The 57,671-nt window shown below is 38.2% G+C and carries 51 protein-coding genes and 1 tRNA gene (1 of these 52 running past the window's edge); 44 read left to right on the top strand and 8 right to left on the bottom strand.

Annotation, left to right across the window (positions count from 1 at the left end; translation table 11 throughout):
• Positions 1-143 precede the first annotated feature (143 nt).
• Positions 144-608 (top strand): IS200/IS605 family transposase, encoded by a 465-nt coding sequence (gene tnpA / locus VIHSUH07_RS02865; RefSeq protein ID WP_005375295.1) that lies wholly within the window; start codon positions 144-146, stop codon positions 606-608.
• Between the two features lie 108 nt (positions 609-716).
• Here the strand turns inward: tnpA and VIHSUH07_RS02870 are convergent, their stop codons facing one another.
• Together VIHSUH07_RS02870 and VIHSUH07_RS02875 are read right to left on the bottom strand one after the other, a co-directional pair.
• Positions 717-959, bottom strand: a complete 243-nt coding sequence (locus tag VIHSUH07_RS02870) for a TOBE domain-containing protein (protein WP_105083840.1) — start codon at positions 957-959, stop codon at positions 717-719.
• 101 nt (positions 960-1,060) lie between these two features.
• Positions 1,061-1,134 (bottom strand) — tRNA-Gly (locus tag VIHSUH07_RS02875).
• A 137-nt stretch (positions 1,135-1,271) separates the two neighbouring features.
• On the opposite strand from VIHSUH07_RS02875, the gene VIHSUH07_RS02880 reads away from it, so the two are divergent.
• From VIHSUH07_RS02880 to VIHSUH07_RS02975, 20 genes are all read left to right on the top strand, one after another.
• Positions 1,272-2,597, top strand: coding sequence for a PepSY-associated TM helix domain-containing protein (locus VIHSUH07_RS02880; protein ID WP_105083841.1), 1,326 nt, complete (start codon positions 1,272-1,274; stop codon positions 2,595-2,597).
• 151 nt (positions 2,598-2,748) lie between these two features.
• A complete protein-coding gene (gene nhaA / locus VIHSUH07_RS02885) occupies positions 2,749-3,903 on the top strand; it encodes a Na+/H+ antiporter NhaA (protein WP_105083842.1) in 1,155 nt (384 codons plus the stop codon).
• Positions 3,904-3,931: 28 nt separating this feature from the next.
• Complete coding sequence (gene nhaA / locus VIHSUH07_RS02890) at positions 3,932-5,104, top strand: Na+/H+ antiporter NhaA (RefSeq protein ID WP_105083843.1); 1,173 nt, start codon at positions 3,932-3,934, stop codon at positions 5,102-5,104.
• Positions 5,105-5,128: 24 nt separating this feature from the next.
• Positions 5,129-5,734, top strand: a complete 606-nt coding sequence (locus VIHSUH07_RS02895; RefSeq protein WP_105083844.1) for a peptidoglycan-binding protein — start codon at positions 5,129-5,131, stop codon at positions 5,732-5,734.
• 141 nt (positions 5,735-5,875) lie between these two features.
• A complete protein-coding gene (gene purR, locus VIHSUH07_RS02900) occupies positions 5,876-6,700 on the top strand; it encodes a pur operon repressor (protein ID WP_105083845.1) in 825 nt (274 codons plus the stop codon).
• Between the two features lie 9 nt (positions 6,701-6,709).
• Positions 6,710-8,083 (top strand): bifunctional UDP-N-acetylglucosamine diphosphorylase/glucosamine-1-phosphate N-acetyltransferase GlmU, encoded by a 1,374-nt coding sequence (gene glmU / locus VIHSUH07_RS02905; protein ID WP_105083846.1) that lies wholly within the window; start codon positions 6,710-6,712, stop codon positions 8,081-8,083.
• 139 nt (positions 8,084-8,222) lie between these two features.
• Positions 8,223-9,176 (top strand): ribose-phosphate diphosphokinase, encoded by a 954-nt coding sequence (locus VIHSUH07_RS02910; RefSeq protein WP_105083847.1) that lies wholly within the window; start codon positions 8,223-8,225, stop codon positions 9,174-9,176.
• 10 nt (positions 9,177-9,186) lie between these two features.
• Positions 9,187-9,765, top strand: coding sequence for an aminoacyl-tRNA hydrolase (pth, locus tag VIHSUH07_RS02915; RefSeq protein ID WP_105083848.1), 579 nt, complete (start codon positions 9,187-9,189; stop codon positions 9,763-9,765).
• Positions 9,766-9,823: 58 nt separating this feature from the next.
• Complete coding sequence (locus VIHSUH07_RS02920) at positions 9,824-11,305, top strand: aminotransferase class I/II-fold pyridoxal phosphate-dependent enzyme (RefSeq protein ID WP_105083849.1); 1,482 nt, start codon at positions 9,824-9,826, stop codon at positions 11,303-11,305.
• 2 nt (positions 11,306-11,307) lie between these two features.
• Positions 11,308-11,994: a dTMP kinase gene (locus VIHSUH07_RS02925; protein ID WP_105083850.1), complete on the top strand. Its 687-nt coding sequence runs from the start codon at positions 11,308-11,310 to the stop codon at positions 11,992-11,994.
• An 89-nt stretch (positions 11,995-12,083) separates the two neighbouring features.
• The gene (locus VIHSUH07_RS02930) at positions 12,084-13,124 is read left to right on the top strand and encodes a hypothetical protein (protein ID WP_105083851.1); all 1,041 of its coding nucleotides are present in this window, start codon (positions 12,084-12,086) and stop codon (positions 13,122-13,124) included.
• On the top strand, positions 13,125-13,970 hold the full coding sequence (locus VIHSUH07_RS02935) for a PSP1 domain-containing protein (protein WP_005382480.1): 846 nt from the start codon (positions 13,125-13,127) through the stop codon (positions 13,968-13,970). It begins immediately after the preceding gene.
• Complete coding sequence (locus tag VIHSUH07_RS02940; RefSeq protein ID WP_105083852.1) at positions 13,963-14,691, top strand: tRNA1(Val) (adenine(37)-N6)-methyltransferase; 729 nt, start codon at positions 13,963-13,965, stop codon at positions 14,689-14,691. The genes VIHSUH07_RS02935 and VIHSUH07_RS02940 overlap by 8 nt, the downstream gene beginning before the upstream one ends.
• Positions 14,678-15,523: a 16S rRNA (cytidine(1402)-2'-O)-methyltransferase gene (gene rsmI / locus VIHSUH07_RS02945; RefSeq protein ID WP_105083853.1), complete on the top strand. Its 846-nt coding sequence runs from the start codon at positions 14,678-14,680 to the stop codon at positions 15,521-15,523. Before VIHSUH07_RS02940 ends, rsmI begins: the two co-directional genes overlap by 14 nt.
• A gap of 34 nt (positions 15,524-15,557) precedes the next feature.
• Positions 15,558-17,507 carry a methionine--tRNA ligase gene (gene metG, locus VIHSUH07_RS02950; protein WP_105083854.1) on the top strand — a complete coding sequence of 650 codons (1,950 nt, stop codon included), beginning with the start codon at positions 15,558-15,560 and terminating at the stop codon, positions 17,505-17,507.
• Positions 17,507-18,277 (top strand): TatD family hydrolase, encoded by a 771-nt coding sequence (locus VIHSUH07_RS02955; RefSeq protein ID WP_105083855.1) that lies wholly within the window; start codon positions 17,507-17,509, stop codon positions 18,275-18,277. Before metG ends, VIHSUH07_RS02955 begins: the two co-directional genes overlap by 1 nt.
• Before the next feature lie 151 nt (positions 18,278-18,428).
• Entirely contained in the window at positions 18,429-19,964 is a 1,536-nt protein-coding gene (locus VIHSUH07_RS02960) for a Ppx/GppA phosphatase family protein (RefSeq protein ID WP_105083856.1), read from the top strand.
• Between the two features lie 9 nt (positions 19,965-19,973).
• Positions 19,974-21,524, top strand: a complete 1,551-nt coding sequence (locus tag VIHSUH07_RS02965) for a Ppx/GppA phosphatase family protein (RefSeq protein WP_009660900.1) — start codon at positions 19,974-19,976, stop codon at positions 21,522-21,524.
• A 1-nt stretch (position 21,525) separates the two neighbouring features.
• Entirely contained in the window at positions 21,526-23,643 is a 2,118-nt protein-coding gene (gene ppk1, locus VIHSUH07_RS02970) for a polyphosphate kinase 1 (RefSeq protein WP_105083857.1), read from the top strand.
• 416 nt (positions 23,644-24,059) lie between these two features.
• Positions 24,060-25,031: a 3D domain-containing protein gene (locus VIHSUH07_RS02975; protein WP_005382472.1), complete on the top strand. Its 972-nt coding sequence runs from the start codon at positions 24,060-24,062 to the stop codon at positions 25,029-25,031.
• A 119-nt stretch (positions 25,032-25,150) separates the two neighbouring features.
• On the opposite strand, the gene msrB is transcribed toward VIHSUH07_RS02975, so the two are convergent.
• From msrB to VIHSUH07_RS02990, 3 genes are all read right to left on the bottom strand, one after another.
• Positions 25,151-26,086 carry a peptide-methionine (R)-S-oxide reductase MsrB gene (msrB, locus tag VIHSUH07_RS02980; protein WP_105083858.1) on the bottom strand — a complete coding sequence of 312 codons (936 nt, stop codon included), beginning with the start codon at positions 26,084-26,086 and terminating at the stop codon, positions 25,151-25,153.
• Positions 26,087-27,208 carry a 5-methyltetrahydropteroyltriglutamate--homocysteine S-methyltransferase gene (locus tag VIHSUH07_RS02985; protein ID WP_105083859.1) on the bottom strand — a complete coding sequence of 374 codons (1,122 nt, stop codon included), beginning with the start codon at positions 27,206-27,208 and terminating at the stop codon, positions 26,087-26,089.
• A gap of 221 nt (positions 27,209-27,429) precedes the next feature.
• On the bottom strand, positions 27,430-28,365 hold the full coding sequence (locus VIHSUH07_RS02990) for a LysR family transcriptional regulator (RefSeq protein WP_105083860.1): 936 nt from the start codon (positions 28,363-28,365) through the stop codon (positions 27,430-27,432).
• Between the two features lie 107 nt (positions 28,366-28,472).
• Here VIHSUH07_RS02990 and rnmV point away from each other — a divergent pair, with 107 nt between their 5' ends.
• Entirely contained in the window at positions 28,473-29,003 is a 531-nt protein-coding gene (gene rnmV, locus VIHSUH07_RS02995; protein WP_105083861.1) for a ribonuclease M5, read from the top strand.
• A 57-nt stretch (positions 29,004-29,060) separates the two neighbouring features.
• A complete protein-coding gene (gene rsmA / locus VIHSUH07_RS03000; RefSeq protein WP_105083862.1) occupies positions 29,061-29,915 on the top strand; it encodes a 16S rRNA (adenine(1518)-N(6)/adenine(1519)-N(6))-dimethyltransferase RsmA in 855 nt (284 codons plus the stop codon).
• Between the two features lie 75 nt (positions 29,916-29,990).
• On the opposite strand, the gene VIHSUH07_RS03005 is transcribed toward rsmA, so the two are convergent.
• On the bottom strand, positions 29,991-31,238 hold the full coding sequence (locus VIHSUH07_RS03005; RefSeq protein ID WP_105083863.1) for a sodium/glutamate symporter: 1,248 nt from the start codon (positions 31,236-31,238) through the stop codon (positions 29,991-29,993).
• Positions 31,239-31,474: 236 nt separating this feature from the next.
• Positions 31,475-33,070: a peptide chain release factor 3 gene (locus VIHSUH07_RS03010; RefSeq protein ID WP_105083864.1), complete on the bottom strand. Its 1,596-nt coding sequence runs from the start codon at positions 33,068-33,070 to the stop codon at positions 31,475-31,477.
• Between the two features lie 176 nt (positions 33,071-33,246).
• Between VIHSUH07_RS03010 and VIHSUH07_RS03015 the strand changes: the two genes are divergently transcribed.
• Entirely contained in the window at positions 33,247-35,559 is a 2,313-nt protein-coding gene (locus tag VIHSUH07_RS03015; protein ID WP_105083865.1) for a DNA topoisomerase 3, read from the top strand.
• A gap of 50 nt (positions 35,560-35,609) precedes the next feature.
• Here the strand turns inward: VIHSUH07_RS03015 and VIHSUH07_RS03020 are convergent, their stop codons facing one another.
• Positions 35,610-36,908 (bottom strand): DEAD/DEAH box helicase, encoded by a 1,299-nt coding sequence (locus VIHSUH07_RS03020; protein WP_105083866.1) that lies wholly within the window; start codon positions 36,906-36,908, stop codon positions 35,610-35,612.
• 516 nt (positions 36,909-37,424) lie between these two features.
• On the opposite strand from VIHSUH07_RS03020, the gene VIHSUH07_RS03025 reads away from it, so the two are divergent.
• From VIHSUH07_RS03025 to VIHSUH07_RS03120, 20 genes are all read left to right on the top strand, one after another.
• Positions 37,425-37,658: a FeoA family protein gene (locus VIHSUH07_RS03025; RefSeq protein ID WP_005376797.1), complete on the top strand. Its 234-nt coding sequence runs from the start codon at positions 37,425-37,427 to the stop codon at positions 37,656-37,658.
• Between the two features lie 9 nt (positions 37,659-37,667).
• Positions 37,668-40,037: a ferrous iron transport protein B gene (gene feoB / locus VIHSUH07_RS03030; protein ID WP_105083867.1), complete on the top strand. Its 2,370-nt coding sequence runs from the start codon at positions 37,668-37,670 to the stop codon at positions 40,035-40,037.
• Positions 40,038-40,268: 231 nt separating this feature from the next.
• Positions 40,269-40,475 carry a FeoB-associated Cys-rich membrane protein gene (locus VIHSUH07_RS03035; RefSeq protein ID WP_105083868.1) on the top strand — a complete coding sequence of 69 codons (207 nt, stop codon included), beginning with the start codon at positions 40,269-40,271 and terminating at the stop codon, positions 40,473-40,475.
• Positions 40,476-40,582: 107 nt separating this feature from the next.
• Positions 40,583-40,843: a DUF6110 family protein gene (locus VIHSUH07_RS03040; protein ID WP_005376730.1), complete on the top strand. Its 261-nt coding sequence runs from the start codon at positions 40,583-40,585 to the stop codon at positions 40,841-40,843.
• A 15-nt stretch (positions 40,844-40,858) separates the two neighbouring features.
• Positions 40,859-42,994: a heavy metal translocating P-type ATPase gene (locus VIHSUH07_RS03045; RefSeq protein ID WP_105083869.1), complete on the top strand. Its 2,136-nt coding sequence runs from the start codon at positions 40,859-40,861 to the stop codon at positions 42,992-42,994.
• Between the two features lie 141 nt (positions 42,995-43,135).
• Complete coding sequence (locus tag VIHSUH07_RS03050) at positions 43,136-43,543, top strand: hypothetical protein (RefSeq protein ID WP_105083870.1); 408 nt, start codon at positions 43,136-43,138, stop codon at positions 43,541-43,543.
• Positions 43,536-44,375, top strand: coding sequence for a hypothetical protein (locus VIHSUH07_RS03055; RefSeq protein ID WP_105083871.1), 840 nt, complete (start codon positions 43,536-43,538; stop codon positions 44,373-44,375). The genes VIHSUH07_RS03050 and VIHSUH07_RS03055 overlap by 8 nt, the downstream gene beginning before the upstream one ends.
• A 56-nt stretch (positions 44,376-44,431) precedes the next feature.
• Positions 44,432-45,109 (top strand): ECF transporter S component, encoded by a 678-nt coding sequence (locus VIHSUH07_RS03060; RefSeq protein WP_105083872.1) that lies wholly within the window; start codon positions 44,432-44,434, stop codon positions 45,107-45,109.
• Between the two features lie 71 nt (positions 45,110-45,180).
• Positions 45,181-45,324, top strand: coding sequence for a six-cysteine ranthipeptide SCIFF (gene scfA / locus VIHSUH07_RS03065; RefSeq protein ID WP_004693318.1), 144 nt, complete (start codon positions 45,181-45,183; stop codon positions 45,322-45,324).
• 166 nt (positions 45,325-45,490) lie between these two features.
• Complete coding sequence (scfB, locus tag VIHSUH07_RS03070; protein ID WP_105083873.1) at positions 45,491-46,900, top strand: thioether cross-link-forming SCIFF peptide maturase; 1,410 nt, start codon at positions 45,491-45,493, stop codon at positions 46,898-46,900.
• Between the two features lie 38 nt (positions 46,901-46,938).
• Positions 46,939-49,236, top strand: coding sequence for a carbamoyltransferase HypF (hypF, locus tag VIHSUH07_RS03075; protein ID WP_105083874.1), 2,298 nt, complete (start codon positions 46,939-46,941; stop codon positions 49,234-49,236).
• Between the two features lie 114 nt (positions 49,237-49,350).
• Entirely contained in the window at positions 49,351-49,602 is a 252-nt protein-coding gene (locus VIHSUH07_RS03080) for a HypC/HybG/HupF family hydrogenase formation chaperone (RefSeq protein ID WP_005376745.1), read from the top strand.
• Entirely contained in the window at positions 49,562-50,680 is a 1,119-nt protein-coding gene (gene hypD / locus VIHSUH07_RS03085) for a hydrogenase formation protein HypD (RefSeq protein ID WP_199176828.1), read from the top strand. The genes VIHSUH07_RS03080 and hypD overlap by 41 nt, the downstream gene beginning before the upstream one ends.
• A complete protein-coding gene (gene hypE, locus VIHSUH07_RS03090; RefSeq protein WP_105083876.1) occupies positions 50,680-51,687 on the top strand; it encodes a hydrogenase expression/formation protein HypE in 1,008 nt (335 codons plus the stop codon). Before hypD ends, hypE begins: the two co-directional genes overlap by 1 nt.
• A 185-nt stretch (positions 51,688-51,872) precedes the next feature.
• A complete protein-coding gene (locus VIHSUH07_RS03095; protein WP_005376809.1) occupies positions 51,873-52,319 on the top strand; it encodes a hypothetical protein in 447 nt (148 codons plus the stop codon).
• A 114-nt stretch (positions 52,320-52,433) separates the two neighbouring features.
• Positions 52,434-53,564: a hypothetical protein gene (locus tag VIHSUH07_RS03100; protein WP_105083877.1), complete on the top strand. Its 1,131-nt coding sequence runs from the start codon at positions 52,434-52,436 to the stop codon at positions 53,562-53,564.
• 15 nt (positions 53,565-53,579) lie between these two features.
• A complete protein-coding gene (locus VIHSUH07_RS03105; RefSeq protein ID WP_005380916.1) occupies positions 53,580-55,130 on the top strand; it encodes an LptA/OstA family protein in 1,551 nt (516 codons plus the stop codon).
• Positions 55,131-55,141: 11 nt separating this feature from the next.
• Complete coding sequence (galU, locus tag VIHSUH07_RS03110; RefSeq protein ID WP_105083878.1) at positions 55,142-56,002, top strand: UTP--glucose-1-phosphate uridylyltransferase GalU; 861 nt, start codon at positions 55,142-55,144, stop codon at positions 56,000-56,002.
• 161 nt (positions 56,003-56,163) lie between these two features.
• Complete coding sequence (locus VIHSUH07_RS03115) at positions 56,164-56,676, top strand: biotin transporter BioY (protein WP_105083879.1); 513 nt, start codon at positions 56,164-56,166, stop codon at positions 56,674-56,676.
• A 194-nt stretch (positions 56,677-56,870) separates the two neighbouring features.
• A protein-coding gene (locus VIHSUH07_RS03120; RefSeq protein WP_105083880.1) for a nucleoid-associated protein crosses the window boundary here: on the top strand, positions 56,871-57,671 show its 5' portion. 198 nt of this gene lie beyond the right edge of the window; only the first 801 of its 999 coding nucleotides appear in the window; its start codon is at positions 56,871-56,873; its stop codon lies beyond the right edge, outside the window.

The following is a 57,671-nucleotide window of genomic DNA, read 5'->3' on the forward strand; positions in this document are numbered from 1 at the left end:
TTGTGCGCCGAATAGGCATGACTAAACCCCCAGTTAAACTGGGGGTCGGTAAAAAATTCTTAGAGAAAAGGAAAGAACCTCCTAGTGGTAAAATAAAGTTGGTCTGGCAACCACAACATTTCAACATAGGAGGTTCAATGTCAATGAATGACGTAAAAAGCTTATCACATAGTAAATGGAGATGTAAATATCATATTGTTTTTGCACCAAAGTATAGAAGACAAATAATTTATGGTCGGATAAAAGCTGATGTAGGTAAAATTTTAAGAGATTTATGTAATAGAAAAAATGTAGAGATTATAGAGGCAGAATGCTGTCCGGATCATATTCATATGCTAGTAACTATTCCACCACATTTAAGTGTATCAAGTTTTATGGGATATTTAAAAAGCAAAAGTAGCCTCATGATATTCGATAAACACGCAAATTTAAAATATAAGTATGGAAATAGACATTTCTGGTGTAGAGGATATTATGTGGATACGGTAGGACGATATGAAGGAGCGATAAAAGAGTATATTCGCAATCAACTACAAGAGGATATAGCGCAAGATACATTAAACTTTAAAGAATACACCGACCCGTTTACGGGTGAGCCAGTAAAATAGGCAAAATAAAAGCCCCCGAGTAGGGGGCAGCCAGTGGTAATAGAGTGGTTGTCAGATCATTCAATGCCCTCTTTAGAGGGCCACCACTAGAGAAAGACCCTTATAGGGTCAGAGCAAACCACCCGTTCTACGGGTGGTTATGATTTCTACACCAACCATTACGCTAGTGGATTTAATAACAGCCACAACTTCTTTGCCAACTGCTAAGCCTAAGTCTTTAACGGATTGAACTGTAATATCAGCTGTAAGAATGTTATCGTTACCTACATTAATTTTTACAATTGCATTTACAGCACCTTCTTGAATTTCAATGATTGTACCTTTTAATTGATTTCTTGCGCTTAATTTCATGGAATACTCCTTGTAACAAATATACAATACAAATCTGTATTTATTATATCTTTATACAAAAAAATAACCATGACGCATATCACATCACGGAATTTTATGTATGGAGCGGGCGAAGGGAATCGAACCCTCCTCTCAAGCTTGGGAAGCTCGCATTCTACCGATGAACTACGCCCGCATGATGTACATATTGTATCATATATTAATCTTTTTATTCAAGTACAGTTAATTATACTATATATATACCCATAGTGGTAATTGTATTGTATTACTACCAAAATGGATGTATAAAATAATGAGGAAGGAGGCATATGTATGTCAAAAATTTATAAAATTCATAAATGGTTATCTATAGTTTCTGTGCTATTTTTCTTAATGTTCTGTATTACAGGTCTTGTCCTTATGTTCAGAACTGAATTAAATGTGTGGGCTCAAGGGGGAACGAACCATACTTCAACTTCAATGGCTATGGGGCAAGAAGAGCCCACTATTTTTGATTATGCAGATGAAGGGGCTCTACTAGTTAAGGCAAAATATCCGTCAAAGGATATTTTAAATATTTCTCCTGCCATGGGTGCTTCACATCTTTTACGGTATCGTATTATTGAGTCATCAGCTACCGTAGCACCTCCAGCGCGTATGGGGATGGGAGGGGATTATGCATTATATAACCCTGAAACAAAGGGGCTTATTACTACGCATCATGAAACGCCTGCACATCCTTGGGTTCGAAGTGTATTACACACACTTCATCAACTACATACTCGATTAGACCTTGGTAAAACAGGAATTTATATTGTAACGATTTTATCTTTAGTATGTGGGTTATCTATTATTTCTGGTGTTTTTTTATATGGTCCATTTCGTAAAAGCTTTGCCAAATCTACTGTATTGTCTAACTATATGAAATTAAGTACATTACATCGAGAATTTGCTATGGTTGCTACTGTATGGGGATTCATATTATGCATTACAGGTGTATGGATAGGTGGATTTTTTATTGCTAATGACAGCTATAATGCAGATGTACTACACACTGCAAAGCAAGAACTTTCAGTTGGTCAATCTGACATTTTACAACCATCTGAAGCTATCTCTCGAATTATGAAAGCATACCCAGATCGTCAGCTTATATCTATGGATTATCCATCTAAATTTAATGATCATCATTATGCATTTTATTTAGGTGCTGAAAATGATGATGATCCAGCTATGTTCTTGGGCCAACCAGTCTATGCTAATTTATATACTGATTCTACTAAGGATATGTATTCTACAAAAAATATCCCCTGGTATTTTACGGGCATGACTACAATGATTAATCTCCATATTCATAATCATAATACGATGGCTCTTAAAATATTATGGGCCATCTGGGATATTGTTCTTATTGTAGGCATTGTGACTGGTATTATTATGACTATTAAAAAGAAATTTGGCAGAGCTAGTGCTACAGAATCTAAAGTATCAGCTGAGATAAAATATGTTTGGCGTACACCAATCTGTTGTGGTACCTTAGTATTACTTGGATTTATTATGCCACTTTGGTCCAATCCAGTTACAAATACTATAGCAGGTATTTGTTTAACTATTCCTCTAGTTGTATTTTTTATTTCTTTAATTAGAGGATTTAATCATTAAGTTATTATATTCTTCCTGTATCTAATCAGCGTGCTTCATCATTAGTTTATTGATTGATTTCGAACTAAAATGATATAATAATATATATTAACTAGGTTTTTTATGTGTTAAAACCTGTATTTATATTATGATTGAGAAAGTGGAAGTTACTATGAAATATATTAAAGCATTTATTCAGTCTGAATCATCTGGCGGTATTATGCTATTACTTGCTGCGATTCTTGGTGTTATAACTGCAAACTCGCCAATAGCTGAACAGTATTTTTCTCTCATGCATATTTATTTAGGTCCAATGGATGTATTGGAGTGGGTAAATGACGGTCTTATGGCTTTATTTTTCCTATATGTAGGGATTGAAATTAAGACTGAAATGATTTCCGGTGAGCTAAACACCAACTCAAAGAGATTGTTACCAGTTTTAGCTGCATTTGCCGGGGTGGTAACACCTGCGTTAGTTTACTTCTTAATTGCTGGATCTGTACCAGAATATACGCATGGTTGGGGAATACCTACTGCTACCGATATTGCCTTTGCAATTGGTGTCATTATGATGCTTGGTAAACGTGTATCACAAGCGATGAAGGCATTCCTTTCTGCATTGGCCGTTATCGATGATTTAATTGCTATTATAGTTATTGCTATATTTTATGGTGGTGGTATAGATTTTCCTCATTTAATCGTTGCTGCTATTGTGACAGGTGCATTGTGGTATACCAATAAACAAGGCTATGTAAGACCAGTTTTATATGGTGTACTAGGTGCCGTTCTTTGGTATTTTGTTTTAAAATCTGGTGTTCATGCCACTATCGCTGGTGTTGTGTTAGCTATGACTATTCCTGCAACGGGTAAGTTGGATGGCGAGACAGTGTATCCTATGCACGCATGGGCGGATAAACTGAAAAATTGGGTTAATTTTTTGATTATTCCTCTATTTAGCTTTTTAAATGCTGGTGTATCCTTCTCAGATGTTTCTGTAGATCATTTGTTCCACCCGGTTGTTTTAGGTGTTTCATTAGGCCTTATCTTGGGGAAACAGCTTGGTATTTTCTCTGCTGTTTACGTATTAGTACAATCTAAGATTATTAAGATGCCGACGAATACGACATGGCCTGAGGTGTATGGTACTGCTATCGTTTGTGGTATCGGTTTTACCATGAGTTTGTTTGTGGCCACTTTGGCATTCCCGCCTGGTGTAACTCAAGAAATGTCTAAAATTGGTATTTTTATTGGATCTATTATATCTGGTTTATTAGGTGCTACCGTTTTATCAGTAGCATATAAAATTAGAACGGCTAGAAATAAATAGTGAGTTAAGAATATTAGGAAGGAATCATATGGAACGGATATTTGTATTCTTACGTTCTCCTGGTGCTGCAACTACTGTATTACTAGGAGCTACAATTATTGCTTTAATCGTTGCCAATTCTCCTTTGGCGACACAATACATGTCATTAGTCAATTTGCCATTGGGACCTTTAACTGCCATGGAATGGGTTAATGATGCATTGATGGCTATCTTCTTTCTTTTTGTAGGATTAGAAGTAAAACGTGAATTGGTAAGCGGTGAATTAAACACAAATGCCAAGCGCATCATGCCAGGTATTGCTGCTTTATTTGGGGTTATTGTACCGGCTATTATTTTCTATCTTATAGCAGGATCCAATGATGTATATGTCCATGGATGGGCAATTCCGACGGCCACTGATATTGCGTTTGCCATTGGCGTTATTACTGCATTAGGTTCTCGCGTACCTAATTCTATGAAAGTGTTCTTGACAGCTTTGGCCGTTATTGATGACTTAATTGCGATTATCGTCATTGCCATATTCTATGCAGCAAGTATTAATCTATTTTATTTAGTGGCATCCGTTATTGTGACGGGGCTATTGATTTATTGTAATCGAACCGGCTATGTACGGTCCTTATCATACATTATTCTCGGTGTTATTTTATGGTACTGTATTTTACGGTCTGGTTTACATGCTACGATGGCGGGTGTAATTCTTGCGATGACAATACCAGAACGCGGCAAAATCGGTAAAAAATATGTGAGACCGATGCAACACTGGGAACATTATTTATCCAACTGGGTAAGTTTTGTTATTGTTCCTATTTTCGCATTCTTTAACGCTGGTGTTAACCTTGATGGATTTGGCATGGCTGATTTAAGTCATCCAGTTGTACTAGGCGTTGCATTAGGCCTAATTTTAGGTAAACAAATTGGTATTTTTGGCGCTATGTTTGGGATGATTAAATTAGGTATTGTTCCTATGCCTGCAGAAGCCAATTGGAAGTTTATATATGGCACTTCCATTGTGTGTGGTATTGGTTTTACCATGAGTATATTCGTGTCTGTTTTGGCCTATGATCCAGGTCATGCGCAAGAGATGGCTAAGGGCGGCGTATTGATAGGTTCCATTATTTCTGCTATCATTGGTTATGGCTACTTACGAATTGTAGGGGCTAAACGAAAAGAATGTCATATTGGGGTATATCATAATTGCTAAGTTAAGCAATAAAGGGGAATGTACATGATTAAGAGAATTTTAATACTATGTACTGTGCTATGTATGACTAATATGATGGCCTTCGCACAAACGAAGTCAGTTGATAAGGGACAACGAGGTCATCATGTACAGAAAATTCAAACCATGTTAGTGCATCAAGGATATCTTAAGGGTTCAGCAGATGGTATTTTTGGGCGCAACACTGAATTAGCAGTACGCAAATTCCAAAAAGCCAAGGGCCTAACTGTAGATGGTCGTGTAGGAACGGCTACGATGAGCGCTTTAGAAAAAGAAGAAACTCGTTTTGGCGATTCCGCCATTTCGCGTAGTCATAATGGGGTTCCCAATAAGTATGTACGCGTTATGACGATGCATGCTAGTGCATATAGTGCTCAGGACCCTGGAAATAGCAATTATACGGCTACTGGCAGTCGCTTGAAAAAAGGGATTGCTTCGGTGGATCCACGGATTATTCCACTAGGTACAAAAATGTTTATCGAAGGTTATGGCTATGCCGTAGCTGATGATGTTGGCGGGGCTATTAAAGGTAGTCGTATTGACTTAGCCTTTAATTCTCGAGCAGAAGCTTTACGATTTGGTCGTCAAACTGTAAAAGTATATATCTTATAACTATATATAAACTGTTAAAAGCTCTAGTCTATGACTAGAGCTTTTTTCCGAATTATATATATTTTCTCAATGCGAATATTCGGAAATTCATGGTATAATATAAATATCAATATAAATCGAGTATTCAGCAAAGGAAGGCTTATGAATAAAGTTCGACGTGTTGAAAGAATGGTGGCAATGACTAAATTATTGGTCGATTCGCCACAAAAACTTATATCTCTTAATTATTTTTGTGATTTTTTCGGAATGGCGAAATCTACAGTAAGTGAAGATTTGACATGTGTCCGTCAATCGATGGAACATTTTCAGTTGGGTACTCTGGAAACCGTTGCTGGTGTAGCTGGCGGTGTTCGATTCATCCCTCATCGAAAGGGCGAGCAGGCCAATGAAATCTTACGAGATGTGCAAAAACGTTTGCGCGAACCAGATCGTATTATTCCTGGTGGATTCATTTACATGTCGGATATTTTGTATGATTGGCATGTGATGACGCGTTTAGGCGAAATTATTATGACTCGTTTTGTGGATCGCAATCCAGATTACATTTTGACAGTAGAAACAAAGGGGATTCCCTTAGCGGTTATGGTAGCTAGAGCTTTCAATAAACCTCTTGTCATCGCTCGTCGTGATAGTAAGGTTACGGAAGGGTCCGCTATTAGTATTAATTATGTAACGGGTTCATCTGGCCGAATTCAAACGATGACGTTAACTAAACGCGCTATACCACAAAATGCGAAGGTGCTCATTATTGATGATTTCATGAAGGCTGGAGGTACGGCTAAAGGGCTTACAGAGCTTGTACATGAGATGAATGGCAAAGTGGTGGGAACAGGTGTCCTTGTGGCTACCGCTGAACCAAATCCTAAGTTAATCAATGATTATGAATCACTATTTACGTTCCATGGTATTGATGAAAGTACAAATGAAATTCACATCGAACCTGTATTTGATACGATTGATAGATAGGAGTTTACTATGAATATTGCAAGTCTTATTTTAGCAGCTGGTAAGGGTACACGAATGAAGTCCAAATTGCCAAAGGTACTTCATAAAGTTGGCGGTAAAGCTATGGTTGAACGCGTTCTAGAAACTGTTCAATCTCTTGGAACCGATAAGGATGTTGTTATCGTTGGCTTTGGTGGTAATGCAGTACAAGACTATCTAGAAGGTCGTGCTGAATTTGTACGTCAAGAAGAGCAAAATGGTACTGGTCATGCAGTAAAGATGGCGGAACCTGTACTTGGATCTTTTGATGGTACAATTTTATTATTGTGTGGTGATACACCGCTCGTGACTAAAGAAAGTTTAGAAGCTCTTTTAAAAGAACATACTGAATCAGGAGCTGCAGCTACAATTTTAACAGCTCATATGCCAGATCCAACAGGTTATGGTCGCATTATTCGTAACGAAGAAGGTCATGTAGTCCGTATTGTGGAACAAAAGGATGGCAAACCAGAAGAATTAGCTGTACAAGAAGTTAACACTGGTATGTATGCTTTTGATAGTAAAAAACTATGGCCTTGTCTTGGTCAATTATCCGATGATAATGCACAAGGCGAACTATATATTACAGATGTAGTTGGTATTCTCGTAAATGGCGGCGATAAGGTAAGTGCTTATATGACTGAAAACTTTGAAGAATCATTAGGCGTAAATTCTCGTTTGCAATTGGCCGAAGCAGAATCCATTTTAAAACATCGTAAAAATGTAGAATTAATGACTGCTGGTGTAACGATTATTGACCCTGATAATACCTATGTAGCACCAGAGGTTACTGTGGGAGCTGATACAATTCTACATCCTGGTACCGTTTTAGAAGGTAATACGGTGATTGGAGAAAATTGTGAAATTGGACCTCATACACGTTTGACAAATGTAACTGTTGGCAACAATACAGTGATTCATTTTACCTATGGTCATGACTGTGAAGTAAAAGATGGCGTAGATATTGGTCCATATGTTCATTTGCGTCCTAATACGGTTATTGGCAATAAAGTTCATATTGGTAATTTCGTAGAGGTTAAAAATTCTAATGTTGGGGAAGGCACTAAATTCCCTCATCTATCTTATATTGGCGATAGTGATGTAGGATCTGGTGTCAATATCGGTTGTGGTACGATTACAGTAAATTATGACGGAAAAATCAAGCATCGTACAACTATCGGCGATGGTGCATTTGTAGGTTGTAATAGTAATTTGGTAGCACCTGTTACAATTGGTAATTATAGCTATGTAGGAGCTGGTTCTACGATTACTAAAAATGTTCCGGATAAGGCATTAGCTGTAGGTCGCAGCAAGCAAATTGTGAAAGAAAATTGGGTTACAGATGATACTTTCAAAAAGAAATAAGAATTTATCAAAAATTTTTCACACAAGATAGGAAAAATAGTATACAATAATAAGGCAATAAGGTTGTATATCTGTAATATTTCGTTACATATACATTGAGTAACTAACTAAGATTACGGAGAAATGAAAGGGTATCAAAATGGCATTTGAAGACGGCAAAAAACTTAAAATTTTCACAGGTAACGCAAATCCAGAGTTGGCAAAGGAAATTTGTGATTATTTAGGTTTGCCTTTAGGTGAAGCATTTGTAGGTCGCTTTAATAATGGCGAAGTACAAATTATGATTGATGAAAGCGTACGTGGCAAAGATGTATTTATCATTCAACCAACTAGCTATCCTGTAAATGATAACTTAATGGAATTAATGGTAATGGCTGATGCATTAAAACGCGCTTCTGCTCGTCATATTACAGCAGTAGTTCCTTACTACGGTTATGCACGTCAAGATCGTAAAACTCGCGGTCGTGAACCAATTACAGCTAAATTAGTAGCTAACTTAATGCAAACTTCTGGTATTACACGTCTTGTAACAATTGATTTGCATGCAGGTCAAATCCAAGGCTTCTTTGATGTGCCAGTTGACCATTTATACGGTGCATCCATTTTAGCTAAATACATTAATGAAAAACATCTAGAAGATGTTATCGTTGTATCTCCAGACCTTGGTGGTGTAACACGTGCTCGCGATTTGGCTGACCGCATTGGTGCTCCAATTGCCATTATTGAAAAGAAACGTCCTGAACCAGGCGTGGCTAAGGTTATGAATTTAATTGGCGATGTGAAAGGTAAAAACTGCATCATTGTTGATGATATTGTAGATACAGCAGGGTCCCTTGTAGAAGGGGCTAAAGCATTAGAACAATTTGGTGCAAAATCCGTTATGGCCGCTGTTACCCATGCTGTATTGACAGACCCAGCAAGTGAACGCATTGCAAACTCTAATATTAAAGAGCTTATCGTAACAAATACAATGCCATTACCAGAAAATTGCAAATTACCTAATGTAACGCAATTATCTGTAGCTCCATTATTAGGTGAAGCAATTATGCGTATCTTTCACGAAGTTTCAGTAAGTAATTTATTTGATAAATAATAGGTGATTCTTGAAATTAGTAGTAGGCCTTGGTAATCCAGGCAAGCAATATGAAACGACAAAACATAATATTGGATTTATGGTTATCGATGCTATTGCAGATAGCGTATCTCACACGCCTTGGAAAGAGGAACAACGTGCTGAGGTTTGCAGTATTACTGTAGATGGCGAGAAGGTATTGCTTGTAAAGCCACAAACATTTATGAATGCAAGTGGTGAGTCTGTAGGTCCATTGATGCGGTACTATAAGATTGATCCATCTGATGTGTATTGCATTTATGATGATATGGATTTACCGGTAGGCAAATTGCGTATTCGACCAAATGGTAGTTCCGGTGGTCATAATGGGATTAAATCCTTAATCTCCCATATAGGAACAGAAAACTTTCCTCGTTTTCGCGTTGGAATCGGTCGTCCGTTACCACAATGGACTGTCATTGACCACGTGTTAGCACCATTTAGTGAAGAAAATCAAGAGAAGGTACAAAAGGGTATCAAGGATACGGCAAAAGCTGTATTAGGCACCTTAGAGGTGGGTATTGATAAGGGGATGAATCAATTCAACCCTAAACGCCGTCCACATCGATAAATAACATGCATAAGGGCATGAGTCTCATAGAGATTCATGCCCTTTTTACGAGGTATGTATGAGTAATCAAGACAAAATGCCTTTTGTAGAGGCTTTAGAATCATATAAAAAACAACATTTCATGCCATTTCATACACCGGGGCATAAGATTGGTGTAGAAGCGCCTCAGTTACTTAAAGAATGGATGGGGCCGGCACTACCATATGATTTAGGGGTAATGTATGCTCTAGATGATTTACATGAACCGGAAGGGGAGTTAAAAGAGGCGCAAGACTTAACAGCTGAATTATATGGCGCTGACTATTGTTGGTTCTCTATTAATGGTACCACTGCTTTGATTGAAGCCATGATTATGGGAACCGTAGGCCCGAATGAAACGATTATCATTCCTCGAGAAGCACATCGTTCTGTTATAAGTGGATTAGTGTTATCTGGTGCAAAACCAGTATATATGGATTGTACATTCAACACACGATGGGGGATTCCGTTAGGGGTATCCTTAGAGGCTGCTATTCAAGCAATGGAGGCACATCCTGAGGCTAAGGCCATTCTTTTAGTCTACCCCAATTATTATGGGGTAGGTGTAGATATTGTAAATATTGTAAAAGAAGCACATAAACGAGGTATGATTGTTCTTGTAGATGAAGCTCATGGCCCCCATTTGCCGTTTTCAGAAACATTGCCTATTGAGGCTATTGCAGCTGGTGTAGATTTAGTAGCACAAAGTACGCATAAGTCCGTAGGTTCTTTAACACAAACTTCTTGGCTATTAGGGCAAGGCGATTTAATTAACAAACGGCGTATTATACAAATGCATCAGATGCTACAAAGTACGAGCCCTAATTATATATTTTTAGCATCTCTTGATATGGCGCGCCATCAGTTGGCTACGAAAGGCACCACTTTAGTAAATCGTGCTGTATCATTAAGTTTACAATTACGACGCAAATTGGAAGCCATAAAGGGCATTTCTATCATGTCGAGCAAGGATGTAGATAGACCTAATTATGATGTAACAAAGGTGTTGATTGATGCCAAGGAATTAGGGCTTACCGGTGTGGATTTCGAGAAACGATTGCGTGCTCATCATATCGAAGTGGAACTTGTGCAAGCGCATCATGTGTTGGTACTCATCACGATAGGTGATACAGAGGAATCTATCATAACCCTTGTAAAAGCGGTGCAGTCCATAAGCGATGAGATTTGCAGTAAATCATCGTTAATGAATCGTGTTGGTGATCAAATAGAGGAACGTACTGAAACGATTCAGTCAGCTAGCATTCTGCCTATTCCTGTTGTACGTATGACACCGAGGGAAGCCCTTTACAAGAATCGTAGCACCTGTATGTTAGAATCGGCGTTACATCATATTTGCGGAGAAACGATTGCTTATTATCCTCCTGGTATTCCATGTATAGCCGTAGGTGAAGAGATTACAGAATCTGTGTTACAATATATACAACAACGGCGTGCATTGGGGTATATGCCAAATGGAGCAGCCGATATGAACTTAGAAACGATACAAATTGTAGAGGAGTAGAAATGGGGACTTTAATCATACTAGAAGGTGGCGATGGCAGTGGCAAAGCTACACAAACAAAGTGCTTGGTAGAACGATTACAAGCAGAAGGCCATCGCGTGCGCAGTGTTAGCTTTCCCAATTATGATAGTGATGCATCTATGCCTATTAAGATGTATTTATCTGGTCAATTTGGTACGGAGGTGGACTCGGTTAATCCTTATGTAGCAAGCTCTATGTATGCTATCGATCGTTTTGCATCCTTTAGAATGGATTGGGAATCATTTTATAATGACGGTGGCATCATTATAGCTGACCGTTATACGACGTCGAATATGGTTCATCAAATGGTGAAATATACAGATGCGGATAAACGTGTTCAATTTTTAGAATGGCTAGAAGATTTTGAGTTTATTAAGTTTGGTTTACCTCGTCCTGATGTGGTATGTTTGCTCGATGTTCCATTAGATGTGACGGAATCTTTGATGTCTGAGCGAACTGGTAAAACAGGGGGAGAGACAGGGGATATACACGAAGGAAATAGAGTGTATTTGCAAGCTGTTCACAATGCCTATGATGAATTAGTTGAACGTTATCAATGGCATCGTATTTCCTGTGCCCAACAAGATGAATCTGGAACTTTTACTATGCGCAGTATAGAATCTATACACAATGACATATACGATGTGGTAAAAACGATATTGAGATAGATAAAATCACATATCTTAGGACATGGCGACTCTTTAAAAAGTCGCCATTTTCCTATATAATAGTAATATTGGACAGGATAGGAGGGATTATGACATATTTTGATAATGTAATCGGTCAAGATACGATTAAAAACCACCTAACTGAATTGGTAAAACGGCAAACATTACCACATAGCTTGTTGTTCTATGGAGAGGCTGGACTCGGTAAACTTGATATGGCTATAGGGTTAGCATCGTTGATTTTAGGACGGCAGGTATTTTCAGGCCATAATGGGGCTGAATATCTGGAAGAGGTAAAAAATGCACGCCTTGCCAATGGTGAAAGTGAAAAGAAAATAGAAGCGGAAGGTTTGCCTATTTATATGGATAAGGGGGATGCATTTTGGATTCGTCCTATGAAATCAACCTTAAAAGTAGAACAATGGTATTCCCTTTTGCAAGATCATCTATCTGTTGCTGGTCTTGGAAACCGCGTCGTTATCATTGAAGACTTTCACATGGCCAATGCTATTATGGCGAATGCCATGTTAAAAACGATTGAAGAACCACCGGCACAGGTGTACTTCATTATTATTACGAACAAGATTAATCTTGTGTTGCCAACCATTATTTCACGGTGTATGGGTGTGGGCTTTCAATCCGTTTCGGATGAAAGTATTCGCTACGCATTGCAGCAACGTGGTATTACAGGAAACATAGATGAAGCTATTTCGATGGGCCATGGTAACCCTGCTGTTGTGGAAGCATTAGTACAACAGGGAACGATAGCCATGTTGGAATTAGCCATACAATGGATGCGAACATTAGGCTCTGATTCACGATGGTTTTCAAAAATTGCCATATGGTGTGAGTCATTGACCCGTGACGATGCATTGGATTTAATGCATTGGTTACGATTGTTAAGTCGCGATATGATGGCCCTTAAATGTGGTGCAACCATAGAGCAACTACAAGTACCCATGCATAGGACAGTATTATTAGAATTATTACCGCATTGGCCAATGGCCGCTTTAGCAACTGTAGCTCATGAAACATTGCGCGCGGAACAGGCACTGCGGTTACACATAAAAATCGCTCTCGTGATGGACGGTCTTAGTATCGCCCTTCACGATGCTCGTGAGGAGGTTTAGATGGTAACCATCGTTGGCGTACGATTTAAAAAGGCTGGTAAGATTTACTATTTCTTACCTGGCGAAGAAACTCTAACAATCGATGATGGCGTCATTGTAGAGACAGCGCGTGGCGTTGAATATGGTACGGTTGTAATTGGACCAAAAGAGGTGGCAAAGGATTCTTTGGTGATGCCTGTTAAAGAAGTAATGAGAAAGGCCACACCTAAGGATTTACAACAATTAGAAAAGAATGAGGAACGAGAAGAAAAAGCCTTTGCGATATGCTTAGAAAAGATTGCAAAGCGCAAATTGCCGATGAAGCTAATTAATGTGGAATACACATTTGATATGAATAAAATTGTATTCTTCTTTACTGCCGATGGGCGCATCGATTTCCGTGAACTTGTAAAAGATTTAGCCACTGTTTTTAGAACGCGTATTGAGTTACGTCAAGTAGGTGTCCGAGATGAAGCTAAAGTGTTAAATGGCATAGGTGCCTGTGGCAGACCTTTATGTTGTTCTAACTTTTTAGGAGATTTCTCACCGGTATCGATTCGCATGGCTAAGGATCAAAATTTAAGCTTGAATCCGACTAAGATTTCTGGTGTATGTGGTCGACTTATGTGTTGTTTAAACTATGAAGACGATTTATATAAAAAGGGTGGAGACCTTTATGTAAAGAAGGATAGAACACCATCGCCTCGCGACGTAGAGCCACCAGGTATCGGTAAAGAGGTCGTAACTGATGAAGGTATCGGCAAGGTTCTCAAGGTAAATTATCATAAACATACAGTTAAGGTTCAGTTGGAGGCAGGTCGAACCATCGATTTAAAATGGTCTGATGTGGCATTGCCAGATGAATAATCAAGAGCAACTCGATGATTTGATTATCGATGATTTAAAGATATATCAGCGGCAAGATCAATTTCGCTTTTCCTTTGATGCTATTGCATTGGTTCATTTTTGCCGATTTAATCAGCGTCATCGGTATATAGACTTAGGCACAGGTACAGGGGTATTACCGTTAATAGGTACATCTCTAGGTGCTGGTCATATTACAGGTGTTGAGATTAATGATGTAATGGCTAACATGGCTGAACGCAGTGTTCTATATAATCATAAATCCAATGTTATATCCATACTTCAAGGTGATTATCGCACTATGAATTATCAGCAATTTGGTTCCAAACCTTTTGATGGTGTTCTAGTGAATCCTCCTTATTTCGATCATCGACGAGGTGAAATACCTAATGATAATCATCGTTGCTTAGCATTACATGACAGGTGTACTTCTATTGATGATGTATGTAAAGCGGCCTCGCGATTAATCAAAAATAAGGGGCGTTTATGGATGGTATATAGTGCACCTCGTTTATCAGAGCTCATACATGCATTAACAGCGGTTGGATTTGCTGTTAAACGAATACGCATGGTTCATGGTATGATTCATAAACCGGCTAAAATCGTTTTGATTGAGGCCATAAAGGGCGGTGAACAAGGGGTAATCGTTGAGCCGCCATTAATCGTATATAGCCAACCTAATGTGTACACGGAGGAGGTGTCTCGTTGGTATGAACGAAAATAACAAGGGCACCTTGTATTTAGTGCCTACGCCCATTGGCAATCTAGAGGATATGACATATCGTGCTGTACGGATACTGGGAGAGGTTGATGCTATTGCAGCCGAAGATACACGGCACACCGGTATACTGTTAAAGCATTTTGAAATTAGTAAGCCTTTGATTTCTTATCATGAACATAATAAGGAAGAAAAAGGAACTGTTATTATAGAGATGTTATTAGACGGTAAGAATATTGCTTGTGTTAGTGATGCGGGCATGCCTGCTATATCTGACCCTGGTGCAGATCTTGCATCGAAGGCCATTGCACAAGATATATCCGTTGTACCCTTACCGGGTGCTAATGCAGCGTTAACGGCGCTTATTGCATCTGATTTAGATACTAAACAATTTACATTCTTCGGTTTTTTACCAAAGCGTGGAAAACATCGCAATGATGCTCTTCAGCTTATGGCGAAACAACGAGGAACGTTAATATTTTATGAAGCACCTCATCGTTTACAAGAGGTTCTCTGTGATATGTATGAGGCCTTTGGCAATCGACCAATTACAATTGCTCGCGAGGTCACTAAAAAGTTTGAAACCTTTTTACGCAGTGATTTAGCTTCCATTTGTGATGACTTAGATCAAATTATCTATAAGGGCGAATTTGTCTTAGTGATAGGCGGTTGTGAGACGGGTGAACCGACTGATGATAAGGAAGAACAACCTATATCCTATGAAGCAGCCGTAGCTGAATTAGTAGAAACAGGAGTACCAAAGAAGGAAGCTATTCGCGAAGTAGCAAAACGCTTTGGCGTTTCTCGCCGTGAGGTTTATAATATTGTAGAGCGATAACACTTTCACAAGTGATGAATAGAAGGAGATTATGATGGGCGATACAAAGAAGACATTTTATATTACAACTCCAATTTATTATCCTAGTGCTAAATTGCACATAGGTCATACATATTGTACATCTGTAGCTGATACAATTGCTCGTTTTAAACGTTTAGCTGGTTATGATGTACGATTTTTAACTGGCTCTGATGAACATGGCCAAAAAATTCAACGTGCTGCTGAGGCACAAGGTATTACACCATTAGAGTATACGACTAATATTGTAAATGGATTTAAAGCATTATGGGAAAAAATGCATATTTCCAATGATGATTTTATTCGCACTACCGATGCACGTCATGAAAAGGTAGTCCAAGAATTATTTACGAAAGCTTACGAAAAAGGCGATATTTACAAAGCAGAATATGAAGGTTGGTATTGTACACCTTGCGAATCCTTCTGGACTGAACAAAAACTTGGTGAAAATCATACCTGTCCAGATTGTGGACGTCCTGTAGAGCGCGTTAAAGAGGAAAGCTACTTCTTTAAACTTGGTAAATATACAGATCAATGGTTGAAATTCATCGAAGAAAATCCTGATTTTATTCAACCTGAATCTCGTCGCAATGAAATGATTCAATTCGTAAAACAAGGTCTTGAGGATTTGGCTGTTTCTCGTACATCTTTTGACTGGGGGATTAAGGTTCCATTCGATCCGAAACACGTTGTGTATGTTTGGTTCGATGCATTAGTAAACTATATTAGTGCATTATCTCCTTTCGATGGGGATGGTGAACTATATAAGAAATTCTGGCCAGCAGATCTTCATTTGGTGGGGAAGGAAATTGTTCGTTTCCACACTATCATTTGGCCTATGATGCTCATGAGCCTTGAGTTGCCATTGCCTAAAAAGGTATTTGGCCACGGATGGATGATTGTAGATGGTACCAAGATGAGTAAATCTCTAGGTAATGTTATCGATCCAAATCCATTGATTGATACATATGGTGCTGATTCTTTGCGTTATTATTTGTTAAGTGAAATTACATTAGGCCATGATGGAAACTTCACATTGCCTAACTTTGTAACCAAAATTAATGCGGATTTATCCAATGATTTAGGTAATCTTTTAAATCGTACTATTGCGATGATTGAAAAATATCATGGTGGCATCATCACAAAAACTGATGATGTAGATGATTTAGATAAAGAAATTTCTTCCTTGGCAGAACAAACGGTTGCAGATTTTGAAGCTCAAATGGAAGCTATGGAATTAAATAAGGCTCTTAAAACAGTATGGGCTTTTATCAGCCGTATGAATAAATATATCGATGAAACTATGCCTTGGGTATTGGCTAAGAGCTCTGAAGAGGCAGATGTACGTCGTTTGCAATCCGTTATGTATCATCTTGCTGAAAGTTTACGTATCATCGCTGTTCTCGTAAGTCCTGTTATTCCTGTAGGGGCTCCAAAAATTTGGGAACAATTGGGACTAGGTGGTTTTGAGCATGTCCAATTGGATGATGTACGCACATGGGGTGGTATTCCAACTGGTACAAAGGTCGTAAAAGGTGAACCGATTTATCCACGTTTTGAAGTTCCAGAAATGGTAGATATCACTGCTGTAGAAGAAAAAACTACAGAATCTGTTGATACATCGAATATTCCACCTTTAAAAGAAAACATTAGCTATGATGATTTTGAAAAATTGGATCTTCGTGTAGCTAAGGTTGTAAGTTGTGAAAAGGTACCTAAGTCTAAAAAATTATTGAAATTTGTATTGGATATTGGCCTTGAAGAACGCACTGTATTAAGTGGTATATCTCAATATTACGAACCAGAATCTATGGTTGGTAAAAAGGTAATTTATTTGGCAAACTTGAGCCCTAAAAAGATGATGGGCATAGAATCTTATGGTATGATTCTATCCGCTTCTGATTGGGAAGAACATTTAGAAGTTACCAATATTGAATCATTACCAGCAGGGAGCATTGTAAAATAATGAAACTCTTTGATACACATGCACATATTAACGATAACCGTTTTGATAATGATAGAGCTGATATGTTACAAGCTTGTTTTGATGCAGGCGTTGAATACATTATGATTCCTGGTGTTGATAGACAAACTGTTGAATCAGGTGTTGCATTGGCTGAAACTGATGACCGTTTGTATGCTGCAGTAGGGACACATCCTCACGAAGCAAAAAATTTTACTGATGATGACTACGAATATTTTAAAGAGTTAGCCTTGCACAATGATAAGGTCCGTGCTATCGGTGAAATTGGCCTTGATTATTACTATGATTTCTCTGATAGACCAACGCAAAAGAAGGTGTTTATACGTCAACTCGAGTTGGCTCGAGAGGTAGATTTGCCTATTATCATTCATGACCGTGATGCTCATGGTGATATCATGGATATTTTACGCAACGAAGGCAAGGACAATTGGGGGATTTTCCATTGTTATTCCGGTAGTTGGGAGATGGCTAAAGAGGCTATTAAATTGGGATTCTATATATCCTTTGCTGGACCTGTTGTATTTCCAAAGTCTACGAATTTAAAAGAGGTTGCTAAACAAGTGCCACTAGATCGTATTCTTATTGAAACGGATTCTCCGTATTTAACACCACCTCCATTTAGAGGCCGTCGTAATGATCCGAGTAAAACACAATTTGTGGCTCAGGAAATTGCATCCTTACGCGGTATGGATGTAGATGAGTTTGCTTCGATTGCTTATGAAAATGGCAAACGTGTATTTGGAATAAAATAAATACTGCTAGTTATAGGATATATGTGGACTAATTATGGGTTATACATATATCCTTGGTAGGACGCGATTCTTTCGTAGAAAGGATCGCGTTTTTCTATGGTATACTAACATATATAGTCTATATCGATTTGGGCTTACAAAGGATGATAAGATGGAACGCATTGCATTTATTGACTTAGGATCGAATTCCATTCGATTCGTTATTTATGAAATATCAGATACAGGTAGTTATCGCTTAATTTATCAGGAAAAAAATTCCATTCGCTTAAGCGAAAATATGTGGGGCAATCATAAACTGACAGAACCTGCTATGAATCGTGCCTTAGTGTCGCTACAGTCTTATGTACATATGGCAAAAGCGCTTGAGGTAAATTCTATTAAAGCTGTTGCTACAGCAGCTGTTCGATTAGCTAAAAATGGTGATGAATTTATTGAAACCGTGAAACGTGAGACTGGGCTTGATTTAGAATGTATTTCAGGAGAAGAAGAGGCTCGTTTAGGCTTTTTGGGTGTTATTAATACGATTGGTCTCAAGGATTTTGTTATTTTTGACTTAGGCGGAGCCAGTACTGAAATTACATTAGTAAGAAATCGTCAAATTGAACAGTCTGTTAGCTTACCTATTGGTGCTTTAACATTAACCGGAACCTATCAGAAGGGCGATGAGTTTACAGACAAAGAATACAATAAAATGATTAAGGCCATTAGAAAGGCCATAGAGGAACAGCCTTGGCTTAAGAACACTAAAATGCCTCTGTTAGGTATTGGTGGTACTGCACGAAATATAGCTAAAATGGATCAACGTAAATTATCGTATCCTATTACTAAATTACATAATTATGAGATTCCATACCATCGTTTTACAGAATTATTGGATGAGGTCAGATCTAAACCGTTAGGGCAACGCAAAAAAATAAATGGTCTTTCATCCGAGCGAGCTGATATCATAATTGCGGGAATGAGTATCGTCTATGAATTATTTAATTATGTGAATTGTAAAACCTTAGTCGTAGGTGGTTCTGGCCTTCGAGAAGGTTTATTTTATGATTATTATGGGCATAACTATTTAGGTGGTAATCCTATTATTCCAGATATATTGATTCACTCTGCAGAAAATGTTTTATTGGAGATGACACGTCATGAGCTCGTTCATGCTAAATATATTTGCAGATTAGCTGATACATTATTTGAACAATGGTGGTCCTTGCATAAGGGCGATAATGCGCTGCGCCGTTGTTTGCAAGTAGCATCATTATTGCATGATATTGGCAAACGTGTGAACTATTATAGTCATGCTCGACATGGTTGCTATATGCTGGTTAACAGTAATCTATACGGAATGACACATATTGAACAGGCTTTTAGTGCGTTTCTCGTTATGAATTCGCATGGTTTAACACCTAAGGAATATAAAAACTTCTTGTACGGTAGACTACTGGATGATGAGCAGCGTTCAATAGGGCAAAAGTTGTCAATTATTCTAGCTATTGCTGAGGCTCTTGATGAAAGCCATGAACAGCTGGTTATGAATTTAGATAGTCGCATTAGTCCAGATGAGATGCATTTAATTATACAGTTTCCAAAGCATCGTGATATTGATATAACAAAAGGGGCTGTTGAAAAATTAGTGAAGCCTTTTAAAAAGGAATTTAAACGTCAGTTAGAAATTGAGTGGTCCCCTCAGTAGGAGGTAGGTATGACATTATCAAAAGTGCTCAGATATGCTATTTTACATGTTGGGTCTAGTAGCATGAGCATTACAATATTAGAATACAAAAGTATTGATGATGTGCGTGTCATCGATTATGCAGCTCGAGAAGTGACCTTTGGAGAAGAATTATTTCAAACTTCACGTCTTAGCTTTAAAACGATTGAAGAGATTTGTGACATTCTTAAGGGCTATAAACAATTAATGGCTGATTATGGTGTGTCTAGATGCCGTTTATATGGCACTACCGTAATTCGGGAGGCTACTAATAGAAGGGCTATATTGGATCAGATTTTTATACAAACTGGCATGCGTGTTGAAGTGATAGATATGCCTAAAGAGGTATATTTTAAGTACGCCCTTGTATATTACGAAATGATGTACCATCATAAGGCGACAGATGAGGATACAGCCTGTCTCTTTGCAGACGTTACATCTGGAGGGGTTGGTCTAACGGCTTGGAGAGGAGCATCTTTGTTATTCCAACAAAACATGCATAGTGGTTCTCTCCGTGTTATGGAGTCTTTTAACAGAAATCAAAGGGCTTCTATATCGTTTAGCACTGCTATTACAGAATATTTGCATCGTATGATTAGTCCATTGCGAGAAGAATTGCAATTATTTAATATTAAGAATGTCATATTTTCCGGTGATGAAGCACGTTTAATCTTACAATTGATGGGATATAGTGATAGTGAACCTATTACAACAATTAACCCACAGCAATTTAAAGAGCTAGTAGACTCCTTTGATGGTATTACGGCCACCAAATTGATGAATCGGTATAAGATACCGGAATTTAAAGCTAATATTCTTATGCCTACAATGATTTTGTTTGCAGAAATCATTAATGCGATTCAACCAGAGTCTTTGATATTTAGTAGTTATTCTTTTTCACAAGGTATTAGTTGGTTTTACGGTGTAGAATCTGAAAATCATCCGTATATGTATCAGTTGCGTGAGCAAAATGCTGACTTAGCACGTGCTATAGCGGCTCGTTATCACACGGATTCTATACATGATAGGGAGGTTGAACGTTTTAGTTTAGCCTTTTGTAATGCATTGCGTCATAAAGGCTTGCCAGAACGGTGGGGATATTTGTGTCGCATAGCGGCAATCTTGTGTTCTGTTGGTAAATTTGTAAGCCTTAGAAATCATGGCGAGCATGCCTATCATATCGTCATGGGAACTGATATATTTGGACTTTCAGAGGAAGAAAAACAAGTAGTTGCGAATGTAGTTTATTACCACTATAAAGGGACACCTTCAGATGATGATGATTACTTTAGAGTGCTAACAGAATTACAAAAAATACAGGTTACAAAGCTTGTTGCTATCGTCCGTGTAGCCTGTTCATTAGATGCGGGAAGTAATCAAAAAATAGACGAGATACGATTAGAAGAGAAGGATAAAGAATTAATTGTTCACGTACGGACAAAGGAAAATATTTCTCTTGAATGGTGGACATTTAATCGAGACTCTATCTATTTTAGCGAAATATTTGGTATGGAAATTTCCTTGACCATAGGGGGTGTATAAGTTGTTTACAAGTCCAAAGTACTATTTTAACCGTGAATTATCCTGGTTAAAGTTTAACCAACGGGTTGTATTAGAAGCGATGGATACGAGCAATCCCTTAATGGAGCGTTTACGCTTTATCGCTATTGCCAGTTCTAATTTAGACGAATTTTTTATGATACGCGTAGCGGGATTACGTCATCAAGCTATGAATGGTATTGTTAAATATGATGCTGCTCATATGGATGCCAAGGCTCAGCTCAAAGCTATCGATGAATCTGTACAGCGTTTAGTTTCGTTACAGTATACCTATTTACATCGTGTTTTAGCAGATTTAAAGGAAAAAGGGTTAAGTTTTTTTCATCCTGAAGAGTTAGATGTAAAGACAAAGGCCTGGTTACGTCATTATTTTGAGGAACAAATCTATCCTGTGGTCACTCCATTGGCCGTTGACTCAGGACATCCATTTCCTTTTTTAGCTAATAATACGATTAATGCTATTGTTCGTATTTTTCAAGTCCAACCTGATGGTACAAAGGATTATAAAATTGCAATTTTGCCAATACCATCAGTATTAGATCGAATTATAGAAGTACCATCTTCATCGAATAAGGAACATAGATTTGTCTATTTAGAGGATGTAATTAGTTATTATGCAATCCAGTTCTTCCAAGGTTATGGCATAGAAGAGGCCATGATTTTCCGCTTGACTCGTGATGCGGACTTAGAAATCGATGAAGAAGACGCAAAGGACTTATTGACCGAAGTAGAGGCCTCTTTACGACGCAGACGCCGTGGTGATGCGGTTCGATTAGAGGTTGTTGGAGCTGGTTCTCCTGAATTGTTGAGTACCGTATTGGCAAGTGTAGAACTTGAAGAAAAAGATGTATACCATATAGATGGTCATTTAGATTGTCGTATGTATTTCGATTTTTCAAATTACCCTGGGTATGATAATTTGCGATATAAACCATTTGAGCCTAAAATACCAAGCGATTTAATTGGTTTCGAAGGAGAAAATTTACTCGATGTGATTCGTAATAGAGATATATTCGTACATCATCCTTTTGAATCCTTTAGTGTGGTTGAACAATTTGTAGCACAAGCTGCGGTAGATCCAAATGTATTGGCTATAAAACAAACCTTGTATCGCGTTAGTGGAGAATCACCCATTATTGCGTCTCTTATAAAAGCAGCGGATAATGGTAAGCAAGTTACTGTTTTGATGGAAGTAAAGGCCCGTTTTGATGAAGAGCATAATATTACTATGGCTCGTAGATTAGAAAAGGCGGGTTGTCATGTTATTTATGGGTTAAAGGGGTTAAAAACCCATTCTAAGATTACAATGGTAGTTCGCCGTGAAGAAGATGGTATACGCCGTTATGTGCATTTAGCAACGGGTAATTATAATGGTAAAACGGCCCGCATATATACGGATTGTGGTATTTTTACATGCAATGATGAATACGGTGATGATGCATCTCGCTTCTTTAATTTAATTTCAGGTTATTCGGATCCACCGATTTGGAATAAGTTTATCGTAGCACCATTAAATTTGAGAGAGCGAATTATGGATCTTATAGACGAAGAGATTCAATGTGCCAAACGTGGTGAAGATGCATATATTATTGCAAAAATGAATTCCTTACTGGATAAAAAAGTCATTGCCAAATTATATGAGGCCTCTGCTAATGGTGTGCGTATTGATTTGATTGTACGAGGAATTTGTACGCTCAGACCGGGCATTGTAGGTGTTAGTGATAATATTACGGTACGTTCCATAGTTGGACGTTTCTTGGAACATCATAGATTGTTCTATTTCCGAAGTGGAGGAAATGAAAAAATCTTTCTTTCTAGTGCGGACTGGATGCCTCGTAATTTAAATGAACGGGTTGAATTGATGATTCCTATTGAGGATAAACGTCATAAAGCAAGAATTAAAGGTATTCTAGACTTATATTTAGTAGATACATTAAAAGCACATCTTATGAGAGCCGATGGTTCTTATTATAAAGTATCTAATATAGAGGGACCGTTATCTGCACAAGAAGAATTAATGGAGGCTGCTAATACACAAGATAGTAGGGAGCAAATGACAGTCATAGAACGATTTAAGCCAATGTTTAAGATGAAAGAATAATGAAATTTCAAAACGCTGTTATATAGATGTATAAATATAGGTTATAAATACCCAATTTACGTATGTTTTAGTCGTTTTATTTACTGTAATATGAAATGTAAATGAAAATTTAGAACTTTAATATATTTTGTGGTAACAATAGAAAAACTCATAAATATTCATTGTCAAAATAATATATACATCATATACTATATATTGTAGTAGTATCTTATATACCTCTACAATTTTGCTTATGTAGTATGTTATCGAAAAACCTAGATATGTATTTATACAGTGGACAAAGTGTAAAAAAACAAAAGATTAAAAATAAGAAAAGCCATATATTATGAGGGTTTATCGACGATTGTTAACCTTGTGTGTTTGACAGGTTATATCTAACTGTAGTAGAATATGATTGTTACAGGAGGTATTTCGTAATGAGAATTCAAAAGACGCACAAGCGATATATATCGTCTGTGGTTGCTGGATTGATGGTAACTGCAATAACCTTGACTGGTTTTTCTTACAACGATAAAACTGTTACAGTCATGGCTGATGGTGCAGCTCATACTGTTAAAACACATTTAAATTCGAATGAAGGTATCGTGCGTAACGCAGGTATTAAATTAAATCCGAAAGATAAAGTAATTAGCGATTCTAATTCTGTACAAGAAGGGACAACACTTACAGTAGTAAGAGCATTCCCAGTATCTGTTACAGTAAATGGAAAAACTAGAACTGTTTATACTACACAAACTACAGCAGAGGACTTAGCAGAAGAATTAGGCTTTAAAGCTCCTAATTATACCACTGCAGCTAGTGGTGCTATTCAAGCTGGTAGTACTGTGAATATTGTACGTGTTACAAGCCGTGCAGTGAATACTGTGGATCAAGAAATCCCAGTTCAAGTTATTCGTCAAAAAGATGACACAATGGCTCAAGGTGAAGAAGAAGTTGTTCAAGTTGGTCAACCGGGCACTGAACGCGTTCAGGTTGAGACATTATATAATAATGGCACCGCTATTAGAACGAATGAATTGTCTAAGTCTGTAATGACAAATATGGTACCTACAATTATTAAAGAAGGTACTCGTGAAGTAACGACATCCCGTAATGTATCTGGCCGTGCATCTCGTTCCATCGTTATGGAAGCATCTGCTTATTTAGCAGGTGATGGCGACGGTGCTGGTATTACTGCTACAGGTATTCCTGCAGTACGCGGTGTAGTTGCTGTTGACCCTGATGTGATTCCATTAGGTACGCGCTTATTTATTCCAGGCTATGGTGAGGCCGTAGCAGCTGATACAGGCGGTGCTATCGTAGGGAATCGTATTGACCTTGTTATGGACTCCTATGGTGAAGCCATGGACTTTGGTCGACGTGATGTAACAGTTTACGTACTCGATTAATTCATATTAATAATAAAAGGAGATATCCAAGTGATATCTCCTTTTTGTATAATTACCCTAATGAGAAAAGGACGATAGTTTCCAACGAGGAAATATATCGTCCTTTTATTGTATAGATATTAGTCAATATAAGGAATTAGGTATTCATACTTTGTTCCTAATAATTCATTTTTAGGTATAAATTTGAGCGCAGATCCATTGATACAATACCGTAATGATCCATTAGGGCCATCTTCAAAGACATGACCTAGGTGGGCATTACCAATTCGACTGCGTACTTCAACACGCTGCATACCGTGTGAGTTATCTTTGTAATATCGAATAACATCTTTTGCTATGGGTTTTGTAAAACTTGGCCAACCACAATGTGACTCGAATTTACGCGATGATCCGAATAGTGGTTCGCCCGTTGTAATATCTACATAAAGTCCGGATTTAAATTCATCAGTCAATTCATGACTAAATGGTGCATCTGTAGCAGCATTTTGAGTCACTTCAAACTCTTGCGGTGATAAAGTTTGCAAGTCTTTTTCGGTCGGTTTGTTATAGGCACTATCGTCTATAAGTGGCTCTTGGGATAGGCCGAGAGGAATGTGACAATAACCATTAGGGTTTTTGTCTAAATAATCTTGATGATATTCCTCTGCAGAGTAATAGTTATCAAGTGGTAATACTTCGATGGCGAAGGGCTTGCTTTCAAAGGATTGAGCACGAGCTAATGTAGTCTCGATAATTGCTTTATCAGCACTATCTGTATAGTATATACCTGTCCGATACTGGATTCCTTCATCCCCGCCTTGTTTATTGATACTAAATGGATCGATAGCACGCAAGAAATACTGAATTAAATGATCTAATGATAATATATCGGTATCATAGATTACTTTTAGTGCTTCTACATGGCCACTATCATGACATACATCTTCATAACTTGGGTTGGTAGTAGGGCCGTTGGCATAGCCCACCTCAGTCGATACTATACCAGGAATTTGGCGAATATAACCTTGTAATCCCCAGAAACAACCACCACCTAAGTATATTGTGCGTTCTTTCATCTAATCACCCCATACTTCGTGTGCTATTTCTTTAACTAATGCTAATTTGGCCCATTGCTCTTCTTCGGTTAATTGATTGCCGATTTCGCAGGATGCAAATCCGCATTGAGGAGATAGGCAAAGTCTTTCGAGAGGAATGTATTTCGTAGCTTCCTTAATGCGAGCCTTAATCACTTCTTTATCTTCTAGTTGTGGACGTTTTGTTGTAATGAGGCCTAATACAACCTTTTTATTAGGTGATACTTCACGTAATGGTTCAAAGCCACCGGACCGTTCATCGTCGAATTCTAAGTAATATGCATCTACGTTTTCTTTGGCAAATAGAATTGGTGCCACTGGTTCATAGCCGCCGCTAGCAGCCCAAGTAGAGTTGTAATTACCGCGGCATACATGTGTTGTAAAAGCTAGATCCTGAGGACGACCTTCAAGAGCCAAGTTATTTACGCGTAAGTATTTTGCTGTTTCTCCTTCGATGGTTACACTTTTATCTTTTTGACGGCCAGTCCAATAGCCATGGTCGCAGCACATACCCCATGTACAATCATCAAATTGAATGTTGCGACAACCTGCATCATATAAATCTTTTATAACTTGACGATAGGCTGCTGCAATATCTTGAATTAACTCCTCTAAATCTGGGTAGAAGGAACGTGTTACGTTACCATTATCTTCACGGAATAATTCTGCTAAGAATTGAGATGGGGCAGGGATGGTTTGACGAGCTGTTGTATGTTCATCTTCGAATTGTTTTACGAATTTAAAATGTTCTACGAATGGGTGATTAGTACCTGTAATTTTACCTGTAAGTGCAAGAGAACCTGGTGCTGTTTCTTGGCCGTGGAATTTGTAGCCATGTTCAAGTTCAATTTCTTTTACACCATTGAATCCCCACATGAAATCCAAATGCCAATATGCGCGGCGGAACTCGCCATCTGTAATCACAGGTAGACCTGCTGCTTTTTGTTTTTTGATAAGGTCTGTAATAAGGCGATCTTCGACGGCTGTTAAATCTTCGCGACTGATTTTGCCGTCTGTGAAAGCTTGACGTGCTTCTTTTAATTCTGCTGGACGTAGGAAAGAACCTACAATATCAAAATGAAATGGTGCTAAATGATTAGACATAATAAAACCTCCTATAATAAACGGTATAACCGATAATTTCGATAGGTATATTATAGCTAAGTCTAACTATATTTAAAAATATCTATATGTTGATGTTTGATATAGATTATAGTTATGGAGGTGTTCATATATTAGAGCGTTAGTTATAAAGAAAAAGTACACCCCTGTGTGGAGGGTGTACTGATATAGTTTGTTAGTCTTATATTCGTAGAACAAAATATTTATTTTTCTGTAGGCAATTGAATATGTTTGCCATAATTATTTACGTATTGCTCTAAGGCATTAATATATCCTTGTCCTAAACGACTGCGTTGCATTTTGTTGTTGGTAATGTAACCGATATGCATTATGCCTTCTTCTGCTAGTGGCACTGAAATGATACTTTCGCCATTGAATTCCTTATCGATAACGCCGCTTGATACGGTATATCCATTGAGGCCGATTAATAGACTAAAGAGGGAGGCCCTATCACGGACGCGTATATGTTTTGGGCGCACAACAGTACTAAAAATTTCTTCGGAAAAATAGAACGAATTATGGTCACCTTGTTCAAATGATACATAAGGATATGGTTCCAATTCATTCATGGAGACCATTTTTTTAGAGGCTAATGGATGTTGTTTGCCGATAAAAATATGAGGGCTAGCCGTGAATAGCTCTGTAAAGGTTAATTCGTTAGTATGAATCAATTTTTCTAGAACAGGTCGATTAAAATCATTGTAATATAAAAGACCGATTTCGCTTTTCATATGTGCTACGTCATCAATGATTTCATAGGTTTGTGTTTCCCGTAACGAGAAATCATAAGAGTCTACATCGCTTTGATTGATAAGATCGATAAAAGCATTTACTGCAAAGGAGTAATGTTGTGTAGATACGGAAAATTGTTTTTTTCCACCTTTATTACTCTTATATTGTTCTTCTAACAGCGTAGCTTGTTCCAATACTTGGCGTGCATATCCTAAAAAACGCTCGCCCTCTTTAGATACAGTAATGCCCTTATTGGTGCGATCGAAGATGGTAATGCCCATCTCCTTTTCTAATTCTTTTATGGCTTTCGTCAAGCTTGGCTGAGATACGAATAAACGTTTTGCAGCCTCACTAATACTGCCGATATTGGCAATTGTCGTTACATATCGCAATTGTTGTAATGTCACAATTATCTCCTTATTTTATAGTTTTATATAATATTATACTAAACTATTACACCTATTTAAGCAATGCTATATATGTTACAATAATATAATAGATATAAGGAGGTCCTATGTTAAAAGAGGTTATTGTAGTAGAAGGAAAATCGGATATACAACGTATACACCAAGCTATTGACGCTGATTGTATTGCTACGGAAGGATTTACCTTGCGCAAGGGCGTTATGGAACAGATTCGCATAGCCTATGAGAAGCGGGGCATTATTATTCTTACCGATCCAGATACGGCAGGTGAACGTATACGTCGCGTATTAACGAAGAAATTTCCTAATGCACAACATGCCTTTGTTCCTCGCGATGAGGCCTATGCAAATGATGATATTGGCATTGAACAAGCTTCGCCAGAATCTATTCTAAAGGCTTTATCTGTACTTCATACGGAATCATTGGTATCCAGCGAGGAATTTACGATGGCAGATCTTGTACGACATGGCCTTTCTGGATTTCCTAATAGTGCTGATAAACGAGCTGCCATTGGTGCTGCTTTGGGTATAGGATATGGAAATGGCAAACAGTTTTTATATCGACTCAATCATTATGGCATCAGTCGTGATGAATATGAACAAGCCGTTTCAAGATGTTAATATACTTTCAACAAACATAGTATTAAATTCGTAACAAAATTTAGAATAGGAGTATTCATGATTGAATCTATCATTGCGAGTCCAGAAGTAGTTCATTATATCTGTAAACGTTTTGATATTAAAATGAGCAAAAAGTTGGGCCAGAATTTTCTGATTAAGCGTGGCATTGTTGATGAAATTGTAAAAGCTGCGGATTTACAAGAAGGAGAGCCTGTTTTAGAAATTGGTCCTGGTATTGGCACGCTTACCCAAGGCTTAGCACAAAGTGGTGCTAATGTAACGGCTATTGAGCTCGATACGCGTTTATTAGAGGTTTTAGATACGACACTAGCTCAATATAGTAACGTGACTATTGTTCATGGGGATGTGTTGAAATTAGATGTACCGTCCATTATGCATCATAAACCGTTCAAGGTTGTTGCTAATTTGCCATATTACATTACAACGCCTATTATTATGTCTCTTTTGGAAAGTAGATTGCCTATAGAGCGCCTCGTTGTGATGGTACAGAAGGAAGTAGCCCTACGGATGGTGGCAAAGCCAGGTACGAAGGATTATGGTGCGCTATCAGTGGCTGTTCAGTATTATACTATGCCTGATATTGTACTAGATGTTCCGCCAAAATCTTTCTTGCCAGCACCAGCTGTAACGAGTTCTGTCATTCGTTGTGTATTGCGCGATAAACCTCCTGTGGATGTGGTTGACGAGAAACTATTCTTCCGCGTTGTGAAAGCTGGTTTTGCGCAACGACGCAAAACCTTTGCTAATACGATGAAGACTACAGGTCTATCCAAGGATAGAATCGAAGAGCTATTAGCAAAAGCCAATATCGATGGTCAACGAAGAGGGGAGACATTTACCCTTCAAGAATTTGCTGATGTAGCTAATGCGTGGGCTGCCTTAATTAAATAATATAATTAAAAGGCCCTAAGGATTACCCTTAGGACCTTTTGGCATAAGAAAAGGACCCGAATGGGTCCTTTCATTTTAGTATAGAATGCCAGCCATTGTTGTAATAATAAAGGCATTAGCAAAGTCGATTAAGAATGCACCTACCAAGGACACAACGAGCCATGCACGAGGTGATGGACCATGTTTACTTGCTAAGGATAACATATTAACCAATGCATTTGGTGTAGCACCTAAGCCAAAGCCGATGGCGCCAGCACCGAGCATAACTGCGTCGTAGTTGCGACCAAATAGGAAGTAAATGAGGTATGCGAATACACAGATAAGCGCCATTTGTGCAACCAAGATTGTAATAAGTGGTAATGCAAGATCGATTAATTGTACAAGTTTCAAGCTATTGATTGCCATTGTAACGAATAAAGATAATGCTACATTGGATACGGCATCAAGAGCAGCATCGTTAATCTTGTAGGATTTTGTAAAATCACCTACGTTACGAATTACTGCGGCACAAATCATAGAACCGATGTATGCAGGTAGAGGTGTAATGATAGATAAACCAGCACTTACGATGGTACCAATGCCAAGAGCAAGGCCAATCCACATACAAATCGTTAATAAATCTTGAGAGTTGAATTGCTTTCCGCCGCCTTCAACATGATCTTCAATATAATCGATGTTGTCATCATCCATACTTTCAGGGTTGTCATAAGGTGTTTTTACCTTGTGCATCTTGATGATGCGTTCCCCTACTGGAGCACCTAAGATTGTACCAGCTACCATACCGAATGTAGCTGCCGCTACGGCTGCAGATGCTGTACCTGGAATACCTAGTAATTGTTCGTAGTATGGACCAAAGGCACCAGCTGTGCCAAGACCGCCAATCATGGAAACAGAACCAGCCATGATACCAATAATAGGTTCAATACCCAATGCTTTGGCAATAGCAATACCTGCAGTATTTTGAACTACAATCCATACGGCGCAAGCAAGGAAGAAGAAGATAATGAAAATACCGCCTTTTTTCAATACCTTTAAGGAAGCCATCAACCCGATGGTAGTAAAGAAGGCAAGCATTAAAAAGGTTTGCAAGGAACCTTCAAATTTAATATCCAAGATATGATAATAAGAAAGAATAGCAGTTAAAAATGCAAATGGTAAAGCCCCTACAGCTGGTGCTGGCATACACATGCGTTGTAAAAACTTGGAATGTTTATTAATCCAAGTACCTATGAATAAGGTAATTACAGCGAGGCCCACAGTTTGAATCATGGACAGGTTTAGTGTCCATACATCGTTGACTAACTTTAGGTCAATCAGTGGCATAAAATCACTCCTTTTAACAAATAAAAATAATTTATTACATTGTATCATGAACAACCAATTAAATACTATAGAATTTATCATGTATACAAAATATGTATAGATTATATATTCTACACTTTCATTATAAATTCCTCTAATGAGAATAGAAAAATTTTTGATTGTATGAATGTGAGACTAAAATGGCGAAGGCTCGATAGAAAGGGCCATCGCCATTTATATAGTGAACTAAGATTTAATTAAATCTCATTATGTAATTTTGGTGTTGTTAAGAATGTAACATCTGGATTACGTTCTTGTACCCAACCCATTTGCCATTCGTTGGCGATGAGTACAACGGTGCGGTCACGGTTATCCTTTACGATCATCGCATTATCTAGACCTTTTAGTGTAGATGTATCTACGTCTCCGTCAATCCAGCGTGCCACACTGTATGGCAATGTATGATTTAATAAATCGACACCGTATTCATTTTTTAGGCGGTATTCCAATACTTCAAATTGAAGCATACCAACAGCGCCAACTACGAAGGAGTCGAGAGCACCTGATTGTTCAAAGATTTGAACAGCCCCTTCTTGGGCAAGTTGTGTCATGCCTTTTTGGAATTGTTTGCGTTTCATCGTATCTTTTGGAGATACACGAGCAAAGAATTCAGGTGGGAAGACAGGAAAGTCGCCAAATGTAATCTTATGCTTTTGTGCACACAGTGTATCACCTACACCCATTGTGCCAGCGTCGAAGACCCCGATAATATCACCAGGGTACGCATCTTCTACAATGGTGCGTTCTGTAGCCAAGAATTGTTGTGGTTGTGATAAGCGAATCGTCTTATTTGATTGGCGATGCAATACGGACATGCCTTTTTCGAATTTACCAGAGCAGATACGCATAAATACGATACGGTCATGATGATTAGGGTCCATATTGGCTTGAATTTTAAATACTAATGCCGAGAAGTCTTCGCTTGTAGGTTGTACAACCTCTTCGATTGCTTGACGTGGCGCAGGGGATGGAGCGAGTTCTAAGAATTTTTCTAAGAATGGTTTTACCCCAAAGTTTGTCATGGCGGAGCCGAAGAACATCGGTGTCAATTCGCCGGCGCGCACCTTATCAAAATCGAATGGGTCGCCTGCAACGTCTAATAATTCGATATCATCAAGCAATGCTTGATATACATCGTCACCTAATAATTCTTTCATGCGAGGGTCAGTTAAAGCACCTTTTTCAGAGGCTAACTTTTCTTGACCATGTGTTTCATCCTTTTCAAAGAGCTCGATCGTTTCATGTTCTCTATCGTATACGCCCTTGTATTCACCATTGATACCAATAGGCCAGTTCATAGGGCATGTACGGATGCCGAGAACATTTTCGATTTCTTCCATCAAATCGAAAGGACTACGACCAAAATGGTCAATTTTATTTACGAATGTAAAGATTGGAATACCTCGTTCTTTAGAAACGGCAAATAGTTTTTTAGTTTGTGCTTCCACGCCTTTTGCTACGTCGATAAGCATGACTGCGCTATCGGCGGCCATCAATGTACGATAGGTATCTTCGGAAAAGTCCTGGTGACCAGGTGTATCGAGGATGTTTACGCGACATCCATCGTAGTCGAATTGCAATACGGAACTCGTTACAGAGATACCACGTTGCTTTTCGATTTCCATCCAGTCAGATACAGCGTGTTTTGCCGTTTTACGAGATTTAACGGACCCCGCTAAGTGAATGGCACCACCGTATAAAAGTAATTTTTCTGTTAGTGTCGTTTTACCCGCATCCGGGTGAGATATGATAGCAAACGTACGACGACGTTGTACTTCTTCTAAAAATGTCATAATTCACCTCTGTTGTTTCGCTTGTGAAAGTTTAATTGTATTGTACAATTTCCACATCATTCATATCTTTAAAATTATACATGATTTTGGTAGTTATGACCACTAAATTGTAGTATAATGAGATTTCAAAGAGCGACTACGGGGATGATCGCCATATGTACGTTAAGGAGGGGACCATGCGGTTATTTATTGCAGAAAAGCCATCCATGGCTCGAGAAATCAGTAAATGTTTGCCGGAACATAAGAATATACAAAAACGCAATGGTTATTTCATTCAAGGTGATGATATTGTTACATGGGTTGTAGGGCATGTATTACATCAAGCTGAACCTGGTGACTATGACGATAAGTATATCCGCTGGCGCCCTCAAGATTTACCAATCGTACCTACTGAGTGGAAATTACTCGTAACCGATAGTAGTCGTCAACAGTTTGAGACTGTAAAAGAGCTGATTGGAAAAGCTGATATCATCGTCAATGCGGGTGACCCAGATAGAGAAGGTCAGTTATTAGTCGATGAGGTTTTGTATTTTGTAGGCAATACAAAACCGGTGCAACGGATTTTATTAAATGCATTGGACGAGAAATCTGTAAAATCGGCATTAGGTGATTTACGCGATAATAAGGACTTTCACAATTTATATCAATCTGCATTGGCTAGAGCGCGTGCAGATTGGTTAATCGGGATGAATTTATCGAGGGCCTATACATTATCTGAACGGTATAAGGGGAATAAGGTAACATTGCCTATAGGCCGTGTAAAAACACCGACACTAGCACTCGTGGTACGTCGTGAACGAGAATTAGCCGATTTTAAACCGGTTGATTATTTTACCGTTAAAATTTTATATACCCATGAGAATGGTACCTTTTGGGCAACGTGGCAACCTAAGGATGAACAAAAAGGATTAGACCCAGATGGGCGTCTCATTAATAAGGGGGTTGCTGAAAGCTTAGTGCAACAGCTAGCATCAAGCCCTGATGGTGTGGTAAAATCCGTTACAAAATCCAAGAAGAAAGATTTACAACGTTTGCCATTATCACTATCGTCATTACAAGTGTTGGCAGGGAAGGCATACTCTTATGACCCTCAAACTGTACTTGATACGGCACAGAAATTATACGAGAAAAAATTGACCACTTATCCTCGTTCTGATTGTGAATACTTGCCACCTAATCAATATGGTGACCGCATGGCTATTCTCAGCAATTTAGTGCAAACGGGGGATGAAAAACTTTCACAATGGGCACAAAATGCGGATAGAAATATTAAGAGTCGTGCATGGAATGAAAAAAAGATTACTGCCCATCATGCCATCATTCCAACCACAGTTGCTTGTAATGTAAATAGCCTAACTCAAGCAGAACGTAATATTTACTTTCTCATCAGTCAGGCCTATATTGCTCAGTTTTATGGAGAACATGTATATGAGCAAACAAGGATTGTAGTTGGTCAATGCGAGGAAGAATTCGTTGCTAATGGTCGCGTTGTTATTGAAGAAGGCTGGAAGTCCTTATATAAGCGTCAAAAGTCTAAGACTAACGCAGATGGTGATGAACCGGACTTAACCGATGAACGAGGTGCAGAATCGGGGCCTAAAAAGGATGCTATCGAAGAAGCAGATCATTTGCCGTCGGTTAAAAAGAATGACTCAGTTCAATATACGCATTCATCTGTAGAGTCAAAACAAACAAAACCGCCATCTCGATTTACGCCTTCTACATTATTACAAGCGATGAAGGAAATTCATAAGTTTGTTAAGAATGAAGAGTTGAAGAAACAATTGAAGGCCGTATCCGGTATCGGAACGGAAGCGACGAGGGCTAATATTATTGATGAATTAATCAGTCGTGGGTTTATGAAGACATCTGGTAAGAAGCAGGTGTTATCGCCTACCGATACGGGATATCTTTTGGTAGATGCATTGCCTGATGAATTATTATATCCTGATGAAACCGCCGTTTGGGAGGAACGTCTTGCCCTTATGAGTGAGGGTGAGGATACACTGGAGTCATTCCTGAAAGATCAGATTCAATTTTTACAACACTTAATTGATAAACTTGGTTTTGATAAACTGGTAAGTCGTGATCAAATGATGCCCAATGTGGTCCGTACCATTTCGAATCAAAATGCAAGACGGCCTATGGATGCCAATCAAGTAAATCTGAAGGATTTACCCGAGTGTCCATCCTGTAAGAAGGGGCGATTACAACAGCGGAGTGGTAAGTTTGGCGCCTTTTTAGGTTGTACTAATTATCCGTCTTGTCGATATACTCAACCTGTAGGTGGTGGTCAAAACGAGGGTTCAAATCTGGAGGTTCCGGAAGAGTCAAAGCAATATATATGCCCTCGATGCAAAAAGGGATATTTTGTAAAGCAACAGATGAGAGGACGTACTACATGGGTTTGTAGTAATCGTTCTGCTTGCAAGACGCAGTGCATGGATGTAGAGGGTGTGCCGAGTATCTATGCAAATCAAAATAAATAATGACACTAAAAAATGCGTGTAGCTTATGATATGCTACACGCATTTTTGTGTTATCTCCGTTTGCCACGTCGACCTGTTTGTGATGTAGAGGTACGGCGTTGACGAGTGTTGGAACCCTTATGGCCTCGAGCCTTATGGGCTTTTGCTTTTGTAGATTGATAGGAACTTGTGATTTTAGGTTTTGATGTTGCTTTTTTGCGTTTTGGCGCAGTGCTGGCATTACCTTTAGTTTTGATTTGCCCATCTTTTGTGTATTTTGTTAAGGTTGCTTGAATCGCTCGTTCTATGCGTCGTAACCAAGATTCATCGGCTGGCGTTGCAAATGTAACGGCTATACCAGAATTACCTGCACGACCTGTACGACCGATACGATGGATGTAGTAATCTACATCATGAGGTACATCATAGTTGTATATATGAGTGATGCCCTCAATATCGATGCCGCGCGCTGCAATATCGGTAGCCACCAAAACTTGTGTTTTTGCCTTGGCAAAGTCTCGAAGTATTTGTGTGCGTCGGCCCTGTGTTAGGTCGCCGTGCATTTCAGCAATGTTGAGACCTGCAGCTGTCAACTCATAGGATAGTCGAATGGCGCCTTCTCGTTTGTTACAGAACACGATTGCCAAATATGGATTATCTTCTTGGATCATCTTGATGAGGCGAGGTGTTTTATCCTCTGGATTCATCATATATACGCGTTGGTCAATTGAGTCTAGTGTAATGTGTTTACCCTCCGCTGTTACAGATACCGGTTTTGTCATATATGCTTTTGCTAGGTTGCGTATCTTGTCCGGAATTGTAGCAGAGAAGAGTAACAATTGTCGATTCGCATCTGTTTGACCAATTAGGTTTTCTATGTCTGGTAAAAATCCCATGTGAAGCATTTGATCCGCTTCATCTAATACTACGCGACGGATTGAATCGAGATGGAGGGATCCGCGCTTAGCGTGGTCCAATAAACGACCTGGTGTACCTAGGATAACGTGAGGACGTCTACCAAGTTGTTGTAATTGGGATTCAATCGTTTTACCACCGATGAGCGGAAGAATATCGACATCCAACACAGCGCCTAGCATCTTTGCTTCGTCGGAAATTTGTTTAATGAGTTCCCGTGTTGGTGCGATAATCAGTACTTGTTCTTGATGTACATCAGTGTGAATGCGTTGCAATATAGGCAATAAGAAGGCTAGCGTTTTGCCTGTTCCTGTTTGTGCCTTTGCAATAATATCATTGCCTTTGAAGACGATAGGAATCGATTGTTCTTGAATCGGCGTTGGTTCCTTGATGCCTTGTTTTTGTAAGGCGCTAATAAGTTCGTCGCAAACGCCTAAGGATTTAAAAGATTTCATGTGTCGTCCTTTCTTTAATACATATTATATTAATTATACCTAATCTATTAGAGTGGAGCAAATTTATATCATTATGGAATATTCTGGGGAGATAATGAGTGTTGAATAACATCTAATTAAATGAATAAAATTCAGAAAATGAGAATTTGATATGCGAAATTGAGATTAGAAGTTTTAATTATGACAGGCAGTTCTTGAAATGCAAGTGTGAAAATGAGAATGGATGTATAATAAATTGATAACAAGATAACCTTAATTCTCATTTTCAGTAATGAGAAATCTTATTGTGTATATAATATTAAAATGGATAGGCCATTATTTTATAAGTACGCTTAGTATATTTTTAAAATAGGTATAATCATATTTAATAATAAGTATAAATATTTTGAATAACAAAATGATAATTATTGTTGAAATTATGAACTCTCATGATATAATAATTTAAGATATTAATACGCATTATTATTTGGTGTGTTTAATATGAGGTTGTTAGGTACAATAATTAGGAGGTGTCGTATGGCTATCAAAAAGTTAAAAGACATGAAACCAGGTGAGTCTGGTCTTATTGTTACACTACATGGCAGTGGCAACGTTAAGCATCGTCTAATTGACATGGGTCTTGTACATGGTACAAAAATCCATGTTATGAAGTTTGCCCCTTTGGGGGATCCGGTGGAAATCAAAGTAAAAAACTTTGAATTAGCACTTCGTAATAGCGAAGCTGGCATGATTGATGTAGAGGTTCAATAGGAGGTTCACATGGCAGAAAAAGGGCAAATTCGCATTGCCTTAGCAGGTAACCCTAACTGTGGTAAAACTACAATGTTTAACAATATCACAGGGGCGAAGCAACACGTTGGTAACTATGCCGGCGTTACAGTAGAAAAAAAGGAAGGCTATAAGAAATTTGATGGCCATGAGTTATTGTTTATTGACTTACCAGGTACATATAGTTTGACAGCACGTTCTTTGGATGAATTGGTAGCTCGTAACGTTATTGTAAATGATAACCCTGATGTTATCGTTAACGTACTTGATGCATCTAACTTAGAACGTAACTTATATTTAGCTGCACAATTATTGGAACTTGAAAAGCCAATGGTTATTGCTCTAAACATGTCTGATGTTGCTGAAGATATGGGCATCAAATACGACCTAAAAAAAATGGCAGAAATGACAGGGGCTACAATTGTTAGCACAGTAGGTCGTACAAACATTGGTACAAAAGAGTTGTTAGAAGCAACAGTTAGTGTAGCTGCTTCTCAAAAAGCTCCTGGTGTAACAATTAACTATGGTGATTTGTTAGAAGGCAAAATTAGTGAACTTGTAGAAGAACTAAAACAAGCTGGTACTGTTACATATCCACTTCGTTGGGTTGCTGTTAAGTTGTTAGAAAAAGATGCGGACGTTATTGGCAAAGTTATGCGCTTTGAAAATACAGAAGCTGTTATTGAAAAAGCGAAAGCGATTCGTGAAGAAATTAAAGATCAAGTCGATCTTGATGTAGTATTCCAAGAATATCGTCACCGCTTCGCAGTAGAAGTATATAATACATGTTTAACACAGGCTCCTACACAATTAGAAACGCGTTCTGACCGTTATGATAAAATTTTAACTCACCGTATTCTTGGTTTGCCAATTTTTATGGTTGTAATGTGGTTACTATTTAACTTTGTAAATACTGTAGGTGCTATTCCTCAAGGTTGGATTGAAGATGGCTTTACTGCATTACAAGCATGGGTTATAACAGTTATTCCAGAAGGTCAGTTACAATCACTTATTTCTGACGGTATCATCGCCGGTGTAGGTGCTGTATTATCCTTCGTACCATTAATTCTATTATTATTCCTTGGTATCTCTTTCTTGGAAGATACAGGGTATATGGCACGTGCTGCCTTCGTTATTGACCGTGTAATGCGCGCTTGTGGTTTACATGGTAAATCGTTTATTCCTTTATTATTAGGTTTTGGTTGTTCCGTACCATCCGTAATGGGTGCACGTATCCTTGATAACTACAAAGATCGTATGGTAACAATCTTAATTACTCCATTCATGAGTTGTTCTGCACGCTTACCTGTTTATACTTTGTTTGCAGCAGCATTTTTCCCTCCTGAATGGGCTGGTACTGTAGTATTTGGTGTGTATGCATTAGGTATTGTATTTGGTATCGTGTTTGCTAAAATTTTCCGCAAATATTTATTTGCTGGCGAAGCAGAACCATTCGTAATGGAATTGCCTCCATATCATTTACCAACTTTAAAAGCTACATTAACTCATATGTTTGAACGTGGTATTATGTACCTTAAAAAAGCAGGTACTTTCATCCTTGCTGCTTCCATCCTCGTATGGTTCATCACAACATATCCAATGGATGTAGAATACTCCAAAGATTATGATGCATTGCATGATCAAGTAGCTCAAACATATGAAATGAAAGATGCTGAAACTTTGGCTCATTTTGGTATCGCTACAGATGAACAAAAAGACCAAGTTAATGAAATCGTAGATAATATGAAATCTACTGTAGCAGATGCCACTACACAAGCAGAGGATGCTGGAGAAGATGCTCCTGAAATCGAAGTAGAAGATGATTCTGAAGCACCTGAATTGTTCAATGACATTAAAGAACAAAATGAACAATTATTCCCAGTAGCATGGGCTATGTACAAAAATAGCGTTAATTTAGATGATGAAAATCAAAAAATTGACGAACAAAAAAATTCTGAAAAATTGGAACAATCCTATGCTGCTATGTTCGGTAAAGCAATCAACCCAGTTCTTAAACCATTAGGCTTTGACTGGAAAATCGGTGTATCTCTTGTGGCTGGTTTAGCGGCTAAAGAAGTTGTTGTATCTACATTGGGTACTATCTATGCGGTAGGTGGCGATACAGATCATCCTCAAGCATTGACTGATTACTTACAAAACGATCCACACTTTACACCATTGATTGCATTAACATTAATGCTATTTATTTTGATTTACCCTCCATGTATCGCAGCGTTAGCAGTTATTAGACGTGAAACTGGTTCTTGGAAATGGATGTTATTCATGTTCTGCTATGAAAATGCTTTCGCATGGATTGCATGCTTTATTTTCTACAATATCGGTTTGGCACTAGGCTTCTAATTAAAGCGTAGCTAATCACTATGGTTTACATTCCTTAGATACCTAGAACTAAATTGTATTGACATAATGTAATTTAATTATAGAAAAATTTAAAATAATTCTTGCCAATTATCATTATTTATGGTTAAATGATAATGAGAAAAGGGAAATATCCAAATATATTGCTTTTAACTCATTTATCATATATCAATTTGTGAAAATTTGGTGGATATTGAGAAAGAAGGAATTATAATGGATAACCTAATTATAGGACTCATAGTGATATTAGCATTGGCTTATCTTGGTACAAAAATTTATAAACAAGTGTCTGGTAAGGGTGGCTGCGGCTGTGGCGGCGGTGGCTCTGCATCTAATTCCAAAAAATCTTCTGGTTGTGGTGGAAACTGCAGCTGTGATGGTTCGAACAAGGCACTAGGTATTAAACGTACTGATCATTAAGCTGATACAAATTACTAGTAATGAAAGAGGAGTCTCTATAATGAACTCCTCTTTTCATATAATGTAATTACATTTTTTTATTATATTTAGTAGAAAGGGATATTATCATGTTCAACTTCAATCAAAACAATCTTAAAAACGCTAACTTATTCGCAGCAGGTCTTGCTTTGGGTACTGTAGGTCTTAAAGTGTTGACTTCTAAAGACGCTAAAAAAGTATATGCTGGTATCGTAGCAGCTGGCCTTCGCGCTAAAGAAACTGTATTGGAAACTGCTGAAAAAGTACAAGCTTCCGCATCCGATGTATTGGCAGAAGCTCAAGAAATCAACGAAGCACGCAACGAAGAAATCTTTGAAGAAAATAAATAATAGAAGGATTTAACTATGTTACAATTTTCTGTTGTACGAAAACTCAGAAATCGCTTGCATGTTAAGGTAACAGGTCATCGCTTTACAGAAGCTGAAGCCGCTTATGTAGAAGATACATTATTACTTAATGATGCAATTTTAGACGTAACCTTCTATACACGTAGCAGTCAGATCGCCATTAAACATACTGGCGATTCTGAATCTGTACGTGATGCGGTGTTAGGTCTACGCGATTTAGATTTGTCCGAAGCTCCTGCTTTGAATGAATACTCTCCGCGCTTGGTAAATAAAAAATATCGTGAAATGATGATTAATCGTACTGCTATTTACTTAGGTAAAAAAGCAGTGCTACCTGCACCGATTGCGGCAGCATGGGCATGGTTTGACGGTATTAAATTTATCGGCAAAGCGATTAAAACATTGTGGCAACGTAAGTTAACCGTAGAGGTTCTCGACGGTGTTGCTATTGGTGCAGCTTTACTTCAAAAAGATTATCCTACAGCTGGTGCTGTTATGTACCTATTAGGTATTGGCGATATCTTAGAAGAATGGACTCACCGTAAATCTGTATTGAATCTTGCTCAAAGCATGTCTTTGAATGTTGATAAAGTATGGGTTTTAGTTGATGACATTGAAGTGAGCAAGCCTGTTAACGAAGTTGTGGAAGGCGATAAAATCATTATCCGTCAAGGTGAAGTAATTCCATTGGATGGCACTGTAATCGATGGTGTTGTTCTTGTAAATGAAAGCTCCATGACTGGTGAACCAGAAGCGGTTCGTCGCGATCAAGACAGTTCTGTATATGCAGGTACTGTTGTTGAAGACGGTAAAGCTATTGTAGAAGTACGTAGCACATCTAAATCTTCTCGTTACGAAAAAATCGTTAACCTCATTGAAGAGTCTGAACAAATGAAATCCGGTATGGAACAACAAGCATACCGCATGGCTGATAAATTAGTTCCAATAAGCTTTATTGGTGCTGGTTTGACATACTTGTTGACTCGTAATGTGATGAAAGCATTGTCTTTCGTAATGGTTGACTTCTCTTGTGCTCTTAAATTATCCATTCCATTAGCAGTACTTTCCGCTATGCAAGAAGCATCTAAACGCGGTATCACTGTTAAAGGTGGTAAATTCTTAGAACAAATTGCACAAGCAGATATGATTGTATTCGATAAAACAGGTACTCTTACAAAAGCAGAACCTGAGTTTGAACAAATCATTCCATTTAATGGTCATGATGCAGATGAAATGTTAAAATTGGCTGCATGTATTGAGGAACATTTCCCTCATTCCATGGCAAAAGCAATTGTACGCGCTGCTAAGGATCATTCCTTGCCTCACAAGGAAATGCACTCCGACGTAGAATACGTTGTAGCTCATGGTATTGCATCTAAAGTTGGCCGCTACCGTGTACGCATTGGTAGTGCTCACTACATCTTTGATGATGAAAAAACAAAGATTCCTGCAGATGAACAAGAAAAGTTCAATAATTTACCAAATTCATCTTCCCATATTTACCTCGCTATTGGAGGTACACTAGCAGCGGTTATTTGTATTAAAGACCCTGTACGCGATGAATCTAAACAAGTTATTGCTGATTTACATGCTTTAGGCATTAAAAAGATTGTCATGATGACTGGTGACTCCAAACGCAATGCGCAACGCGTAGCTGATGAACTCGGTATCGATGAAGTGCATGCAGAGGTATTGCCAGAGGATAAAGCAGCTTATGTAAAACAAGCAAAAGCTGAAGGTTATACTGTCATGATGGTAGGGGATGGTATCAATGATTCCCCAGCTATTTCTGAAGCACATGTAGGCATCGCTATGAATGAAGGCGCACCAATCGCTCAAAAAATTGCGAATGTTACGATTTCTTCCGATCATCTACAAGCTCTTGTAGATTTACGCCGCATTTCTATGGCCTTGATGAAACGCATCAAGTCCAATTACAATGGCATTGTTGGTTTCAATGGTGCTCTTGTAGGTGGTGGCGTACTTGGTTTCATGCCTCCAAGTCAAACTGCTTGGTTACATAACCTCTTCACATTGGGTATTGGTATTGAAAGCATGACTCCATTGTTGAAAGAAGAAAAACCTGAAGACAAACATACAATTGATATTACTGCAGAATCTACTGTTGCATAATACTTGATTGTTCCGTGTTTCGCACATGGATTTTATTAAAAGGCCTCTTATAGAAAATTTCTATAAGAGGTCTTTTTTTGTGGCATTTTACTGGTGTGTAGTGTACAATATCAAGTGGTTAATTATCTTAGGAGAACGTATATGAACACTATATTAGATATTTGTAAACGATCACTATATATGAATATATTTATCGTGGCCATTCCTGTTATTTCTTATATGATTCATAATGGATCTAGTGCTACAGTGGCATTGGTATGGTATTTATTGCTATCCTTGTGTATTCCTTGGGCCTATTTATCGTTTAAAGCTAGTACATTTGGCGCTGAAAATAAACGGATTAACCGCATTATATATGTGCTGGGTTGGGCCGTTATTCAGTTTGCTACCTATAAGCTAATGTTTCTTGGGTTGGATTTAAATTGGCTTTGGGGTTTGCCATCCGTTGGGCGTGATATTATCTTCCTTGTCGGTATGTATGGTCAGGTTACTATTGTTCTCATCATAGCTTATTTAATTTCTCACTTGTTGGGAGGTTCACATGAATAAGCAATTTATTGTATTTACTTTAGTTAGTGCCTTTTTTGTAAGTGTAGTGACTGCTGTATTACATCAAACCGGTTTGGGATCTCCATATCTCACATTCCCCGTTTTATCTTTATTGGTACCTGTTCTCTTACAACGGATGCGACAAGGACAATTTGGTGAATTGCCACTTCATATGGGGTACCATGTATACAGTTGGGCCATTTTTACGGTTATTAATCTATTCACTACGCCGTTCAATGTAACATTGGAAAATCAAGCACTTATAGTACTAGTCTTTTTAGGTGTATATTTTTTCACACAGATTTTGCTTGAGTTGGTAGCTTTATTGATGACATTTTTCTTCAAACGTCGCCATAGATGGGGAGCGGTTGATGAAGCTTTAGATATGGCCGTGTATATTTTACCAATTCCATTTATCTATTTAGGTTCTATTTTTTACATTAATTTGACAGATCCTATCATGGTAGCTTATTTTGGTCCTACTATTAGTTTGAATGCTTTAGTGGGGGAATTCCTATTCATCATCATTTCGATGTTAGTCTTTGCATTCTATATGTACCCTCGAAATGGTGAATATAAAGGGACGAGATTATTGCGTATTGTCGTTACTGCTGCTATGCTATTAGCTATGAATGGTCATATATTATATGGTGGGTATATTCCGGAATTTGTGAAAGCAATAGCACCTACGGTATTTCCAATCTATCAAGGTAATCCACTTGTATTCTTTACACCAGGATTACTGGAATTTGTGTTTATTATCGTATCTGTACTAATTGGTAAATTAGTAGAGATAGGTGTAATAAAAGCTCTTACTAAGAGCAAAGGTTAATTTTATTTCTAGTTTCGACTCATATCCTAAGAGAATGAGAGCGGAGGAGGATTTTTATGAATGAAAATGTGAAGGATGGTAACCAACAGGTATCAATCCAAGAACAACAAGCGACACAATTGGAGCGTAAACAGAGTAAGGAAACCGTTACGAAATCGGGCTTAACATTGCGCGAATTAACCATTGTGGGTTTATTAGCGGCCATTACCATTATTCTAGGTCTTTCTGGCTATGGTATTATGGCGTTAGGACCATTGAATGTCACTACATTACATGTCCCAGCATTAATTGGTGCCTTAGTTGAAGGGCCTAAGGTTGGTGCGTTCGTAGGATTGATTTTTGGTGTCTATAGCTTCTGGCAAAATTTTACGGCACCAAATATTTTGTCACCACTGTTTATTAATCCGTTAGTATCAGTATTACCTCGGATTATATTCCCTGTATTGGCTTTTTTTGTATACAAAGCATTATGGAAGGTACCACAAGGTCCGCGCTTGATAGTTTCTGCATTTATGGGCACTATATTCCATACATGTATGGTAATGGGGCTAATCTATGTGATATACGCGGATATGTTCGCACAGGCAATGCATCTTTCATCTGATCAAGTTATTGGAACTATTTTAGTATTGTCTGTTACTCATGGTATTCCAGAAGCAATTTTCGCAGGCGTTATCGTAACACCGATTGCATTGGCGTTGCGAAAAGCATTGCGTAAGGACGTACAGAAATAATTTATATTTTACATAGTTTGAATATCTATGATAAAATAACAGTAATACAATAAGTATTGAGGAGGATAATCATGGCTAAACGTATTCGTACAATCAACACTGAATCTTTACAAAAAACTGCTAAAACTGGCGGTTGTGGTGAATGCCAAACTTCTTGCCAATCCGCTTGCAAAACAAGCTGTACAGTAGGCAACCAAGTTTGCAAACAAAAATAATAAAAAGAGAGCCGATGGCTCTCTTTTTTTATGTATGTAATATATACATACTGTTTATGGTATATATTTATGAGGACTTTTAGCACGATAGACAAAAAATGTGGTACAATTATCTAGAAAGTTCTATATAGTTTAGCGCTTTCACATACACATATTTGGAGGTACCATGTTAGAATTAAAACCAATGATCCATAAGTTTCGGATGAAAGATAACTACTATTGTTTAGATGTAAATAGCGGTATCATTCACGTTATTGATGAACTCATTGATAAAGTATTAGATATATATGACGGCACCAATCGTGATGCAGTCCATGCAGCGTTAGATAGCTCTCAGGATCCTGTAGAATTAAATGAAATCATGGATGAATTAGATGAGCTCATCGCTGCAGAACAACTCTTTGCTCCTATGAGCACCGAATTCAAGCTCGTAGTTGGGGAAAAACCAATCGTTAAAGCATTGTGTCTTAATATTGCCCATGACTGTAATTTAGCATGTAAATATTGCTTTGCTAGTCAAGGCGATTACGGCGGTGTAAAACGCGAATTGATGAGCTTTGATGTAGCTAAACGCGCTGTTGATTTTCTCATTCAAATGAGTGGCACTCGTCAACATTGCGAAATCGATTTCTTCGGTGGCGAGCCCCTTCTTAATTGGGATGTGGTGAAACAAACTGTAGAATATATTGAGCAAGAGGCGCCAAAACATAATAAAATCTTTAAATTGACGTTGACTACTAATGGTATGTTATTGTCTCAAGAGAAAATCGATTATGTAAACGAACATAAAATGAGCTTGGTCTTGTCTCTAGATGGCCGCGAAGATGTGCATAATGCTATGCGCCCAGTCGCTGGCAGTGGAGCTAACTCTTATGAGTATATTGCTAAAAATCTTGTAAATGCTGTAAAGCAACGTCATGGTTTAGAATATTATGTACGTGGTACATATACGCATAAGAATCTTGATTTTACTAAAGATGTATTGGCTATGTCTGACTTAGGCTTTGAACACTTATCTATGGAGCCTGTAGTTGGTGAAGAAGGCGATTATGTACTTCGCGAAGAAGATTGGCCAACGCTTGAGAAAGAATATGAAAAATTAGCAGATATATATTTGCAACGTCAAAAGGACGGGTGGGGTGAGAAATTTAATTTCTTCCACTTCCGGATGGACTTGTACCGTGGACCTTGTATGGCAAAACGTTTGCGTGGCTGTGGGGCTGGTCATGAATATATGGCGATAGTACCAAATGGGGATATTTATCCATGTCACCAATTTGTAGGCAAAGATGGTTATATACTTGGTAATGTATACGAAGGTTTAAAAAATACTGAAATTCCAAAGGATTTCCGTAACACACATGTGTTTACAAAACCTACTTGTGCAGAATGTTGGGCTAAATTCTTCTGCTCTGGTGGCTGTCATGCCAATAACATTACATTGGGTGGAGATTTACAAACGCCTTATGAGTTTGGCTGTCGTCTACAAAAGAAACGAATTGAATGTGCTATCATGATTCAAGCTGAACTCGAACAAGCCGGCATCGATGGTAGTATTCCTGTAGCATTAGGATAGATATTTTAAATAAGATATATTTTGTAATAGGAGCCGCTATGGACACTAGATTGGATAAAAAACAAACTATTGAACGTTGGGGGATTCGATTTACAGGTATTGTACAAGGGGTCGGATTTCGACCCCTTGTTTCTATGTGGGCCCATCAATTAGGGATTAGTGGATTTGTATATAATGATAGTTCCGGTGTATATGTAGAGGCCCAATCCGACATAGATACATTGCAATTATTTGTTGATACGATTCAGGAAGAACAGCCGCGATTATGCCGTATCACACATGTGAGCATTACAAAGATTGATCCATCTGTAAATGATGATGATAAGGAATTTATTATCGCTCAGTCTCCTGTGGATGGTACTGTAAACACGTTTATTGGTGCCGATACATCACCGTGTGATGATTGTTTGGCTGAAATGAAGGAATCTGGTAGGAGATATGATTATCCTTTTATCAACTGTACCAATTGTGGACCTCGATATTCCATTATTAAATCCATGCCCTATGATCGAGAACGAACTACTATGTCTGATTTCACCATGTGTGAAGCTTGTCATGAGGAATACGTAGATGTGAATGGTCGTAGGTATCATGCGGAACCAAATGCTTGTTCTAGTTGTGGCCCTGCTTACCAATTATTCGATTTAGACGGGCGTCAATGGTCAGGTGATAATTGTTTTGAAAGAACTCGAGAACTTATTGCTAATGGGGCAATAGTAGCCGTTAAGGGTGTTGGTGGCTATCATTTAGTGTGTGATGCTACTAATGATAAAGCCGTTCAAACTTTACGAGAACGTAAGCGACGCAGAGATAAGCCACTAGCTCTTATGGTAGGCTCTATTGATGTTTTGGAGGACTTTGCCATTGTTCGTGATGGTGATTTAGATGCCTTAACTGATATGGCAAGGCCTATTGTGCTACTAGAAAAGAAGGCTGATGCTACTTTGCCTATAAGTGATTTAGTAGCACCCAATAATCATATGATTGGTGTAATGCTACCATATGCACCAATTCACTATGTATTATTGCCAGATGATGCGGTTTGGGTGATGACAAGCGGTAATGCAAGTGGAGACTCTGTCATTTATGAAGATGATAAAGCATTCTCCCAATTGTTTGGAATAGCAGATTATTTTTTGACACATAATCGTCAAATTTATGCGCCTGTAGATGATTCGATTGTATCAGTGGTGGAAAATACACCTATTTTGATTCGGCGAAGTCGCGGGTATATTCCTGAACCCATTCATTGTGAGTCGATTACAGATCAACCGATACTCGCCATGGGCAGTGATTTAAAGAATACCTTTGCGATTAATAAAAAGCAGGAAATATTGCTAGGACCTCATATAGGTGATTTAGCAAGTGAATCAACTCATGAAACCTTTGAGTGGACCATTAAACGATATGAACAGCTGTTTGATGTGAAGCCGAAAGCAATTGTTATGGATAAGCACCCTGCATTTTTTTCATCTAATTATGGTCGACAAGTAAGTAAAACGCTAAATCTTCCGGCTATAGAGGTCCAACATCATCATAGTCACATCGCAGCTGTTATGGCTGAATACGATTTAAAATATCCTGTTCTTGGAATTTGTTTTGATGGCACTGGGTATGGTGACGATGATACGATTTGGGGCGGTGAATTTATGTTATGTTATGGGGCAGAGTATATGCGTGTTGCTCACATACATGTAGCGCCTTTACCTGGTGGTGAAAAAGCGGTAAAAGAACCATGGCGTCAGGCTTTATGGTACTTACGGAATTATTATGGAGATGAGTTACCTAATATATACAAAAAATGGTTAACCACATTGCCTAAAGGCTGGCAAATTCTAGATAAGGCATTGCAGTCAGACATGTCCATGATGATGACATCTAGTGCAGGTAGATTATTTGATGTAATTGGTTGTTTGTTGGGCTTAGGAAATGAACACTCTTTTGATGCACAGATCGCCATAGCATTAGAATCTGCATGTGCAAATGAAGAAGGTCGATTGTTAGATTTTAACTATGATGGGCAAGTATTAGATCTCGTGCCTGCAGTTCAACAGATTATGGATGGCTATTCTCAAGGTGAAAGTGTATCCTCGTTAGCGGCGAGCTTCCATAAAACACTGGCCATTGCTATTTGTGAAGTTGGAGCTGATTTGTGTGAACGTTATGGCATCGATGATGTATGTATCGGTGGTGGTGTTTTTCAAAATCGTAGATTATTGTCGGCCTTACAACATAAATGGCATCATGGCACATTATATATAAATAAAAAAGTACCGTGTAATGACGGTGGTTTATCGTTGGGACAGTTGTGGATTGCTCATCAAAAAAATATATAAAAGTGTCATTGGTTACATAAGAGTTCTTAGTTTTGTGATACAATTAAATTAATCGAAATATATGGATTAATAGTTATAAATAGATGTATAAGTATATTTACATAAGGAGGGCGTATGTGTTTAGCAGTACCAGCACAGTTAATTTCTATTAATGAAGCCATTGGTACAGTAGAATTAACAGGTGCAACGCGCGATTGTAGTTTGCTTCTCGTGCCAGATGCAAAGGTGGGAGACTGGTTATTAGTACATGCCGGTTTTGCAGTTCAAATTGTAGATGAAGAAGAAGCGAAGGCAACCTTAGATGCCTTCCGGGAGTTGGAAGAACTTGAAGAAGCTTACTTTGCAGGAAAAACAGAAAACAGCTGATGCTTTATTACGCCGCATTAGCGAACTACATACACCTGGCGAACGGGTGCGACTTATGGAAGTTTGTGGTACACATACAGTATCTATTTTTAGAGAAGGGTTACGACAATTATTGCCATCGGGAATAGAATTAGTCAGTGGTCCTGGATGCCCTGTGTGTGTAACGGACCAAGTGTATATGGATAAAGCGTTAGAGTATGCCAAACGTGATGATGTTATTATTGCAACCTTTGGGGATATGTTAAAGGTGCCAGGTAGTTATAGTAGTCTTAGTGAAGCTCAAACACAGGGCGCTCATATTCATGTTATCTATACGCCCTTAGAAGTGTTGGAACTAAGTAAAAAATATCCGGATAAATATATAGTATTTTTAGCTATAGGGTTTGAAACGACTATTGCTGTCATCGGTGCCACTGTGAAAGCTGTAGCACAGGCTGGCTTGAAAAATGTATTATTCTTGGTGTCTCATAAATTGGTTCCACCCGCATTACGCGCTTTATTAGACCGACAAGTCGGAAAAATTGATGGCTTTATCTTGCCAGGGCATGTCAGTGTTATCATTGGCGAAAAACCATATCAATTTTTACCGGATGAGTATAAAATTCCATCCTGCATTGCTGGGTTTGATGGAGTAGAAATATTATCTGCTATCGTCAATATTTTAGAACAACGGAAAAGTGGTCATTATGAAGTAGGCAATACCTATCACTCTGTTGTTATGAAGGAAGGAAATCCTGTGGCCGTGCGTATGATGAATGAAATATACGATGTTTGTGATGATGCATGGCGTGGTATTGGTATAATTCCAAATTCTGGATTACAGCTTAATGATGATTACGCATTTCTAGATGCAGAAAAGGTGTTACCTATACAGTTAGAAAAACCATCTCTTGATCCTAAAGGCTGTCAATGTGGTAGTGTATTACAAGGTTTAATCAAACCCAATGAGTGCCCGCTTTTTGGAAAAGCCTGTACACCGGATCATGCAGTAGGTGCTTGTATGGTATCTGTAGAAGGTAGTTGTGCTGCATGGTATAAGTATGGTTTTTCTAGTGGTGGATTAGCCTGGGAGGATTAATGGAACGAGTTCGTTTAGTTCATGGCAATGGTGGCCGTTTTAGCCACGAATTGACAGAACGATTTATATTAAAATATTTTACTAATGATTTGTTAGCTCCCTTACATGATGGGGCACAATTTCCAGTATCATCTGGGCGAATGGCTTTCACAACAGATTCTTATGTTGTACAGCCAGCTTTTTTCCCGGGTGGTAATATAGGTAAATTAGCTGTATGCGGTACCGTTAATGACCTAGCTATGAATGGCGCTGTTCCGCAATATCTTAGCTGTGGTTTGATTTTAGAAGAAGGTCTTCCTTTCGACGAATTAGAAACAATTTTAAGCACTATGTCTGATATGGCAAAGCTTGCGAATGTACAAATTGTGACGGGTGATACGAAGGTTGTAAAAAAAGGTGAAGTTGATAAAATTTATATTAATACAGCCGGCATTGGTATGATTCCAGATGGCATAAATATAGGTCCGAATGTCGTAAAACCTAATATGGACATTATTCTGTCCGGATCTATTGGTGATCACTCTATAGCTGTCATGGGACAACGATTTGGGCTAGAATTATCAGACTCTGTTAAGACTGATTGTGCTCCATTGAATCATATGGTTCATGCTGTTTTAAATGCAGTAGGGCCTCAGGTTGCACTATTGCGTGATCCTACGCGCGGTGGTGTAGGTACTGTTCTTAAAGAAATTGCCGAACAAAGTCAAGTGGGCATAAAGGTTGAGGAATCTAAGTTTATCATTCATGATGAAGTTCGTTCTGTTTGTGATATTTTAGGTTACGATCCTTTATACTTAGCAAATGAAGGTAAATGTATTTTCGTTGTAGAGCCGTCTGTAACTAATCGTGTATTGGATATATTGCATGATTTCCCAGAAGGTCGTGAAGCAACTCATATTGGTGTAACTATGGATAAAAATATTGGTAAAGTAGGCCTACAAACATCGATTGGCGGTGTTCGTCTAGTAGATTTATTGGGTGAAGATCAAGTGCCTCGCATCTGTTAAGTCTTCTGGTTATAATTGTATGATTTGCCGTTAAAACATAGCTAAAAATTAAATTGTATAAAATTCATAATAAACTCATTGTATTTTTATATAATTTTACTATCTTTAAGTGTAAGTATTTATACTTTCACTAGAAACTATGTATAGAATTTGTTAAAATATAAGTATCTATTAGGAGGCTTATCATGAAAAAGAAAATTATGACCGCTGTTCTAGGAATTTGTTTAACTACAACTGCATTTGGGGGCATTTTAACCACTCAAGCTGGCGGCTTAAGTAGTATCCTTGGTGGTGCTGCTAAAATTGGTGGCGTTGGCATTCTAGTTAGTAAATTTGGTCCACAAATTGATTCTTTCTTAAATAAATTACTAAAACAAAATAATTTGAGTACTGAATATACTACAAAGGTTGTACCTATCATTAGTATTGGTACAAAAGGGTACATTGGTGCTGCTCAAGTAACAGGCCCTGCATCTAGTATTGAACAAGTTAAGGCTGTTGCTCAAGTTGAAGGTAGCTTTAACGGTATGGTTCGTGTTAAAGGTTTAGTACCAGTAGATAGTACAAATCCAGTGGGCGCTTCCCGTGTTCAAGGTGTAGGTGTATCTGCACTTATTGATTTAAAAATTTAATGGCCACTGAGATACTTCCTTAGAAGTACTCAGAAAATAAGCACGGTCTTAGGCCCGTGCTTATTGTGCTGTTTAACGTATATGTCCCATAGAGGATAAGTTGTGGAGGATTATATGAAGAAGCAAGTACTTACACTTTTGATGGCGTCTTTGTTGACCGGTACCGCATTTGCTGCACCTGGTACAGTAACGGAAAAAACACAAGTATTAGAAAGCACTGTATATGGTGCACCTCAAGATGGTGCCGTTGTGGATCGTATTAATCAATTGGATGAAACTGTATACGGCAACGGATTTTCTGGCAATACTGCTACATTGAGTAAACGTGTAGATTCTTTATATGATTCCGTTGAAGGTAGTGGTACTAATATTTCATTGCGTGAAGAAATGGACGCACTTGAATATACATACCAAAACAGCATTAATGATGGTTCCTTGGTAGAACGTGTTGAAAAGATGGAACGTAGTGTGAATGGTAGAATTTCAACAGGTTCATTACAAAAACGTATTATTAGCTTGAAAACCAAGGTATATGGTAGTAATGTAACTCTTACAAATCAAGTAGGAACACTATCTTCTGATCACGTGTTCAAGGTAACACTAAATGATGCGGTATCCACAAAAACAAGTCATGAAGGAGATACGATTAAATTCACTGTTGCTGAAAATGTAATGGATGGCAATGTATTGTTGGTGCCAGCTGGTACTGTAGGTTCTGCAACGATTACATCCTTGAAAAAAGCGCGCTCTTTTGGACGTAATGGTGCATTAGATATAACTTTTGACTCTGTTCCTGCTATTGATGGTACAGAATTTACTGCTGTACAAGGTAATGAGGCTAAGGAAAAAACAAAGGGCGAAATTAAAGCGGCTGGTGCCTCTGTGGCTGGTGCAGTTCTACTTGGCCCTGTTGGCTTAGTAGGTGGTGCTTTCATTAAGGGTAAAAATATTGATTACCCGGTAGGCTCCACTGTATTTATTCAACCTCAAGACTCAGTGTCGATTCAAGGTCTTGTAATTGGTGGTGATGGTTTAGCTCATAGTGATGATGAACTAGCTGAAGCCGTGACAGTACCGACTGCGAATGATGATTCCGTAGATAGCACTGTGGATGAAGCAGATGATTCAACTGTGAACACTGACGAAGAAGATACAAACACTGCTGATTCAGAAGAAGTAGAAGATACAAATGATACAGTAGAAAATGTTTCACAACCAATCGTCGTAGTAAAGCGTAACCAATAGAGGAGTTTAGTAACCATGAGGAAACAAAGAGTACAATGGCTCGTGGCAGCATGCTTGCTTTGTTTAGCCCAGCCAGCGTGGGCTGCTTCAGACTCAATTACATATCAAGATAGTTTAGATAGTATATCTGAATCCTATCCAGGTGAACTGCAACAACCTTCGACACCTGAACGCAGCAATATTCGTGTTGTTCGTCGTGGTGCTTCACCGATTACGGCACCGACAGAAAAGTTACCAACTCGTGTAGATGCAGATAAGATGACATATTCCGGTAGTACTGGCGATGTAAATGCTTTTGGTAATGTAGTAGTTACTCAAGGTAATCGCACATTATTAGCTAATCGCATCACTGGTAATACAAAAACCACAGAGTATCGAACTGCTGATGGTCCGTATCGCTACTTAGAAGATGGCGGTAAAACAAAAGATCTTACTGGTGATGTTATGACCTATCGTACTAGCGATCAACATTTTGATGCCGGTCATACACAAGGTTGGTCTGATCCGTATTATGTGAAGGGGCAGAACTTATCCTATGATGGTCAAACCGGTTCCATCGAAAAAGGTATGATTACATCTAAGCATGCGATGGCATTTAAGCATACACCTGATTACCGTATTGAAGGTGAAGACATTAAAATCTATCCTGGCGATAAGGTAGTAATTCAACATCCAAGCTTTTACATCAAGAATTTTAAACTTTTTAGCTTGAAATCTTATACAAAATCTATACGTGGAGATAAACAAGGTAAAGTAAGTGCATTTTCTATTATGCCACGGCCTATTTATAATAGTGATGATGGTATTGGATTGCGTGGTAATGCGGAAATTCCATTGGGGAAATCTGGTGAAGCATATTTTGATTACAAATGGTATTCAAAATCTGGATTTAAGCCTCAAATTGGATATCGCTATTTCTTACCTTGGGGAACCGCATCCATCGGGTATAGTAAAGTATCCAATGAATATAATGATGAAACTGTATGGGTAGAAAAAATCGGCGAATTACGTCTTGATACACATACGTACCATATTGGTAAATCTCCATTTACTGCACGTGGTGAAACAAGTATTGGTTATTGGAAGGAAGGATCTGTAAAGGGGGTCCATAAGGACTATAAGGTAGAAGTATCTCATGATCCTATCAACCTTTGGAAAGATGGTACTTTGCGATTCTTCGGCGGTTATCAACGCGATTATTATGGTTATGATAAGTCGATACGTAGCATGCCGTACTGGGGCGCTCAATTCCGTACAGCTGTAGGACCTAGAGTTAATGCGTGGGTATCGTATAATCAACGCAATATTAACTATAACAACTCGCCATATCGCTTTGATAGTACAGAGCTTCCTAAGGAGCTTATCTATGGTGGTTCCTTTAAATTGACACGTCTCGATGATATTTCGGTGAGTGTTAAACAAAATATGATGAGTGGCGATGTGGATTCTATCTATTACACATACCATCGTGATTTGCACTCCTTTGATATGTATTTAACATATAAAGATTCTCATAAAAATAACAATAACCAATGGAAAATCAAATTCGTTGGTAAAGATTTCTAAGGAGCATATACATGAAGTCTATTCGTAAGGCTGTCATTCCAGCAGCTGGTTTCGGTACACGTTTTTTGCCAGCTACGAAAGCACAACCAAAGGAAATGTTGCCTATTGTTGATACACCGGCGATTCAATATATTGTAAAAGAAGCACTCGATTCTGGTATCGAAGAAATTCTTATCATAACAGGTCGTAGCAAACGCGCCATAGAAGATCATTTTGATAGCAGTGTCGAGCTAGAAGAGCTATTACAAAAGCAAGGTAAAAATAAACAATTAGCCATGGTAAAAGATTTGGCGGATATTAAAATTCATTTTATTCGTCAGAAATCACCGCGTGGTTTAGGTGATGCCGTATTATGTGCTAAAGCGTTTATTGGTGATGAGCCATTTGCTGTATTATTAGGTGATGACATTGTTTATAATCCAGAAAAACCATGCTTACAACAGTTGATGGATTGTTATGAACAACATCCAGGTATCATATTAGGTGCTCAATTTGTACCGAATGAAAAGGTAAGCTCCTATGGTATTGTGTCCGGAGAACCGTTGGCAAATAACTTGTATCGCGTTCATGGATTAGTAGAAAAACCAAGTGTTGATAAGGCACCGTCCAATTTAGCTGTTCTTGGTCGATATATTTTAACGCCTGATATTTTTGATATCTTAGAGAATACAAAACCAGGTGTTGGTAATGAAGTACAACTAACAGATGCATTAGCTGCATCCAAAACAGATACTTACGCTTTAGCCTATGAAGGTGTTCGCTATGATACAGGTGATAAATTAGGCTATTTGAAAGCTACCGTGGAATATGCACTTCGTAATGAAGAATTAGGGGCAGCATTTAAGGAATATTTAAAAGGATTGAAGTTATAAAATAGCTTATATATTCTTTGGATTTAAATATAAAATTGAGGCCACCATTGATTATCAATGGTGGCTTTTATTGTAAACTAATCGAAATTAATTGGTTGACGATAGGTGGTTGGTTGATTATAATTTAATAGTAATAATTATAATATATAGGGAGGTAAAATATGGAAGCAAGACGTTTAACTAAAATGGCTTTACTAACGGCCTTATTATGTGTTTCAGCATGGATTTCTTTTCCATTACCATTTAGCCCTGTTCCAGTGATAGCACTAACTTTAGTGGCTACACTAACAGGATTAATGTTGGAGCCGAAGGACGCATTAATAGTATTCTTAGTATATATTTTATTAGGCATTATAGGGGTTCCCGTATTTGCTGGTGGTACTTCTGGATTAACTAAATTATGGGGGCCTACAGGTGGCTTTATTGTTTCTTGGCCAATAGCATATACATTGTTGAGTATTTGTAAAGGTAAGTCTCGAAGCTTTTTCTCTTATGCTTGGCGTTCTATTGCTATAACAATTCCTGTAGTATATATTTTTGGTGTTGCTGGATTTATGCTTGTTACAGGAACTCCACTTTGGGCTGCATTAACCGCTGCAATGTTCCCTTATATTCCTGGAGATATTGTAAAATGCTTAGTTGCTGCTTGGTTAGCCACTAAAATTAAAATCTAATACTATAACAAGGGAGGTGTTAACAGGCACCTCCTTTGTTGTATTAAGAGGATATATAATTACTTTCTCTTAATTTATGAACATGAATATAGGTGTTTAAATTATGTCTAATTATTGATCATTCAAAAATAGACAAAGAATTGCTAAAAGAATGGTATAATAAAGAGTAATATTTTTATCCTTTAGGAGTTATCATGCAAATTAATAAAGCAGCCCTAGAGATTTTTGATTTTACATCATCTTTAGCGGTCTATTCTGAACATGAATTAAAAATAGGTGAGCAAGACATACATGACTATATTGCAGGCCATGTAACGAAAGCTTTTAAAGATCCTGGTGCGAGAACAGGGACGTTACATGCACATAGCCCTATGGGAAAGCGAATCGGTGAATATAAATCTGGTGAAATCTCCTTTGTTACGTTAGCAAAAGAGTTAGGGGAGAAGACCTTTGACTATATGAAACAAGCCACAGTAGGCGTTGTCATTGATACTATCGTATGCGATGTGGTGACAGACACATCATATATTTGCATGCTATTATGTCAGGCTCATGATGCCTTTACGCATCAATTGTTTAGTGAAGATGATGGCTCCTTATCGACAGAACTTGTACCACATAAGGCGGTATTGCCGATGCCGACACAAAAATTGCGAGCTTTTGTTGCCATAAATACATTGGATTTATCTGTTCGTATCTTTGAACCCAAAGGTGAATATGACGGTGAAGTTTGTTATATCTTAGCAGATAAGGTGTTACAACTTGGTACAGATCAATCCTCTAGGGATACTATTAAAAAGGTAAAAACCATTATAGATAAGGTGGCTCAAGCGCACGAATCCGATGGTGTAGCAGAGCTGACGATGGCAAAGTCTATGATTGCTAAAAATGCAGAAGTATCTGATACGGTTAATCCTGTTCGCATTGTGGAAGAGGTATTTAAGTCTAACCCCATTCAACAAGAAGCGGCTAAAAAGGAGTTAGCTGAACAGGAT

Source organism: Veillonella sp. T34266-5 (assembly GCF_002959815.1).
Lineage (GTDB): Bacteria > Bacillota > Negativicutes > Veillonellales > Veillonellaceae > Veillonella > Veillonella atypica.

What these genes read in the sequence shown, in the direction of transcription:
- VIHSUH07_RS03010 (WP_105083864.1), bottom strand. Translation starts at nt 33,070, where the DNA reads ATGACATTTTTAGAAGAAGTACAACGTCGTCGTACGTTTGCTATCATA.
- VIHSUH07_RS03020 (WP_105083866.1), bottom strand. Translation starts at nt 36,908, where the DNA reads ATGAAATCTTTTAAATCCTTAGGCGTTTGCGACGAACTTATTAGCGCC.
- VIHSUH07_RS02955 (WP_105083855.1), top strand. Translation starts at nt 17,507, where the DNA reads ATGAAACTCTTTGATACACATGCACATATTAACGATAACCGTTTTGAT.
- VIHSUH07_RS02895 (WP_105083844.1), top strand. Translation starts at nt 5,129, where the DNA reads ATGATTAAGAGAATTTTAATACTATGTACTGTGCTATGTATGACTAAT.
- VIHSUH07_RS02935 (WP_005382480.1), top strand. Translation starts at nt 13,125, where the DNA reads ATGGTAACCATCGTTGGCGTACGATTTAAAAAGGCTGGTAAGATTTAC.
- VIHSUH07_RS02880 (WP_105083841.1), top strand. Translation starts at nt 1,272, where the DNA reads ATGTCAAAAATTTATAAAATTCATAAATGGTTATCTATAGTTTCTGTG.
- glmU (WP_105083846.1), top strand. Translation starts at nt 6,710, where the DNA reads ATGAATATTGCAAGTCTTATTTTAGCAGCTGGTAAGGGTACACGAATG.
- VIHSUH07_RS02965 (WP_009660900.1), top strand. Translation starts at nt 19,974, where the DNA reads ATGACATTATCAAAAGTGCTCAGATATGCTATTTTACATGTTGGGTCT.
- tnpA (WP_005375295.1), top strand. Translation starts at nt 144, where the DNA reads ATGAATGACGTAAAAAGCTTATCACATAGTAAATGGAGATGTAAATAT.
- VIHSUH07_RS02925 (WP_105083850.1), top strand. Translation starts at nt 11,308, where the DNA reads ATGGGGACTTTAATCATACTAGAAGGTGGCGATGGCAGTGGCAAAGCT.
- VIHSUH07_RS03040 (WP_005376730.1), top strand. Translation starts at nt 40,583, where the DNA reads ATGTTCAACTTCAATCAAAACAATCTTAAAAACGCTAACTTATTCGCA.
- VIHSUH07_RS02960 (WP_105083856.1), top strand. Translation starts at nt 18,429, where the DNA reads ATGGAACGCATTGCATTTATTGACTTAGGATCGAATTCCATTCGATTC.
- VIHSUH07_RS03045 (WP_105083869.1), top strand. Translation starts at nt 40,859, where the DNA reads ATGTTACAATTTTCTGTTGTACGAAAACTCAGAAATCGCTTGCATGTT.
- VIHSUH07_RS02930 (WP_105083851.1), top strand. Translation starts at nt 12,084, where the DNA reads ATGACATATTTTGATAATGTAATCGGTCAAGATACGATTAAAAACCAC.
- VIHSUH07_RS03025 (WP_005376797.1), top strand. Translation starts at nt 37,425, where the DNA reads ATGGCTATCAAAAAGTTAAAAGACATGAAACCAGGTGAGTCTGGTCTT.
- msrB (WP_105083858.1), bottom strand. Translation starts at nt 26,086, where the DNA reads ATGAAAGAACGCACAATATACTTAGGTGGTGGTTGTTTCTGGGGATTA.
- VIHSUH07_RS03105 (WP_005380916.1), top strand. Translation starts at nt 53,580, where the DNA reads ATGAGGAAACAAAGAGTACAATGGCTCGTGGCAGCATGCTTGCTTTGT.
- VIHSUH07_RS03060 (WP_105083872.1), top strand. Translation starts at nt 44,432, where the DNA reads ATGAATGAAAATGTGAAGGATGGTAACCAACAGGTATCAATCCAAGAA.
- VIHSUH07_RS03035 (WP_105083868.1), top strand. Translation starts at nt 40,269, where the DNA reads ATGGATAACCTAATTATAGGACTCATAGTGATATTAGCATTGGCTTAT.
- VIHSUH07_RS03050 (WP_105083870.1), top strand. Translation starts at nt 43,136, where the DNA reads ATGAACACTATATTAGATATTTGTAAACGATCACTATATATGAATATA.
- hypE (WP_105083876.1), top strand. Translation starts at nt 50,680, where the DNA reads ATGGAACGAGTTCGTTTAGTTCATGGCAATGGTGGCCGTTTTAGCCAC.
- VIHSUH07_RS02910 (WP_105083847.1), top strand. Translation starts at nt 8,223, where the DNA reads ATGGCATTTGAAGACGGCAAAAAACTTAAAATTTTCACAGGTAACGCA.
- feoB (WP_105083867.1), top strand. Translation starts at nt 37,668, where the DNA reads ATGGCAGAAAAAGGGCAAATTCGCATTGCCTTAGCAGGTAACCCTAAC.
- VIHSUH07_RS03055 (WP_105083871.1), top strand. Translation starts at nt 43,536, where the DNA reads ATGAATAAGCAATTTATTGTATTTACTTTAGTTAGTGCCTTTTTTGTA.
- VIHSUH07_RS03095 (WP_005376809.1), top strand. Translation starts at nt 51,873, where the DNA reads ATGAAAAAGAAAATTATGACCGCTGTTCTAGGAATTTGTTTAACTACA.
- purR (WP_105083845.1), top strand. Translation starts at nt 5,876, where the DNA reads ATGAATAAAGTTCGACGTGTTGAAAGAATGGTGGCAATGACTAAATTA.
- nhaA (WP_105083843.1), top strand. Translation starts at nt 3,932, where the DNA reads ATGGAACGGATATTTGTATTCTTACGTTCTCCTGGTGCTGCAACTACT.
- VIHSUH07_RS02920 (WP_105083849.1), top strand. Translation starts at nt 9,824, where the DNA reads ATGAGTAATCAAGACAAAATGCCTTTTGTAGAGGCTTTAGAATCATAT.
- VIHSUH07_RS02940 (WP_105083852.1), top strand. Translation starts at nt 13,963, where the DNA reads ATGAATAATCAAGAGCAACTCGATGATTTGATTATCGATGATTTAAAG.
- metG (WP_105083854.1), top strand. Translation starts at nt 15,558, where the DNA reads ATGGGCGATACAAAGAAGACATTTTATATTACAACTCCAATTTATTAT.
- rnmV (WP_105083861.1), top strand. Translation starts at nt 28,473, where the DNA reads ATGTTAAAAGAGGTTATTGTAGTAGAAGGAAAATCGGATATACAACGT.
- VIHSUH07_RS02985 (WP_105083859.1), bottom strand. Translation starts at nt 27,208, where the DNA reads ATGTCTAATCATTTAGCACCATTTCATTTTGATATTGTAGGTTCTTTC.
- hypF (WP_105083874.1), top strand. Translation starts at nt 46,939, where the DNA reads ATGGACACTAGATTGGATAAAAAACAAACTATTGAACGTTGGGGGATT.
- galU (WP_105083878.1), top strand. Translation starts at nt 55,142, where the DNA reads ATGAAGTCTATTCGTAAGGCTGTCATTCCAGCAGCTGGTTTCGGTACA.
- rsmA (WP_105083862.1), top strand. Translation starts at nt 29,061, where the DNA reads ATGATTGAATCTATCATTGCGAGTCCAGAAGTAGTTCATTATATCTGT.
- scfA (WP_004693318.1), top strand. Translation starts at nt 45,181, where the DNA reads ATGGCTAAACGTATTCGTACAATCAACACTGAATCTTTACAAAAAACT.
- VIHSUH07_RS03015 (WP_105083865.1), top strand. Translation starts at nt 33,247, where the DNA reads ATGCGGTTATTTATTGCAGAAAAGCCATCCATGGCTCGAGAAATCAGT.
- VIHSUH07_RS03115 (WP_105083879.1), top strand. Translation starts at nt 56,164, where the DNA reads ATGGAAGCAAGACGTTTAACTAAAATGGCTTTACTAACGGCCTTATTA.
- nhaA (WP_105083842.1), top strand. Translation starts at nt 2,749, where the DNA reads ATGAAATATATTAAAGCATTTATTCAGTCTGAATCATCTGGCGGTATT.
- VIHSUH07_RS03100 (WP_105083877.1), top strand. Translation starts at nt 52,434, where the DNA reads ATGAAGAAGCAAGTACTTACACTTTTGATGGCGTCTTTGTTGACCGGT.
- VIHSUH07_RS02975 (WP_005382472.1), top strand. Translation starts at nt 24,060, where the DNA reads ATGAGAATTCAAAAGACGCACAAGCGATATATATCGTCTGTGGTTGCT.
- VIHSUH07_RS03005 (WP_105083863.1), bottom strand. Translation starts at nt 31,238, where the DNA reads ATGCCACTGATTGACCTAAAGTTAGTCAACGATGTATGGACACTAAAC.
- rsmI (WP_105083853.1), top strand. Translation starts at nt 14,678, where the DNA reads ATGAACGAAAATAACAAGGGCACCTTGTATTTAGTGCCTACGCCCATT.
- VIHSUH07_RS03080 (WP_005376745.1), top strand. Translation starts at nt 49,351, where the DNA reads ATGTGTTTAGCAGTACCAGCACAGTTAATTTCTATTAATGAAGCCATT.
- VIHSUH07_RS02870 (WP_105083840.1), bottom strand. Translation starts at nt 959, where the DNA reads ATGAAATTAAGCGCAAGAAATCAATTAAAAGGTACAATCATTGAAATT.
- scfB (WP_105083873.1), top strand. Translation starts at nt 45,491, where the DNA reads ATGTTAGAATTAAAACCAATGATCCATAAGTTTCGGATGAAAGATAAC.